Origin of the sequence: Phenylobacterium sp. (genome assembly GCF_044358365.1) — a bacterium.
Classification (GTDB): domain Bacteria; phylum Pseudomonadota; class Alphaproteobacteria; order Caulobacterales; family Caulobacteraceae; genus Phenylobacterium.
The window spans coordinates 1-57,671 of sequence record NZ_JBIKNZ010000008.1 but is presented as its reverse complement, the minus strand read 5'-3'; the positions used below and the strand labels follow the sequence as shown (position 1 = coordinate 57,671).

The following is a 57,671-nucleotide window of genomic DNA, read 5'->3' as shown; positions in this document are numbered from 1 at the left end:
AATGGAATGAATTTTGCGCTTACGCCGGAGACCTTGTTGCAAAGTGCCTGGGATGGGGCCGGCTGGCCATCGTAACGCGGGTCGCCCAGTTCGATGACCGAAGACTGTGGCCGCATGAAGATGCTGTTGTGGAGACCAGACCCGGAGATTCCCGCCATGCAGTCCGCCCGGGAGTAGAGCGCGATCTGATCTTCGAAGCCCATGGTTTCCGGATAAAGGACGCGAAATCCACGGCGCAGGAACTCACGCTCCATCTCAACTTCGTTGGCGACGACCCGTTCGAAATTAGTGCGGCTGAAATGGCGCCTCGACAGATAGAGCCGCGGCGATGGAGGGAATGGCTCCTGGGTTTCACTTGAGAGGTGCTGGTAGGTCCAGCGGGACCGGGGGTCTGCCGAATGGTTCAGACGGAACAGACGCTCGGGAACCAGAAGTTCCTCGAAAGTCAGCGCTTCTGACCCGACGAAGGCAATCTTTTCGACCGGTATCTCAAATCGATCCAGGCAGAACTGTACATAAGCAGGGATCTCCAATCCGAACACAAAGGGATGGAACAGGAAATAGTCAAAGGCTGCGGCGGGCGTCTCCTCAAAGATCCAGAACGTCGAGAGCGTCTCGGTGATGAAGTGGCCGTAGTGCCCGCCCATATAGTGGCCGAGGTACAGGCCGCGACCATACAGCGTCTCGAGTCCATTAACTGGCGTAACGACCTCGGGATTATCGGATATGACATAGTCGCCCATGACCCCGCCAAGACGCTCGGAAAGCGTGACCTTTGTCCCGTCCTCTCGGTAGACACAGCCCGCCAGTTTTCCCGGCAACCCCCGCAGCTCGCTAGCTGTCACGGTCCCCCGGATTACGGTCTCGCTGGACTTATCGAAATCGGGGATCTGCATGACGCGTGAGAGGCTCGGCTCCGTTGGGGTCGGGGTTCCGACCGATCGAAGAGGCATGGACTTCGATCCCAGGCTCAGCCCGCGTCACGAAACCCGCTCATCTGCCCGGGGCCGTTGCCAATTTGCTTTGGCCACGGCATCTAGGCGATCAGGAAGTCGGGCCGGCGACAGCCCAGGCCGGAGAGATATCGATGGACGCTTTGGCTTTGCCGACGCTCGGTGTTCTGCTCATCTTGTTTGTCATCTACATCTGGAATTCGTGGCTGAAGAACAAGGAAGATCGGGCCATCAACGTCGACGAGGACGACGATGACGCCTCATCTTCATAACCGTTTAACCCGGAGTTTTCCCGGCTCAGGCGCGCACAGGCTAGGCAATTGCCGACTTGGCCGGCTGTTGCAGTCTTTCAGCCTTCTCGAAGATTTCCTCTCGTGCGCCCTTGAGTTGCAGGTAGGGGGTCACGCTGTCGATCATCAATGCGTAGGCTGCGGGCTTGATGCCGGCGAGGGTGCCCTTCTTCTCCAGCGTCTCAAGCACCTTGGCCGAAACGTTGCCGACGCCGGTGTCCGCTGCGCCCGAGCCCTTTTCGCCCGGCGGTCCCTGGCGGCTCGTCCGAATGCCGACGGCCGCCTGGTCGAGTTCGTTCGCCAGTTTGGTGGGAATTCTTCGCCGGAAGTCCGCCAGGACGTCGTCCAGAGCGCGGACCATGTCGTTGTAGTCTACACGCACCCGCCCGGCGTCCAGCGCCAGCATACCCGCCACGTGGCAGAGCAGGCTCGTGAGATAGGGCGAACCGCGAGCGGCCGAAACCACGAGTTGAACCGCGTCGGCGTCAAACCTCACGCCGCTCATCTTGGATCCGTTCTCGACTAGCGCGACAACCTCCTCGTCACTCATCGCTGACACCCGCACGGCAGCGACGTTGCGGCGTATCGACGGAATGTGTTCCATCAGTTCAATGAGATCGGAAGCAACCCCGCCGATCACCAATTGCAGGCGCGCCGAGACGTCGGATAGGGTCTTGATCAATTCGGCGACGTCGCGCCGGAAGTCGGCAGACTCGGCGCGATCAAACTCGTCCAGCACCACGATGACGCGCGTTCCAACAAGTTTCGCTGCAGCGTCTCCGAACAACCGCGGCGTAAGCTTGCCCGGTCCCAGTAGATCCAGCAGCGAGGTTCCGACCTCTGGATTCGAACTGATGGGCGAGATCCCGCTGTGATACAGAAGAGGAACCTCGGTGGCCACCGCACGAAACGTCTCGGTGAAATCGGACGTGGCGCCGCACGAGAAATAGACCACGATGTATTTCGCTTCCTCGGCGGCGCGCGAAAGCATGCGCAGAAGCGACGTCTTGCCCGCGCCGCGCTCTCCGAAGATGACGACGTGCGAGCGTTGGTCCTCGACTGACCGGATGAGCGTTTCAAGGATGTCGCGACGGCCAGCGAACATCTGGGGATCGACGACAGGCTGGGCTGGCGTGAAGGTGCTGCGCAGCCTCACCCTCTCGCGGGCGCGAGGATCGAGCCGCTCGCGATCCACATGATCGGCCGCGGTCGTGTGGAAGCGCGGAAGCCCAAGAGCAGGCTTTACGGGACGCCGCTCAACCGCAACGACCGTGGCCTCGGGTAGTGTGACGGCCAGGTCGGCCGGGCGTACCCTTGCCGACTTTTTCTTCTTCTTCTGCGGCCAGGGCCACAATGATCTAGCCGTGAACGACACCGCTTACCTCTCGCCGTGAATTGGTTGAGATCTCTAGCACGGAAATCATGACCCTCTTACTAACCAGCCTCCGCACCGGCAGAGTTTTGAGTTACGTGCGTCGCTGTTTTAGTGCTCCCTGTAGAACTTTGGAGGGAAAATCGAAGGCGGCAAGGTTCGACAGCGGGGCTAGGTCGCCTGGGGCCTCGCATCCGTTATCGGGGCGGCGACCTCGTTATGTCGCAATCTGTAGACCAGGGCCGAGACCATCCCGAGCATCATGAAGAAGAACGAGTGATTTTCGTCCTGACCATGGACCCACTTTATAATCAGAAATCCGGTGAGCGAGACGGCGAGGGGCGCAAGCAGGCGAGCCTCGTGTCGGCTGGCGTATCGATCCGACAGGCAGTGGAACAGCGCCACGGCGATCCCGATGATGAACATGCCGTACCAGAAAATGATTCCGAGGAGGCCATAGTCCAGCTGTACGCTAATGAAGAAGTTGTCGATGGTGATGAACGCGTCCTTCGCGAATCCCATCTCGTTACCGGATTGAGCAGCTCCGTAGCCCCAAGGTTGACGCCAAAAACTCTTTGACGCCATTCCTAACTGGGTCATCCGGGCCTCAGTGCTCGAAGCCTGTGCGCCGCCACCAAAGACCATCGTACTCAAGCGCGTGCTTGTCAGAATTCCAGCAACTGCGGTGAAGAAGATAACAGGATAGGCGTAGACCGTTGCTGCAGCAAAAAGATCACGAGGTTGTGCTCGCCATCTCAAATAGCTCCAGATCAACCCGTACATAAGCACGGATACGAATACTCCAACTACGCCAAGGCGCGCATCTGTCATGCGGACTGCAGCAAACGTCATTGGGACCATAGCAATAAACAAAATACGAATTAACAAATTGCGATGGTACAATACAAAATACAATAAAAATGGTGTAACAAGTGATATGAACTCAGCTAGCGCGAGTGGAGTAAGAAAAGTAGCTTTTGCTCTGTACACATTTGTATATTGGCGGAAGGTTGAGTTCAACGTATTCTGCAAATTTGGCGATGATGGCAGCAGGAAATCTGGTATATGTCTAGCCCATATGACATATTGTTTTTGGTTCTCTATAACTGTGAGAATTATGGTAAAAATTGAAAGGGCGCACAATAGTATAAAGTATCGCTCTGGCATTCCATGTTTGCGAAATATGACGCAACCGATAAAAAAAATCATAGTAAAATTGATCATCTGATCGAATGCAGCTTGTCCAGACGATAGTGGTGATTTTGAAGCGAACGTCGTCAATAGTTGAATTATAGAAAAACCTACGGCGCAGATCCAGACGGGCTTGATCGATGTGACGCTCTCATAGGCGTACTGGCGGAATTTCCTGGACACCGAGAGGCTGACCAGGAAGAAACCGGCCATCGGCAGCGCGATTATTCTGAGAAGTGATATCCAGGGGAGCCCTGGCAGGGAGATTGCTAGGTAGGTCGGCCAGACAATATTGCCGACGAAGTAGATGGCGAACAGGAACTCAATAGGAAGTGTCGGAGCCGTCCTCTGATCGGGCAAGGCCCAGATGATGATCCCGATCATGATGGCGATTGGGATTACGGCGGGGACGATATAGTAAGGCGCCGTCAGTCCGAAGAAGGCGCCGTAAAAAAGGCAGAACAAAAGTCCGACAGGCACGGCGGCGAGCAAAATCAGGGTGCCCAATAGCGTTCGGTTGCGCGCGTAAGGGCCGATGACGACGCGATTTCGCCTCCGCACCGCGCGCGCTCCGAAGACGGGCGCATACTCGACGCCTCGTGCGAGAGCCGTCGCCGCCGCAGATCTCAACGTCGGCCATGCCGTCGCGAAACTCTGTACTGCAACCGTTCGAAGATTGATCGACATTCTGTAACTTGGTTGAAGGCTTACATTCTGGTCGCCGCCGCCGGAAGCTCGGGCGGGGGTTAGGATGACGCGTCCCTCTTACAGAGAGTTTAACTCCGCTCAAACCTGGCAAGGTAATTGCATCGGAGCGCAATCTTGATGAAGGGTTCGACGCGTTGCGTTAGTCTAAAGGACTTGGAAACAGATTTTGTCATAGTTCCGGGCTGAAGCTCTTACGGTCAGCCAGCGGCATCGTTAGCGAGATATTTGACGGCGACGATGTTCGGGCGATGATAAAGATCTGACGGGTTGGTTTGTCTGGAAGCAATTTGTATGCAGCTTGATCGACGAATCGCGTAGATCAAAAGGGATTGTCTAATGAACTCGAAACTTGCCGTCGCTATGGCGGTTGTCGCTTTTGTCGGGGTCGCGTCATGCGGCAACGGTGGTCAGCCGAAGGGCCAGGTTGTCGCCAAGGTCGGCAAGGATGAGATCACCGTCCTTGATCTTCAGGGCGAGATGGGCGGCTTCAAGGCTCCGAATGCGCAGATCCGAAAGGCTGCGGAGCAGCAGGCGCTGAACGCCATTATTCAGCGCAAGCTTCTTGTGGAAGCTGCCGAAGAGCGGAAGATCGACAAGTCGCCGGAATTCTCACGCCAGAAGGAGCGCACCAATGAGTCGCTGCTGGTAGCGGCCTGGCAGGACCAGCTGGTTCGCGCGGTTCCTACTCCCGGTCTGGACGAGGCCCGGAAGTTCATCAATGAGCATCCCGACGTCTATAGCGCGCGCAAGCGCTTTACGATCGATGGCCTTCGCTTCAACGCGCCAAACGATCCGACACTCGCGGCGGCGCTGCAGCCTTTGAACACCCTCGATGAGGTTCGCGCCCTGCTGACGCAGCGCAAGATCGTCTTTACGGGCGGTTCGGGCGAGCTTGATGCGTTCTCCGTCGATCCGCGCCTCGTCGATCAATTGATCAAGCTGAAACCGGGCGAGATCTTTGTGTTGCCCCAGAACAATGTGGTGTTGGTTGGAACCATTGCTGCGGCGCGGGTCGATCCGGTACCCGACAACCTCGCCGTTCAGCATGCGACAAACTACCTGAAGCAAACCCGGACCCGGGACTCTGTGCAGCGACAGTTCGGGGCGGTCGTTCAAGCGGGGATGAAGGACGTGCAGTACGCCAAGGCGTTCGAGCCTGCGAAGCCGCCGGCGAAGAGCGCGCCAAAAGCGGCTAGCCCGGTCGCGCCGCCCGCCAAGCCGAACTAGCCATGTTCTCGAGCCGCATATGGCAAGCTGGCGTTTACCTGAATGGGTCAATTCGCGTCGGCTTGTCGAGGTTGCCTGCTTTGCGTCCGGCGCGGGGACATCGAATGCACCGACTGCCTGGCGTCCTTGCTACACCGATGACTATCAGCTGTGTCCTGATGGCTGCAAGCAGCGCGCACGCACAGGCCGCTGGAGGTTCGATCACTCCTCCGGCGGGGGCAAAACGCTTCGCTGCAGATGTCCGCAGCAATGTCGCCTACGCCAGCAATGTTTCAGGTGGGGACGACACACTCGCGACCATTCGCCGGATCAAACCCAGTGATGTGACCTTCCAGTCGGGCGCCACGCTCAGGTTTCAGCTTCTGTCGGGGCGCAATGTCCTCTTCCTGACCGGAGCCGCAGATGCCCGGCGTCATGTCCATAACAAGATCCTGGACGGGGAAGATTATCAGGTCTCGGCCGGAGCTGGCAGCCAGCTCGGACCCTGCAGCGGGCTGGTCGGTGCAAGCTTCGCGCGCCGCCGATCACTTGTGGACGATCTGGCGCTGCCTGTCGCCACAAACATCACCGAACAACCGCTCGCATCCGTCTCTATGAACTGTGCCAGCGGCGCTGTTATTGGCTCGGTCCAAGCCTCGGCTGGAAAGCTTCGGAACCGGGGAAAACAACAGGGTTTCGTCGATTCCGACACCCGTAGCGGGGCCGCTTCGGTGGGCTACCGCAACGCCACTCTCGGTGATATCAGCCTGATCGCCCAGTACTCGAAAGTCTACTATGGTGATGATCCCCTGAATGCGCTTCCTTCTGGACTGAGTACGACCGAGGACTTTGAACAGTATAGCGTCGGGGTTCAGTACGCCCGGAAGATCGGGATGCGGCTGAGTGGGACGGCGGCGGTCCTGGTGAACCAGCTGAACGGTACGAGCGCGAAGAGCACCGGCATCAGCGGAAATGCCGCGCTTGAATACAGGGCGACGCCACGAATTCAACTTAGTCTTGGCTATGATCGCAGCAATCAGGCGTCGGTGTTGGCGAACACGAGCTACCTGTATGCGCAGTCCGTCGACTTCAAGATCAATTACAGATTGTCCCAGAGAATTTCTCTTGGTGCGGGAGTTCGGGGTTCCCGGGATCAGTATCGTGGAGGAATACCTTCGCCATTGCAAATCCGAGACAGTAAGCAGTTGTCAGGAAATGTCAGCGGTTCCATGAAGATTGGTAGAAATGCGCAGATTATGCTGTCAGCGGAGCATGTTGAAAGAAAAGCGGACGTTCGAATTTATGATTTCACGTCCGACAACGTGACGCTCGGCTTCACCACTCAATTCTAACGAGCAATGGTAATGAAGATGGTTCGAATCCAAAGCCGATTGATCGCCGCTCTCGTGCTGGGCGCATCGACGATGACTGCGCCGGCATTTGCCCAGACGGCCCCTGGCGACCCGGCTTCCAAGGCGGTCCCGCCAACGGCTTCGGCGGCGGCCTCTGGCTCCATCGCGCCCGCGCCGGTCGACAGCTCTTACTTGTTAGGGTTTGGCGATACCGTGGAGATCAGTCTGGTTGGTCGCGCCGACTTCGGCTCCCGGGCCAGGGTGAGCACGGATGGTACGATCTTGCTGCCTCTGATCGGCAAGATTGTGGCGAGTGAGCGCACCGTCATCGAGCTTTCTGAGGACGTCAGGCAGGCCCTGATCAAGGGTGGCTTCTATGCCGACCCGATCGTGCGGGCCGACGTCGTCAGCATCTCCAGTCGCTATGTTACGGTCCTCGGCGCTGTGGGGTCGCCGGGCCTTTTGCCTTTGGACCGTAACTACAGGCTTTCCGAGATCCTGGCCCGGGTTGGGGGCGGCACAGGCAATGCCGCAGACTACATCCTGCTGACCAAGGCAGGCGCAATTACGGCCCAGCGCTACTATATCGCGAAGCTTGCAGCCGGCGGTGTCGGGGAGGATCCGCTGGTCCAGAGCGGAGATAAAATCTTCATCCCGTCCGTCCAGGACGAGGTCTTCTATATCTCGGGCCAGGTGAATACGCCTGGGCAGTTCCCTGTCACAAATGGGCTGACCTTCCGCATGGCCTTGGCAAAGGGCGGTGGTGTGACGGAAAATGGCAGTGAGAAAAAGCTGAAAGTGGTTCGTGATGGCAAGCCTCTGAAGAAGGCCAAGCTTGATGACGTTGTAAAGGTCGGCGACATCATCACGATTGGTGAGCGACTATTCTAGCGCGATGACGGACAAAACATGAGCATTATTCAGTTTCTGAGAATCATCTGGGCGCGTTGGCTCCTTATTGCTGCCTGCACGGTGTTCACGGTGATCGGTGGACTTGCCGTGGTTCTGCTTGTGCCTCCGCGGTATGAAGCCACGGCGCACGTCAACATGAATGTCCTCAAACCTGATCAGGTGACCGGCGATGTCGCGAACCTGCAAAATTTCGGAACCTACGTCCAAACACAGCAAGAGTTGGTCAAGGACTATCAGGTGACTGCTGCCGTGGTTGATCAGCTGGGCTGGCTCAGTGATCCGGGTCTGATCGCCCAGTACCAGGCGCGACCCGCCACAGACACCCGGGACTTCCGTCGATGGCTGGCGCAGCAGGTCTCCGACCGCACCAAGGCCGGGCTGGCGTCCGGCACCATCTTTGAAATCACGTTCAGTTCGACATCGCCTACCGAAGCCAAGGTTGGCGCGGAGGCGCTCCGACAGTCGTTCGTGGACTACACCTTGGCCAACCGACGCGAGGAAGCCAGCCGAAACGCGCGTTGGTACTCGACCCAGGCGGATGTCGCGCGTCAACGCGCAGAGGAAGCCCAGTTGGCGACGGCCAATTTCGAGCGGGCAAACGGCATTGTCATGCAGGGCGACAAGGCTGGCGCGCAACAGGATACCGACAGCGCAAGGCTGGCGGCTCTGGTTAATCAGGCAGCCAATGCCCCCTCGGCTGCACTTTCAGCGCCTGTCACCATCTCATCGACCTCAAAGCTTCAACTGGCTCAGATTGACGCTCAACTTGCCCAGAACTCTGAGAAGCTGGGACCTAACCATCCTCAGATGCAACAGTTGCGCGCCCAGCGTGCGCTCGTGGCCAGCGTTGTAGCCCAGGAAGAGGCTGCGGCGCGGGCCGGGCCGAATGCCTCGGCGGCAATTGGAGAGGTGACGCGGGCGCTTCAACAGCAGAAGTCCGTGGTGATCGCACAGCGCGACAAGATCGAGCGTCTGCGCCAGCTTCAAACCGAAGTCGACCTGCGGCGGGAACAGTATGAGAAGACGGCCGCCAGAGCTGCCGAGCTGACCCTTGAAGCCGGGGTGGCGGACAGCGGTATGTCGCCGATCGGGGTCGTCGTGACGCCGACAAGCCCTGCATTCCCCAACAAGCCACTTATCCTTGCGGGTTCGTTTGCGCTCGGCGGAGGTCTTGGTCTCGTGCTGGCCGTGTTGATCGAACTGCTCAATCGGCGGGTGCGCGGCTTCGAGGATCTTGAGTTCGACAAGAATTTGAACTGCCTCGCCATCCTCGGCTCAGCAGCGCCGGCGCGGGCGCCGCGCAACAGGCGCGGCCAGTTCTCAAAAGGCGTCGTGGCTGGAGCAAGTGCGTAATGGCGAGTGGCCAATCAAATGCGGAGCGCGCCGAGCGCAAGGCGTCGGGGCCGCTACCGGTTCCTGGACCTGCGAGCCAGTCTGAGCGCCGCGTTCTGCTGACAGACCCGGATGGAGCTGCCGCAGAGTCCATTCGCGTTCTGCGGACACGGCTCCAGTCCCAGCATCTTCAGCTTGGGCGCCGCGCTCTGGCGATTTGCGGGCCAACCCCTGAGGTCGGCGCCACCTTTGTGGCCGTGAATCTGGCGATATCGCTGTCCCAGATCGGAGTGAAGACGCTTCTGGTGGATGCTGATCTGAGAAATCCCTCGGTCCACACCTATTTCGAGCCCAAGCTGGTCGGCGGTGGGTTGTTCGCCTGCCTGACATCGTTCTCCGACAGCATCGCCGAGTTCACAGACGAGAACGTGTTGCCCAACCTCGACGTACTGCGGGCGGGCCAGCCGGACAGTGCCGCCCACGAGTTGCTATCCGGGGACAAGTTCCCCGAGAGCATAAACAACTGCCTGCGCGATTATGACATGACGATCATCGACACCCCGCCTGCCAACAGTTGTGCGGATGGGTTGAGGGTCAGCACGGTCACCGGATTTGCGCTGATCGTCACGCGCAAGAACCACACACTGGTGTCGGATGTACGCGTTCTTGCAGACCAGCTCCGGACAGAGCGCGCCCGGGCCATTGGCACAGTTCTGAACAACTTCTGAGGCCTGGTACGCCTCGGTATGGTTTCGCTCAGATAGAGAAATGGATGATCAGGGCTGCGGTCGTTCCGAGCCAGAATACGCCAAGATTGGTCAGATCGACCTTCAATGCGCCGGGCATCTGCCGGTGAAGCCCTGGAAGCAGCGCGAGGTAGGAGATCGCTGGCGCTCCGATCAGGATCCACATGGCGCCGCGAAGGCCCCATTCGGGCACAATGGCGTAGAGGCCCCCGACGAGTACGACGAGTCTGATCACATTGGCCCAGGCCGAATATCGCGAGGCGCCTGCCGCGAAAAGCACGCTGCCGGTCGGCGCGACGAGAATGTCCAGTGATGCGCGCACCGCCAGCAACGGCACCATCCAGGTCAGACCATCGAAAGCTGGCGGGAGGTTCATCAGTTCCACGATTATCGGTCCGATGAATATGCCGCCCCAGACGAAGCAGAGGGCCACCCCCGTGAATGCCCACTTGCCGAGCTTGAACTGACGCTCGGCGCGGGCCCGGTCTTCCCGCATCGAGGCGGAGAGCATGGGAAAGAACACCTGGCTCGCAAGTTGAGTAATCCCGACCACCGGCGTCGTGACAAGCATGGTTGCAAAGGCGAAACATCCGAACTCGGCGTCGGGAATGGAACCGCGCAGCAAGAGGGTCTCGCCCCGACTGCTCAGGAAGTAAGTGCCGGAAGAGATCAACATCCACCCGCCAAACTGAATGATATCGCGCGCCATTCCTGGGTTCCAGGCGAAGCGGATCCGCGTGGCCATGAGATGCGACCCAACTGCGTACGCCGCGGCGGAGGCGACGGTTCCACCGACAATCGCCCATGCAGACGGAGACATGACCACCCAGACCACCGTCACGATGAAACCCAAAACTTCGGATCCGATCGTAAGGAATGTCGGGCGCCGCAGATCCATACCGCGGGTGAATAGCCAGATCCCGGGGTTGGAGAAGGCCTTGAACAGTGTGGAAAGGGCTCCGAAGAGCATCAGGCCCATCAAGTCCTGGTCACGATAGAGCCATGCGATCGGCTGCGCGAGCGCCGAAGCAATCAGCCAGATGCCCACGCCGCGAAGCGCCTGCACAGAGAACGCCGTCCCCAGGAAGGTGCGATCCTGGCCCTTCCGATGCTGCACAATCCCGAAGCCGATACCGAGATCCGAGATCATCTCCAGCCCGGCCAGAATGACCACGATGATGGCGACGTCGCCCATGGGCGAGGCGTCGGACAGAAATTTGGCGAGAACGACCCGCGAGATGAAGCGCAGCACCGTCGTGGCGCCATAGCCGAACGCGGACCATGCGCCGGCGCTGATCGCTGTTCGTCCGGATTGAGAGTTGCCGATGGAAAACAGGCGCTGAAAGATGCGACCCAGATTGTGTCTGACTGATCCCGGCGATTGGTCATCTGGCATGGAATCTCGGGCAGACGCACGCTTCCCGTCGTGGGGCGGTCCCTTTAGATTCGGCGCCATGGCAATGACAGCTCTACGCTAACTGGAGTTGTGGACTCAGACGAGTTGGTCGAGACAATTTGTCAGAGTTCGACTTTTGATTGCGCTAGTTGCCGAGCCACCGTTTTACAAGGCGTTTCAGGCCCTGTTCCCGGAGCGATCGGCTCGACAGCACAGCGATGAACAGCGCCCCAATGCCGGCCGCCCCCATGAGGGCCGTCAGTACGAGCAGGTTTTGTTGTGTTGCGTCCATTTCTTCCCCCTCGTGCCGCGTTATTTCAGAAATTTATCACGCCGAACTACGACGTGCACGTTGCAATGCTCTCCCGACAGGTCATGACTTGGTCCATCATCCGAAGCGGGTCGTCAACCAAGGTCGCTCGCACCGTTCAGCCTTGATAAATCAAAACAGGACTAATTTGAACTTGGTCCATACTTGTTAAAAAGGACTCGCTAACGGGCATTTTTATTGGCCTGAATCTTGCGGATCGGCGGATTGAATGGCTGGAGTGAACGGACATGAGTGAAGCTGCGCCACCAGCGCCCAGGTTTGCCCCGCTGCAGTTACTCCTCGCGCCGGCCAATCTCGCGATCCTGGTAGGCTTTGGCGCGATGGCGATCCCGACCCTCGCGGGCCTAGGGATGCAGGTATGGTCGACCGAAGCTGGGGCGCACGGCCCCATCGTGCTGGCCGTTGGAGCCTGGCTGCTCGTCAGGGGACTGGTCGAGACGCGCGCGCCCAAACGGCCCGGTTCCCTGACGCTCGTTTTGACCGGCCTGCTGTTTGCTCTGGCTCTCTATGTCTTTGGGCGCGCGTTCGACTTCATCAGTCTTGAGGTTGCTGGCCTGTATGGGGCGGCGGTTGTGCTGCTCTATTCCCGGATCGGACCCAAGGCCCTGGCGAGTGTCGTATTCCCGATCGCGTACCTTGCCTTCCTGGTGCCTCCACCAGGCTGGTTGATGGATGACATCACAGCGCCACTAAAGCAATTCGTGTCCTGGGCAGCGGCAGTAATTGTCTCTGCCGCAGGGATTCCAATCAGCCAGGAGGGCGTAACGCTCTACGTTGGATCATACCAACTTTTAGTAGAGGATGCTTGCTCTGGAATGAACTCCATGATTGGACTAATTGCAGTTAGTTTGCTCTATATTTACCTGCTGCGCGCTTCCACGTTGCGCTACGCGGCATTGCTGGCCGCGATGACGATCCCGATTGCTGTGCTCGGTAACCTCATCCGCATTATTGTCCTCATCCTTTTGACCTTTTTCTTTGGCGATGAAGTGGCCCAGGGCTTTCTTCACGAGGCGGCGGGGTTGTTCCTGTTCGCAGTAGCATTAGTGTTGGTGTTTTCGCTAGACATGCTCCTTTGGCGAATTATACCCAAATCCTGGAAGCAAACATGATCGCGCGTCGTGATCTATTGTTGGGCGCGCTCTGCTTTAGTGGAGCTATCGCGGGGACCGCTTTGAAGCCGCGCCACGAAGTACGCCTTCTCACGAGCGGCAAGCTTGCCGATGTCGTGCCGCGGGCGTTCGGCGACTGGAACTCAGAGGATGTGGGGGATCCCTACGCGGTCAACGGGGAAGGCACCCTGTCTGCAAAGCTCTACAATGAGCTTCTGGTCAGACAGTATGTAAACGTCAAGACTGGCGCCAGCGTGACATTGTTGATGGCCTATGGCGGCCGACAAAGCGACGAACTGCAGTTGCATCGACCAGAGGTCTGTTACCCGGCTTTCGGGTTCAATTTGACGCGGAATGAGCCCACGTCTCTGAAGATCAGCAATTCCGTATCGGTGCCAGCCCGCCGGTTGGCCGCAGAAGCCGAAGGCCGGGTCGAAAGCATCATCTACTGGTCCCGGATGGGCGAACTGCTGCCGCAGGACGGCGGTCAGCAGCGCAGCGCACGTCTGAATATTGCCATGCAGGGCATCATCCCGGATGGTCTTTTGTCGCGGTTTTCGATGACGGGCAACGATCCGAAAAAGGAATGGCTTGCGATCGAACGTTTCGTGGCCGAACTCATCGGTGCAGTTGCGCCTGCGAGGCGAAACGCCTTGATCGGCTCCGAGCGGGCTAACGCACTCATGAGACTTGAGAAGACGGCCAAGGGATAGAAATGCTGAAAACCGCAATCATGAAGACGCCGCTCTATCCGGCGGCTCGGGCTGTCTGGCAGGCGATGTTCAATCGTGATCACGCGATCCACCGGGCGCGAATGGGCGCGTTTTACAGCCAGTTTTTTGAGCCCGGCGCGCGGGTCTTCGATGTCGGGGCGAACCAGGGTGAGTACTCGGAGATCTTCGCGGGGGAGGGCGCCCGGGTGGTCTCGATCGAACCGAACACCGCCTACGCGGACCGCCTAAAGGCGTTGGCCAGAACAAACGATCTCCAGCCTGTGTTCTCCGCTATCGGCGACGCGCCTGGTGAGGCTGTGCTGAATGTCTGCAGCACACCCGGGTTCAGCACCCTGGTCGACCGGCATGCAGACTGGATCGAGACCTCACCCGACTATAAGCAGGTCAGCTGGACGACCCTCACCGTGCCGGTGACGACGCTCGATTTGCTGGCCAGCGAGTATGGCGAACCCGAATATGTGAAGATCGACGTCGAAGGCTTCGAAATCAATGTTCTGCGCGGGATGAGTTTCCGGCCGCGCTACCTCAGTTTTGAATTTGGCGCCCGGCGCAAGGAGGCCTCAGGCGTCTGTCTGGCACATATGGGCGAAAAAGGGTTCCAGTTCAGACCCATCATCGGGCGGGAGTATCGGTTCGCGACCCCGGAGTGGATGGATATGGCCCAGGCCCAAGCCTGGCTTCAGGCGTTTTCGGTAGAACAGGCCGAGTACGGCGACATGTTCTGCCATCGGGTTTGACAGTTGCACCGAAACTAGTCTTGTAGATGACCGGAACCCGGCCCTCTACACATCGCATAGGCACGGGGGCAGGCTGACAATGGATCTCACGGCGATCGCGAACGAAAGCCTGACCGACAAGGGTACGGTGACAGGGCTGGGGCACGGGTACACGCTCTTCTATGAATTGCTCCTGTCGAGCCGGCGGCTTGAACCGTTGAATTTTTGCGAGATCGGACTTTGCCGCGGCGGGCCCGAAGTGGAGGATGGCGCGATTGATCGCACGGTCGAAGCGCTCCCGTCCGTCGCGATGTGGCACGCCTACCTACCTAACGCGAAGCTGTTCGGCGTTGATATCTCGGACTTCTCGAGCTTCGAAAGCGACTGGTTCAGGTTTGTCCGCGCCGACTGTGGCGATGCTGCGCAACTGCAGAAGGTGGTCGATCTGGAGGTCGATTTCGATGTCATCCTGGATGACGGATCGCATGCGGCCTTCCATCAACAGCAAACCTTCCTGAGACTGTTCCCTACACTGAAGTCCGGCGGGCTGTTCATCATCGAGGATATGCATTGGCAGCCCGACACATACGAGTTCCGCCTGCCCGAGGTTCCTTTGACCGATGAATTGTTCCGGCGGTTCATCCGTGACGGCCATTTCTCGGACAGCGGTGCGCTTGGCCTGGACCGCTGGAGGGCTCTGGAACCTGACATCAAGAATGTGTTCCTGATTGACGAAGACTGGCTCTACGGGCATCGGCGCCAATACAACGCCCGCCATGGCCTTGGTCCCGATCAACCAACCCTTGCCGACCTCGCTGAGGGGCGACATTTGACGGATTCCCGCTTCTGGCGCCGCCTCGCCGGTCGGGTACTTTCAGAGGTGAAAGGCTCCAGTGCGGGCAGCCGGCGGCCGCGGATTAAGCTAGCGATTGTCCAGAAGGCCTAGATTGCGGCGGCTGCGAGGCCGCTGGACGCTGCCGACGCCGCGCCCCTGCCCCGACGCCGGGCGGCGCGCTCTGGCAGCGCCGTTTTCTCAATTGTTTATATCTGCCAAGACAATATTGCGTCGATGAGATCGAAACGGAAAGATTATGGCGTCTGACAAGCACTGTTGCACGGCCATTAGGACCGCCGGGAGGCGCTGTTGAGCGAAGTCGCAATCGTTATCCCAGCGTACAACTCGTCGCGATATATTCGTCTTATGATCGAAAGCGCCTTGGCCCAGGACACACCGGCAGCCGAGGTATTGGTCGTCGACGACGGTTCCTCAGACAACACAGCTGAAATCGCCAGCAGCTATTCCGTCGTTCGAGTCATCCGCCGAGAGAATGGTGGTGACGCCGCTGCCAGGAATACAGGGCTTCAAGCTCTGGGCTCAGAGTATGTGATTTTCTTGGATCACGACGATCTGCTCCACCCGGCGGCAGTCCGCACCCAGCTTGCTGCCTTCTCCGATGACATCGACATGGTGTTCGGGTCGAACAGTCTGATCGACTCCGACGGCGCGCCGCGCGGGGAGAATAGGGTCGCCCCCCGGCGCTTCTCGGCGCGGGACGTCGCGCTGGGAACGACCCCATCCTTCTCCCAATGCATGTACCGCGTGTCAGCGCTGAACCGGATCGGCGGATTCCGCGACAAGGTAGGTTCGGCGGCCGATCACGACCTCAATATCCGGCTTCTTGGTCGCGAACCCAGAGGGTATTGCCACGGAGAGACAGTGATGTCCTATCGCGTCCATTCCGGCCAACAGAGCTATTCTCCCGCCCGTCTGTATGCCGCTCTTCTGCTTGTTATTGAGGAACACCTCGGATCCGGCGGCATGATGGATGATCCGAAACTGTTGCGTGCGGTTCGCCGGCACTGGGCAGGGTATTTTGGTCAGTTCCTGCCGCTGGAGATTGTCCGCGCCACAGTCGGCGGACGCTACAGGGATACGGTGCAGGCACTGCGTCTCTATCTGCAGGGCGCGCCGATCACATTCCTCGGTACGGCCGATTTTCTCAGCAAGCGTGTTGCGAAGCGGCTACGCTCTTGAAGAGCGACGCGGTTGCGGGGCTATGGCCTCGACGGTGCTGCGCGTCAGCATCTTGCGCCATCACCCGCATCTGGCCCCGGCGTCGACGAAATCTTGCTGATCTGCGGTTGCTGATGCACCGGAAAGCAGACATGACCCGCAGGCCCTAGCCTAAAGAAGGATCATCTGATCAAACAAGTTTTCTTACTTCCGTTTCATGGGTCGGTCAGAAAGTCGTTGATTTGAAGCAGCCAATTCTCTCGAAGTCGAAGGCTGCGGTCGGCGACCCGCTCGCGGAGATCTACGCCGACAAGCCGTCGACCTACTTCGACGGCACACGCCTTGATATCGTGGGCGAGCTGGAAGTTGGAAACCAGAGCATCCTTGAATTGGGTTGCGGCTCAGGCGGCACTGGAAGCGCTGCGCTGGCCGCTGGCAAGGCGCAGCGCTACGTCGGAATTGAACTCGATGCAAAGGCTGCGGCCGTGGCGTCGGAGCGGATTACCGAGGTACTGGTCGGCGACGTCACAAACATGGACCTCGGCGCATTTGCGGGTGCGTTTGACGTCCTGATCATGAGCGAGGTCCTGGAGCATCTGCCGGACCCGTGGGGAACTCTGCAGCAGCTTGTCGCCTGCCTGAAACCGGGAGGACGGGTTTATGCAAGTTCACCGAATGTGGCCCATCGCCACGTGCTGATGAATCTGGTGCGGGGCAGTTTTGACTACGCCGGAGACGGGGTCATGGACCGCACCCATCTACGCTGGTTTACGCCAACCAGTTTCCGTCAAATGTTCGAGGAAGCGGGAGTCAGGGTTACTAGCGTCGGCCCTGTGGTTCGCCCCGGCTGGAAGGCGCAGCTGATCGACAGGCTGACCGGCGGTCGTATCCGTCATCTGTTCATTGTGCAGATCATGGTTCGCGGCGTTCGACGCTAGGCTCCAGACCCCCTGGCGGCTCCAGCGATTGAACCTGTTGTAGATGGTCGTGTACGGCGCTTACTCAGACGGGCAGCCGCGCCACCGCGCGGCTGATCAAAGCATATGGATAACGCCGCTGACGACGCGCCGGTCGTCCACACGCTGCGCGCCTTCGGAAGGAGCGGCTTTGTGGCCGACCAACCCGCATACGAAAGCCAACAGAGCTGCCTGCGTTTTGTCATCCGGGCAACCTCCCGGAATCTTGGAACCAGCCTTCGGCCACCCACGCAAGCTGATTGAGTAGGAACCCTAGAATGGGTAGTCGGTCTTTGGGCCGCTGTCCTTGGACCAGGCTCCCATGATGTCGCTTTCTGCAAACGGTTGCAGCCTTCCATCCAGTACGCCGATCCTGGCCTTCAAGCTAGACTGAAGGGCGCTGCTTACCGCCGGTCTTAGGTCGCCATTTGCATGATCCCGGAAGAGACTGCTGAAGCTTCCTTGTGGGTAGGTAACGTTTCCGGCATTGGCCCCGCCCGTCATCGCGCCAACGAATGATTCCACATAGAGATTGTTGACCCAGGGCGCGTCCGCGATCCATGCCGATCCGCCGTCCGTGTAGGTCTTGAGGACGATGTTATTCCGGTAGCTGCTGTAGATCGTGTCCTGCCCAGGCGGTGCCTGGCGGCGAACGACTTCCGCTTCGTGGGTATTGCCCTCGAACACGTAGTGGCTGGTGCTCGGTCCCGCAAAATAGGACGGGCCGGCTCCGCCCGATCCAGTGTTTCCAGGGTCAGCCAGCCAGACGTTGCCCTTGACGATGTGGTCATGCGACCGACCGCCGTTGCTGGCGTCGTCGTTGTTGAGGAACGCATTATTGCCCACAGCGTCCCGCGTGATGTTGTTCCGGATAAGTACGTTCTCGCGCACCCTGTCGCCGGAATATCCCTGCCACCAGTCGCCATGAATTCCGAACGAGGACACGATCGAAACCTTGGTGTTGAGGGCATTGGCATTCTTGGGATTGTGGGCCCCTTGGTCTCCGCCAAGGGATGAGGCCCTGAAGTCGCCCCGCGCCGTCACCCTCGCCTGCCAGCCTGACCCGAAGGCGTTGATCGTCGCCGCCAGTTGGTTGATGGTCTGGTTCGGGTCGCCGTCAATCCGGCCCAATGTCACATTAAGCACCGGCGCGCCATTGACGTTAAGGGTGAAGAGGTTGGGTTGTCCGCCATCCGCACCCGTCTTGGTCACTGTAGCAGACGTCTGTCCGCCAAGGGGCGTGTAGGTTATCTCCAGAGACGCCACTTCCGACTGGAAGTATGTGTATCGATAGTCCCGAAGATAGTTGCCGCACACGTAGTGTACGCCGGAAACCACGTCCGCGCCTATAAAGCGGATGTTGCATCCCTGGACGTACCGGGCCGTCTGGAACCCGCCGATGACGTACTCGGTTGAGACGTTATCCCAGTAGCTGTAGACGGCGTGCGCCGGGCTTGGACCGAAAATGGGCGGACATCCAGCATTCCAGTACACGCTGTCGCGGGTGCCGATACTATTCGTAAACTTGCAGCCGTTGAACCAGGCCGGCTTGGCCGTGAACGATATGGTAGACCAGTTGCGCTGATCGAAGACGATGCCGGCGCCACGGAATTCCATGCCGTCCCAACCTGGGGTCCAGCTCCAGCTGGCCGGGTCGTTCGGGATGAAAGGCGCTGACCGGCCCAGGGTTGCGGTTACCCCTGACGCGGCGCGAAGCGTGAGGAAACCCTTGCCGTTCGCATGGTTGGACTGGGACGTGGCATTGTTCAGTTCGTAGAACCCGGTCTGCGTTATCGTAATCAGCGGAGCTTCCGCGCCAGCGGATGCGGCTGCGCCGATGGCTGCTGCGAGCGAGTTATAGTCAGCCCCACTGGGGGCGACGGTTTTCGTCCAATCGTTCTCCACGGCTCGCGGGAAGACGGTCATGGCGTAGTCGCCGCGGAGGTTATCCGTAAGCGCATCGCCCGAGGTGATGCCGATCACCCGGCTCTGCATCGTGGTGTCATTCGGAACAGCGGTGGCGAAGATGCGCGCAGCGCCGGTCGCGGAGATTGTGCGGAATTTTGCCGCATCAAGCGTGATCCAGAAGCCATAACGGGACCTGGGGCGGCCGTTCACGTCGTTGTCGTTGAGAATTGTCGGCGTTGTGACCGAGTAAGTCGCGCCCTCGACCCAGAAGTCGACCTGCTTGACGCCGCCCTTGGCATCAGCATCCACGCCGACAACAAGATTTGCGACCAATCGAAGGTCCGAGGGGATCAGCCAGTGCGCCGCAGGCTTCGCCGTCGTGCGTACCGGGTCAGAAGGCGGCGTTCCGCCGGACAGCGGCGTGCCATTCCAGGCGGATCCAGGCCCAACCGGACCCGTCGGCGCAGCGGGGCTACCCTGTGCGCGGACGGCACAGCCCATCAAACCGGCAGCAAGCGGCATCGCGGAGAGGCCGCCCAGCAGAGCGCGTCGGGAGATTGCCATGGGTTGATTGTTTCGGGTCGTGCCGCTCAGACCCTGAGCATCAGAGATGCCCGGAAATCCGACGAATTTGAATGCGCTCATTTATCCAGCCCGTTCTGCTGATACTGTCGCGGCTCCCGCCTATATTCCAGGCTAAGAGAAGTCATCGCCCGCTGGCCGAATCCAGCTGCCTCGGAAGAGCTCGCTCCTCGACCGAGACTTGATTACGGATGCAGGAAAAACCTGAACAAGGGATAGGCTTGAATGGTTAATGCATTGCTTTCCGCCAATTTTGCGGCAGCTGCAGGAGTTGAGATCGCTGAGGCTCAACGCTGGCGATGAAATTCAGTCGCTCCCGACTATGGTAAGCCTTTTCTTTATCCAAAGATGATCGGCTGAACCCGAAATATCGCAGGGGCGAGGGCATATGGCGATTTCCGCAGGGTCGCGGGTGATGATCACCGGTGGCGCAGGCTACATCGGTGCGCACACTGCCAAGGCAGTTGCTGAACTGGGCCTGGTCCCTGTGGTCTACGATAGCCTGAGCTCGGGCTACCGCGAGGCCGTCCGTTGGGGGCCATTCTTTCATGGCGATATCCGTGACCCTGTTGCCCTCCGTGAGGCGCTGACGCTCCACGAGGTGAAGGCGGTGATCCACTTCGCCGGCTTGATTGAGGTGGGTCGTTCGGTAGCGCGCCCGGACCTGTTCTGGGATCACAACGTCAGCGGCACGACGGCACTGCTGACGGCGATGCGCGAGCGCGGTGTTGAGCGCCTGGTCTTCTCTTCCAGTGCCGCCGTCTATGGCCAGGATGACGTCGGATCTCTCGCCCCGATTCCGGAGGCCGCGTTCAAAGCGCCGGCCAGCCCCTATGGCGCGACCAAGCTCGCTGCAGAGTGGCTGATCGAGGCGCAATGTCGTGCCTATGGGCTCAGCGCGGTGGCGCTCCGGTACTTCAATGCCGCCGGGGCTGATCCGTCCGGATTAATCGGCGAGGCTCACGATCCCGAGACGCATCTCATCCCGCTTTCGTTCAACGCGGCGCTGGGTGGTGGCCGTCCACTCACGGTCTTCGGTCAGGACTTTGGCACTCCCGACGGCACCTGCCTGCGTGACTACGTTCACGTCCAGGATCTGGCGTCAGCCCACATGGCGGCGCTGAGTGTCGAACTACCTCGCGGTGGATTTGAAGCGGTGAACATCGGCACCGGGGTTGGGCGTTCGGTCCTGGAGGTCATCGAGGCTGTTTCCCGTGCCGTCGGTCGACCCGTGCCTTACAGCATTGGCGACCGACGGGCGGGTGACCCCACCAGCTTGGTCGCAGATCCATCACGCGCACTCTCCTTGCTGGGCTGGTCGCCCAAACGTTCGACGCTGGACCTCATCGTCGGCGACGCCTTCCAGTGGGAGCGCAGCCCTCGTTATGGCTCAGGGCAAAGGGCTTCACGGATCAAGGCGTCTGATTGAAACCCCAGATCATTTGCCGGCTGGCGCGACCGTGTTCCAGGATGGTCTCCCCGGACGGGCAGCCTGCTCGATGACCTGAACAGGTCGCGTTTTATGTACGCGCTGGACGCAGGGATGGATCTCTATTTGCCCGGTCCCGGAATAGAATATCTTGAAGGGAAGGCTCTGTTGGCGTTGGCTGGCGAGATGGCGAAACTGGAACGCTACGCTCGCCGCCTTCGATCTCGCCTGCGCAGGGCCATGAAAGCCCTCGAGGCGAATTGAGCAGGATCAGGGCCGCGCCAGGCGCATGACCGGGCGTTTGGCGAAACGAACCCATTTGCGGCTTACGCTGCTGGCAGTGCGATGGGAGACGCAAACGGGCATTGCCTGTAGGCGATTGTTCCGCCACAGGCTCCAGGTCCCAGACCCCATATCGACTTGGCGACTGCAGCAGGAGCGTGCGACAAGGTCTGGACAGGAAACGCATACCCGCCCTTCGAACCGGAACGCCGGCCGATGGCGGCCAGGGTTGGGGAAAGCCAAATGAGCTCGGATATGGCGGCGGCGTCGAAGGCGTCCAGTAACTACCGCTACCTCGTCGTGTTCATGCTGGCGGTGGCCTACACGCTCAACTTCCTGGATCGGCAGATCGTGTCGATCCTCGCCGAGCCGATCCGGACAGATCTGAACCTGTCGGACACACAGTTGGGCCTTCTGGGCGGGATCGCCTTCGCCCTCTTCTACACAACGTTCGGTATCCCGATCGGCTGGCTGGCGGATCGCGCGAACCGGGTCTGGATCATCTCGGCGTCGGTCGCGATCTTCAGTGCGTTCACCGCGCTCTGCGGTACGGCGACCAACTTCGTGCAACTGGCGCTCTACAGGATGGGTGTGGGCATCGGCGAGGCAGGCGGCTCCCCGCCCTCCTACAGCCTGATCTCTGACTACTTCAAACCCGAGGAGCGCGGCACAGCGCTCGCGCTCTACTCGTTGGGCGTGCCGGTGGGCTCGATGTTCGGGTCGGCGCTTGGTGGCTGGATCGCCGCCGAACATGGCTGGCGTGCCGCCTTTTTCGCCATGGGTATCCCCGGCCTGATTATCGCGGTTCTGCTGCTGGTGATCATCCGGGAGCCGAAGCGCGGCGGGCTTGATGTCCTGGCGCCGGGCCAGCTCGCCCACGACAAGCCACCGCCGATCTTCACCGCCATCGCCGGGTTCTTCAGCAACCGCACCCTGGTCTGCACGGCGCTGGCGGCGGGCCTTTCGGCCTTTGTGGGCTATGCCGCGCTCACCTGGAATCCGCCGTTCCTGATGCGGGTCAAGGGTATGAGCCTGATGGAGGTGGCGCTTTACTACAGCCTGGTTCTCGGCATCACCGGCATGATCGGGACGTTTGGCGCGGGCTGGCTGGCCGACCGGCTGAGCCGTCGGGATCGGCGCTGGTTCGCCTGGCTGCCGGCGATCACCTTCACCATCACCATCCCGTTCTGGATCGCCATGTTGTACGCGCCCACCTGGCAGATTGCGCTCGCCTGCGCGGCGGTGCCGGCGCTGCTCAACAACTGCTACCTGGCCCCGGCGCTGGCGGTGGTTCAGAACTCGGTGTCGCCGAACCGCCGGGTGATTTCGGGCGCTGTGCTGCTGTTTGTGCTCAACCTGATCGGCCTGGGCATTGGTCCGGTGTACGTGGGCCGCATCTCCGACATGGCCAAGCCGGAATACGGCGACAACTCGCTCATCATCGGCTTCGCCGCCCTGATCCCGATGATCGTGGTGACCATCGTCGCGCACATGGTGTCCGCCTGGTCGATCGGCCGCGACAAGGCCATGGCCGAGGCGGCGGGTTAGCCGAAGCCCGTCCATCGATCAGGCGGCGCCGATCATCCATGTCCGAAAACCGCGAGACTTGAAGGGCAAGCCCGCGCATTCTGCCGCGCATGGACATGGATTTTGAAGCCTGCCGCCGGGCCTTCGTAACCCGCGACGCCCGGTTTGATGGCCGTATCTTCGGCGCTGTGAAGACCACCGGCATCTATTGTCGACCGATCTGCCCTGCGCGAACGCCCAAGCCGCAGAACATGACCTTCTTTCCGCTGGCGGCCGCGGCCCAGGAGGCGGGCTATCGGCCTTGTTTGCGCTGCCGGCCGGAGGCGTCGCCGGATCTCGGCGCCTGGCGCGGGACGTCCAACACGGTGACGCGCGCATTGTCGTTGATCGAGGGCGGCGCCCTGGACGGCGGTGACGTGGATGCCCTGGCCGCCCGCTTGGGCGTCGGAGAACGCCAGCTTCGGCGACTGTTCCGCCAGCATCTGGGCGCATCGCCGGTCTCGGTCGCACAGACCCGCCGGGTTCTGCTCGCCAAACAATTGATCCAGGAAACCTTGTTGCCGATGGGCGAGGTGGCGCTGGCGTCAGGCTTCGGCAGCGTGCGACGTTTCAACGAGACCTTCCAGCAACTGTTCGCCCGTCCGCCCGGCGAACTCCGGCGTTCCAGGCAGGCTGAAACAGCGGCGTCTGACGGCATAACGGTGCGGCTGCCCTACAAGGCGCCCTATAATTGGGAGGCAATCATCCGATTCCTCGCCGACCGGGCCATCCCCGGGATCGAGCGGGTGGAGCCGCGTCGCTACGCCAGGACGCTGGCCATCGACGGGCAGGTCGGCCTCGTCATCGTGACGCCGCGCAATGATGGCGCGCTGTCCGCCGAGGTCAGGTTCCCGGATCTCCGCGCGCTGCCGGCCGTGATCGCGCGCATCCGGCGTGTGTTCGACCTTTCGGCGGACCCGGTTCTGATCGGGGCGCATCTGGGTCAGGATCCCGCCTTGGCCCCGCTTGTGGCGGCCCGGCCGGGCCTTAGGGCGCCGGGCGCCTGGGACGGGTTCGAACTGGCCGTCCGGGCGATCCTGGGTCAGCAGATCACGGTGACGGCGGCGCGCAACCTCGCGGCAAAGCTCGTTGAAGCCTACGGCGGGACGATCGAGGATCCGACCGCAGCAGCGCTGGGATTGACCCGGGTGTTTCCATCTCCCGGTCGGCTGATCGGCGAGGACATCGCCGCGCTCGGCATGCCCCGGGCGCGGGGCGCAGCGCTGGAGGCGCTTGCGCGCACAGTCGCCAGCGACCCGACGATCTTCACGCCGCGGGCGGATCTGGCCACAGCGATCTCGGCCCTCAAGGCCCTGCCGGGCGTCGGGGAGTGGACCGCCCAGTACATCGCATTGCGGGAACTGCGCGAGCCGGACGCCTTCCCCCAGGCCGACATCGGGCTGATGCGCGCCATGGTCGATGAGGCGGGGGTGCGTCCGACTGCTGACGAATTGTTCGCCCGAAGCCAGGCCTGGCGACCCTGGCGGGCCTATGCGGCCCAGCATCTCTGGGCCGCAGACCCCGCTTTCGCCCGCCCGCAAATAGCATCCCGCAAGAGACCCGAAGCCAATGACCGCCGAACCGCCTGAGACGCTCACCCTGGACCGCATGGAAACGCCGATCGGTACGGCGCTGGTCATCACCGACCAGGGCGGCGTCCTGCGGGCGTTCAACTGGTCAGACTACGAGCCTGACATGCAAAGCTGGATCGCCAGGCGCTATGCCGGGGTCACGCTGACCGAGGGCAGGGGTCCATTGCGGCCGGCCTTTGTGGCTTACTTCGCCGGAGATCGAAACGCCCTGGCCTCCGTCGCGTGGGAGGGCGCCGGAACCGCATTCCAACGCCAGGTGTGGGCCGCCCTTTGTCTCATTCCGGCAGGCGAGACGTGGAGCTATGCCCGGCTTGCAGAGCACATCGGGCGACCCACGGCCGTGCGGGCGGTCGGTCTGGCCAACGGCTCCAATCCCGTTGCGCTGGTCGTCCCCTGTCACCGCGTCATCGGGTCCAACGGCTCACTGACCGGGTATGGCGGGGGCCTGCATAGGAAGCGCTGGCTGCTGCGGCATGAGGGCGCGCCGTTCCGGGAGGTCGCCGCCTGAGTGACCCGTGATCCAGGCCTTGAGGCTTTCTTCGCCTCCGCTCGACTTGGCGTCCGGCCCGTCACCGTGTACCCAGTTGAGGCGGGTTCGCGCAGATTTTCCGGGCGTTCGAATTTCACAACTCTGGGTGATTATATGCACACGCCCCAGGTGTGACGTCGAGCCGGGCGCCTGCGCCGGGTCCTGGCCGGGCCATGGAGGAGATGACGCGACATGAAGTTCTCCCGACGGCCGATGCCTGCGGATTTCGGTGGGCCCCAGGATGAGCCGGTTTCGCCCTTGCCCTTCGCGACCGCCCCGGCCGGATCGGTTGGGTTTCGGTCGGCCGATGCCGTGGAAGGCGCCTATGCAGAGCCGGGGAACGCGCATCCTGCCCTCATCGACACGCACTCCGGGCAGTTTGAGTCCGAGTTTGAGAGTGACGAAGGTCCGGGGTCTGGCTGGCCCATCTGGCTGGGCGCGGTCGCTGTCGCTTGTCTTTGGGCGCTCGGCCCGATCGCGTTTGCCGTGGGCTACCGCAACAATGTGGCGCCCCTCCAGCATGACCTGTTTGCACTCAGCGTATTTGCGCTCCTGGCGATCGGCCCGGCAGTGCTGGTGTTCTTCGCCGCCTATTTGATCCGTCAGGGGCAGAAACTGGGACATGAGGCGCGAACCGCCAGGTTTATGGCCGAGGAGATGGTCTCGCCCGCGCTGATCGCCGCCGCGCGGGCTGGTGATATCACCCTGGCGGTGCGCGAGGAGATCCAGCGTACGGCCCAGGCGACCGAGGAGGCCCGGGAAACCCTCGTTGCCATGCGCGATGCGCTGGCCTTCGAGACCGAAAAGCTGGCCGGCGCAACCGCCCAGTCAGTCCGGACCACCCAGGAACTCGCGACCACGCTTGGGCATGAGCGGTCCGAGATGAGCGAGCTGTCCCAAACCCTCGACCGCCAGGCCACCCGGGTGACCGATGCGATCGGACAGCAGGCCAAGATGGTCGCCGACGCCACAGGGGTCGCGGAAGCCCAGATTCGCGAGGCTGAGACCGGACTGGCCGCCCGTGCGGCGGATCTTGCCGCCGCCGCGAGCGCTGCCAGTGACGTCGCGCGAACGGCTGGTGAGGACCTGACCCGCCATATTGCACGGCTTGAAACGGCCGGCGCCGGTGTTGCCGAACAAGTGGGATCGGTGGAAGCCGGGCTCAGCGAGCATCGGGTGTCGCTGGTCGCCCTGAGCCAGTCGCTGAAGTCGGACCAGGAAGCGATCTCCGGCGCGACGGCGGGCCACGCTGCCCGGCTGGAAGCCTTCATTGCGACCGCCCGGCACACCGTCGAGGTGCTAGGCCAGGAGGCCAATGCCGGTAGTGAGGCGGTCAACCGGATGTTGTCCGATGCTGCGGCTCAGCTAAGCGATCTGGTGGAGACGGCGCGCGCCGAACGGCAGGAGTTTGGCCAGTCGACGCTGCACTCGCTCGAAGCGGTGTCGCAGGCTGCGATCGACCACCGCCAGCAGCTGGAAAGCGAGACGCGAGCCGCTGTCGAGGCGCTCGCGGCCGCTGCCGAAGCAACCCGGGAGGCGGCGGTCGAGCAGACCCGCCACGCCCGCGAACAGGTCGAACAACTTTCGGAGGCCGCGTTCAGCGCGGGACAGAAGGCCAATCAGGTGTTCGAGGCGCGCCTCGAGGAAGCCCGTGCGCTGGTCTCGGAATCCTCTCGAATGGTTGCGGAGACCGGTGACGCCACCGCTGCGCGATTGGAATCCGGGGTTGCCTCCGCCCGTGCGACCGTCGAGCAACTGGCCGCGATGCTCGACGACCTGGAGGCGCGCGCGAAGCGTCTTCCCAATCTGGCGCTTGAACAGATGGAACAGGTTCGAGAGGCGGTTGTCCGTAGCCTGGACGATGTGCACGCCCGGACACAACGTTTCGCAACGGACGCCGCGCTCCCGGATGAAGCCCCGCCGGAGCCCGCCCGGCGACCGGCCGCGGCGCCGGACATGGGCCGTTTGACGGGTGCGAGTTTGGCGGCAACGGCGCGGGCCCCCGATCCGGCGGGCGTACCTCCGGTGGCCGGGATTGAAACGACGCCCGATGATGACGACGAGCCTCTTGAGCTGTCGAACCCCGCCGTGGCGCCCCAGGCTTTCGGCGCTGAGCTGGCGGCCAGGCTCGGGCTTCGCAACCGTATCCGTCTCACGCCCATTGCAAGCGACCAGGAGTTTTCGGCGGTGTTCGAAGCGGCTGGCGGAAAACCTGCCACCCCGGATAGCGGAGACGAGAAGGCCGATGACGGCGAGGCCTGGACCTGGAAAGACCTGCTCGCGTCCCTCGACGGCGCCTCGGGGGAGGGCGAAAGGCTTGAGCAAACCCTGGCCGCCGATCTCGTGGCGATGGGCGTCGACGCGGCGGCCCTGCTGCCGCGGTCACGCATCGAGGAGGTGGCGGCCACGTTGCAGGCCGGTGATCTCGACGGCGCCCGTGAGGTGGTCCGCGCGCTTGCCCCGGCAGCGACCCGCCGTATTGCGCGAAGGATGTTCACCGATGACGAGGTCAGACGCAGGGCCGAACTTTTCGTCCGCCGTTACAAGACCCTGACGGCTGAGGCCATTGCCCGCGACGGCAGCGCCGGCCAACTGACCGATCTGCTCGGCTCTGAAGGTGGCAGAATGTATCTGCTACTGGATACGGCAGCCGGCGACATGCTCTGAGATCGAGCCTTCCCGGCTGCGACAGGACGTTTGATCCGGGGCGCAATTGGTCAACCCTGGCTAACCCGGACAAGTTGGACCTGGGCCTGTGCGTTCTGGTCAATCTTCTTGAACGAATTGCCGCGTATAGTAAGCGGAGCCATCAACTTTCCACGCTCCCGGGGGCGCATTTTGAAGATTCTGATTACAGGCGGGGCCGGATTCATCGGGTCCGCTGTTGTTCGCCGCGCGATTGCCGATGGGCATCAGGTGGTCAATGTCGATGTCCTGACCTATTCGGCCAATCTGGAAAATGTCGCCGGGGTCGAGGGCGACCCTGGCTATGCCTTCGAACAGGTCAACATCTGTGACCGCCCCGCGGTCGAGGCCGTGTTCGCCAGGCATCAGCCTGACGCGGTGATGCACCTGGCTGCCGAGAGCCACAATGACCGCGCCATTGAGGGGCCGCTGGATTTCGTCCAGTCAAACGTCATGGGAACGGCCGTGCTTCTCGAAGTGTCCCGCGCCTACTGGAGCAAGCTGGAGGGCGCCCGTAAGGACGCGTTCCGCTTCCATCACGTGTCGACCGACGAGGTGTTCGGCGCGCTGGGCGAGGACGGCGACTTCACCGAGGACACGCCCTACGATCCCAACTCGCCCTACTCGGCGTCCAAGGCGGCGGCCGACCATCTGGTTCGCGCCTGGCACCGCACGTTTGGTCTGCCGATGGTGTTGACCAACTGCTCAAACAACTATGGCCCCTACCAGTTTCCCGAAAAGCTGATCCCGACGGTGATCACCCGGGCGCTGGAGGGCAAATCCATCCCCGTTTATGGCGATGGCCGGCAGGTCCGTGACTGGCTGCATGTCGACGACCACGCCGACGCCCTGTTGCTGGTGCTGAACAAGGGCCGCCTGGGTGAAACCTACTGCATCGGCGGCGACGCCACGAAGCGGAACCTTGAGGTGATCAACATCATCTGCGCGCATCTGGACAAGATGGCCCCGGCCAACACGCCACATGCCGACAAGATCGCGTTTGTCACGGACCGCCCGGGCCACGACTTCCGTTACTCGATCGACGCCTCCAAGCTGGCCGACGAACTCGGCTGGACACCGCGAATGCCGCTTGGCGAGGGTCTGGAGGACACCGTGCGCTGGTACGTCGACAACTACAGTTGGGTGGAGCGTATCCGGGAGCGGGGCTTCCAGTCTGAACGCCTGGGTCTGGTGAAGGCATGAGACGCGGTATCGTCCTGGCCGGCGGCGCCGGCACCCGCCTGCATCCGCTGACCATCGCCGTCTCGAAACAGCTGCTGCCGGTCTATGACAAGCCGATGATCTACTATCCCCTGTCGGTACTGTTTCTGGCCGGGGTGCGCGAGATCCTGATCATCACCACGGCCGAGGACCAGGCCGGCTTCATCCGCCTGCTGGGCGATGGCTCGCGGTTCGGCGTGAAGTTCGAGTACGTCATCCAGCCAACACCAGGCGGCCTGGCCGAGGCCTATCTGCTGGGCGAGGATTTCATCGGCGGTGAGCCCAGCGTGCTGATCCTGGGCGACAACATCTTCTTCGGTCAGAATTTCGTTCAGATGCTGAAGTCTGCTGACGCGCGCAAGGGCGGCGCGACGGTGTTCGGCTATCCGGTGCACGATCCCGAGCGCTATGGGGTGGTCGAGATGTCACCGGACAACCGGGCTCTGTCCATCGAGGAGAAGCCCGCGAAGCCCAGGTCGAACCTGGCGGTGACCGGCCTCTATTTCTACGACGGTCGCGCCAGCGAAATGGCCAAGACGCTCGAGCGCTCAGCCCGCGGCGAACTGGAAATCACGGCGCTCAATGATCTCTACCTCAAGCAAGGCGAGCTCCACGTGGAGATGCTGGGCCGCGGCTTCGCCTGGGAAGATGCCGGGACGCACGATAGCCTGATCCAGGCCGGTGAACTGATCCGCACCTTCGAACAACGTCAGGGCCTCAGGATTGGCTGCCTGGAAGAGATCGCCTTCCAGAATGGCTGGATCGATCAGGCTGAGCTGGTCAAGCAGGCGGAGTTTCAGGGCAAGAGTGAGTACGGAAAGTACCTGCGTAGTCTTGCTAACTGAGCCTTGGCGGGTGCGAGACTGTCGTTCCGCTGAACGACATCAGCATCTCGTGTTTGCGAACACTAATGCCGCATGGGCATGCGTGGCCCTATAGAGCGTTGAGCACCAGGTAGCACTCTGAGGCCGTCAGCCAACAAAAACGCTGCTCCCCAACAGCCCGCTCATCGAAACCCCCACCAGCACAACCGAGCCGGCGCTCACGGTGATGACGGTGTCTGCACCGACCTGGGCCATGGTGAAGGTGGTGCCGGGTTCCAGCTGCACCCGGTCGCCCTGGGTCACGCTGAAGTCCAGCACGCGGTCGACCCCTGCCTGGCTGAAGGAATAGAAGATGTCGGCGCCCGCGCCGCCGGTCATGGTGTCGTCGCCACGGTCCCCTGAGACGAAATCATTGCCGGCGCCTCCGCTCAGGGAATCGTTCTGCTGGCCGCCGCGGATGGTGTCTGCGCCATTGCCGCCATCGCAGGTGTCGTCGCCGAGATTGCCGTAGACCAGATCGCCGCCGTCCTCGCCGAACAACAGGTCATTATCCTTGCCGCCCACCACCCAGTCATCACCCGGTCCGCCGGCGGCGGTATCGTTGCCCATATTGCCGTTGATGTCGTCGAAGTTGACGCCGCCCACGATGGTGTCGGCGCCATCGTCGCCGCGCAGATAGTTGGCGCCGCCTGAGTCGACGATGGTGTCGTCGCCCTGTCCGCCAAAGACCTGGTCATCGCCGTCGCCGCCGTCGGCGAAATCTGCGCCGGAGCCGGTGTTCAGCGTATCGGCGCCGGCGAACCCGCTTAGCCGATCATCAAGACCCGAGCCGGTAAACGCGTCGGCGCCGGCAAGAATCCCGGCCTTGGCCGAGGCATTGTCTCCCGCCAGCACCCAGCCCCGGAAGGTGGCGGCCGACAGGTTGAGTCCGGTGATGTCGTAGGCCAGGCCAGCGTCATTCGCGACGACTATCCGGTTGATCGTGCCCGCACTGGGCGGCCCCCCGCCAACGAACTGAAGACCGACGCCGAAGAACTGGCTGATCACGCTGCCGACGCGGATTTCCTGAGAGGTGGACGTCGAGGCCGTCACCTGACCACTGGCCAGGGGTCCCAGATCCAGAAGATCGAAATCGATGCCGGAGACTCCAGCGACAAATGTGGCCATGACCGCCTCCTGATCCGGCGATGTTACCGGTTTCGCCCGCGCACTCAATGGCACGAAGTGCGACGGACAATCCGTCGCACTTCGTGAAAGAAGCGTACACCAGAAGCTGTCATGGTTGCGGCGGTAGACTTTCAAGTCGCATATCGCCAAGCTCACGATGCACGAGGACCCTGGAGTGAGGAACTCAATGCCACGCAAACTGGCGCGATGGTTCGCCGTACTCGCCTTGATGACCCTCGCGGCCTGCAGCGGCGCGAGAGGAACCGGCGACGCTGCGGGCGGAGCCCCGATCACGGCGGCCGAGGCATCCCGGTTTCTGGCGCAGGCCTCATACGGGCCGACCGATAGCTCGATCAGCGAGGTTCGGGCCAGCGGCTACTCCCAGTGGATCGATCAGCAGATGATCGCGCCGCAATCGACGACCCACTTGGAGGATCTGAACGCGCGCTTCGAAGTTCTGAAAGCCGCGAACCCGACGGCGACCCTGAACCCCGCAGACTTTTACTGGAGCTTCTGGGAACATGCCGCGACCGACCAGGATCAGCTCCGGGAACGCATGAAGCTGGCGCTTTCGGAGATTTTTGTGATCTCGCTCACCGACACCAATGTCGGGACCCTGGGCGCCGGATCCTACTATGACATGCTGGGGGCCAACGCGTTTGGCAACTTCCGCACGCTGCTGGAGCAGGTGACCCTGCATCCGATGATGGGCGTCTATTTGACCTGGCTGGGCAATCAGAAGGAAGATCCCGTCACCGGGCGAAACCCGGACGAAAACTACGCGCGCGAAGTCATGCAGCTGATGACCATCGGCGTGGTTCAGCTGAACCAGGATGGAACCGCCAGGCTGGATGGGCTGGGCCGCACCATCCCCACCTATACGACGGACGACATCGCGGGCCTCGCCAAGGTGTTCACCGGCTACAGCTACTATTCGCCGACCCCGAGCTCGAACACCTTCCTTGGGCGCAACAGGGCGCCGGACGCGACCACCCGGTCCATGATCGCCTACCCGGCCTTTCATTCCCTCAGCGCCAAGACGTTCCTGGGTGCCAGCATCCCGGCATCCAGCGTCGCTAACCCATCGGGTGATCTGCAGATTGCCCTCGACACCCTGTTCAACCACCCGAACGTAGGGCCATTCATCTCCAAACAGCTGATCCAGCGACTGGTGACCAGCAATCCGACCCCCGCCTACGTCAGCCGGGTGGCCGGAGTGTTCAACAACAATGGACGTGGCGTTCGCGGCGACATGAGCGCTGTCGTTCGGGCGATCCTGCTGGATACCGAGGCGCGAACCATCGCGTCAGGGGCGGGGGGCGGCAAGATCCGTGAGCCGATCATCCGGATGGCGAACTGGATGCGGGCTTTCAAGGTGACGTCCGACACTGGCGAGTGGCGGATCGGCTCCACCAGCGCCAACACCTCGTTGGGTCAGACCGCCCTGACCGCACCCTCGGTCTTCAACTTCTTCCGGCCAGGCTATACGCCGCCAAACACCCGCGTGGGCGCGGCGGGCATGGTCTCCCCGGAGTTCCAGATCGTCGATGAGGTTACGGTCTCCGGTTATCTGAACACAATGCAGACCACGATCGATGCGGGCACCGGCGCCACCACCAACGGCCTGCGTGATGTTCGCAGCACCTATGCCTCCGAGATCGCCATCGCCAACGACGCCAACGCCCTGGTGGATCGGGTCAATCTTCTGCTGCTGAACGGGCAGATGTCGTCCACCTTGAGGACGCGCATCGTGGACTCGGTAAACTCGGTGGCGATCCCGGCGACGGGTGTGCAGACCACAGCGCTTACAAATCGCGTCAAGCTGGCGATCTACATGACGATGGGCTCCTCCGAATACATGGTGCAGCGATGAGCAACAGCATGGACCGCCGCCATATGCTGCGCCTGGGCGGGGCGATGTCGGTATTGGGCGTGGGCGCACCGTTTGCGCTGCAACTCGCGGCCGCCGGATCCGCGGCCGGGCAATCGGCGCCGGACTACAAGGCTCTGGTCTGCATCTTTCTGTTCGGCGGCAATGATGCGCACAACACCGTTCTGGCGACGGACACCGACACCTGGGGCCGCTATTTCGCGACGCGCAACACGGGCGCTGACCCCATCGCCTTGATGCCTCCGGGTACGCCGCCGGTGGCGGTCGGACAGACCAGCTCCCTCACAGGTCGTGTGGCGGCGGCCAATACGCCGGAGGCCTGGGGCGGCGTCCTTCCGATCACCCCGATTACCAGTCAGCCGATCCCGGCCGGCACCAACGCCTCGACCCGGACCTTTGCGTTGCATCCGTTCATGGGGCCGCTGCAGTCCCTGTTCAGCCAGGGCCGGCTGGCGATCCTGGCCAATGTTGGAACGCTGATCCAGCCGACAACCAAGACCCAGTATCAGGCGCGATCGGTCCCTCTGCCGACCAGCCTGTTTTCGCATAATGACCAGCAATCCACCTGGCAGGCGCTGTCCACCGAGGGCGCGCGCACAGGTTGGGGCGGGCGGTTCGCCGATCTGGTGGCTGGAATGAACGGTGGCAATACCCTGTTCACAGCGGTCTCAACCGCCGGCAATGCGGTTTTCCTTTCGGGGCAATCGGTGGTTCAGTACCAACTCTCGACCGGCGCCCAGCCGGCGGTAGTCATCACCGGGCAGTCGGGGAATACGCTGTTCGGATCATCGCTCGCGCCGTCGCGGGTGCGCGACCTGATTACCGACACCAACCTGACCAACAATTTTGCGGCGGACTATTCTACCGTCGTGGCGCGGTCGATCACGGCGTCCAGCACGATCAACGCTGCCTTTACCCAGGGCGCGGTGACCGGCGTTCAGGCGGCCCCCACCTTCACCAACCCGATCAGTGGCCAGGCCGAGACCAACAGTCTTGCGCTTCAGCTTCAGACTGTCGCGCGGATGATCGCTGCTGGCCCGGGACTTGGCGTCAGACGCCAGGTCTTCTTTGTCAGTCTCGGCGGTTGGGACACGCACGATTTCCAGAACACCACCCAGCCAAATCTGCTGGCCAAGGTGGCGCACGCGATGGCGTATTTCGACACGGCGCTGTCCAACGTGGGCGGCATCGATCGTCGCGCGCAGGTGACGACCTTCACCGCCTCGGATTTTTCGCGGACCATCACCACCAACGGCGACGGTACTGACCATGCCTGGGGCGGCCACCATTTCATTATGGGCGGCGCCGTCAAGGGGCAGGACATCTATGGCCAGTTCCCGACCATCGGACCGGATGTTGGCGGCTTCAACAATCCGGACAATATCTCCGGCTACCAGATTCCCACGACGTCAGTGGACCAGTATGGCGCCACATTGGGTCGCTGGTTCGGGGTGTCAGAAACTGATCTGGAACTGATCTTCCCGCGTCTGGGCGGTTTCCGAAGCCGGAACCTGGGATTTCTCTAGGACCTCGGACGAAGGCCGATCCAGGCTTCGCGAACCGTCGCCAGCCGGGGTTGGTCCATGGTCTCCAGTTCGTGGCGCATCTCGAACGAAAGTCCGGCCAGGTCGCCGCGCCGCCACTTCAGGACCACCTCAAAGGCGACGCCTGTCTGGTGCATTAACAGGATGAAGCGAGGCGGCAGCTTGTAGAGCGACGAGACGTGGATCTTGGCGCCGCTGGCGCTGAGATCGCGCAACTCGCAGTCCGCCCACATCGCAAGCTTGTCGCCAAAATAGGCGCGAACGGGCTGCCGCACCGATTCACGCGGGTCGACCCGCCGTTCGACATAAACTGACGCCAATCTGCCCATGCCTTCTGGCCCCCACAGGAATTGCCGCGTGTGATGAAATCACATCCGGCGCAAGCGCAATCCGCGCCTCCAAGCTTCCTCATGCCATGGAAAGATTTGTACTTTGTTTAGAGCGCGGCGGCTTTCGATAGCGGCTGCCGTGCGCCGCGTGGCCGGAAATGGACCTGACTGACCCGCCGGGCGCCGCCTGTCCGATCCAGCTGGACGACCACATCGATCACCCGCGAGACATAGGTCTGCACCTTGTCCCAACCCAGGTCTATTCCGGACGTCAGCGACAGCAGGGCGATCTGGTCCAGCGCACCGGCCGGACTGTCGGCATGCACGGTCGTGAGCGATCCGGGATGGCCGCTGTTGACAGCGCGCAGGAACGCGAAGGCCTCGCGGCCGCGCAGTTCGCCAAGCAGGATGCGATCCGGGCGTAGTCGAAGGGCGGCAGCCAGCAGCGCATCGGCGTCGACACGGGCTTCGCCTAGATCGCCGCGGACGGCAACCAATCCCACGCTGTTGGGGTGGTCCAGCCGGACCTCCGGAGCGTCCTCGATCACCACCAGTCGTTCTGCGCGGTCTATCTCCTTGACCAGGGCGTTCAGCAAGGTGGTCTTGCCGCTGCCGGTGCCGCCGGAGATGACGATGGTCTTACGCAGGCGCACGGCGCGCTGGAGGAAGGCCGCCAGGTCGCCGGTTTCGAGCAGGGTTTCCAGTTCGGCGTCTGCCTGGGCTTCCTGGACCGGATCGGCGCGGGCGGCTACGTCGAACAGGCCGTCGCGCGCAAGGTCGGTGACGCTGAGATCCGAGATCAGGTGCTTTCTGACCGCAAGAGCCAGGCCGCCCCGTGTGGCCGGGGGCGACACCACCTGTACGCGGCTGCCGTCGGGCAGGGTGGCTGATAGCAGGGGTTGTTCCCGATTGACGCCCTGATGGCTGGCTGCCGCGATCTGCCGGGCCAGGCGCTGCAGGGCCACCTCGGTGAGCTCGTCAGCGGGTTCGCGACACATCGGCCCCGAGGTCGTCTCGACCCAGACCTCGCCCGGACGGTTTATCAGAACATCGGTGACGTCAGGCCGTGAAAGCCAGGGTGCGAGCGGGGCCAGATAGGCGCTGAGATAGACGTTCGCGGTCAACGGACGACCGCGGAGAAGTCCAGGTCCCGGGCCACCGAGACCTGCACGGGCACGCCCTGAGCGACCTTGATGGTATCGGGTATGTCGATCTGTTTTTGAAGGGCGATGGAGGCGACCTGGTTCGCCTGGGTAGCTGAGCCGATGACCAGGGTGGTGTTATCGCCCCCGGAGCCATTGGCCAGAGCGGTGGTCCCGGCCGAGATCACCGACAACAGGATGGCTGACCCGAACCGCTTGAAGAAGTGACTGTCGACTTCGCCTTCCAGCCCGCCGCGGCCCAGTCGATCGGTCGCCGGGGAGCCAACGTCAATGCTCACGCCTGTGGGCGTGATGATCCGGGTCCAGACGACGAAAGCCCGTGTCTGGCCGACAGCCGCAGCGCTCTTGTACTGACCGATCAGCTTGGAGCCGCGCGGCACCAGGACCCGGCTTCCGTCGAAGCTGCGGACGTCACGGCTGACCACGGCGCGGACCGAGCCAGGCAAATCGGAATTAATGGCGGTCTCCAGCACGGCGGCGATGATCGCGCCCTGGGGAATGGTGCGGCCAAGGTCGCGCATCTGGCTGGCCCGGGCGGTGTCAGATGTGCCGCCGGCGACGCGGGCAGAAAAGCGTTCTTCTGCGGATTGGCGCGTATCGTTTGCGGGACCGGCCGGAACGCCAGCCCCTGCGACGGCAGCCGCCTGCGCAACCTGGGTGGCGGCAGCGTCGGCTGGAGCGCTGAAGTCCACCACCAGCGCCGGCGCCCGCCAATGTGCTTCGGCCGGATTGACCGGTGGGGTGACGGCGGACTGGGTGAAGGGCGGCGCCGTAGGCGCGGCCTGCGGCGGCGGCGGCGGCGGTGTGGCGGGCGGGGCAGGGTTGGGCGTGGCCGCCGGCTGGGGTGAAACCGGCGCCTGGGCGCGCGCCTCGCGACCACTGCTCAGGCCGTTGAAAACCAGAAGCCCCAGCACGCCGGCGCCGGCCACGCCGGCCCAGACGGTCAGAGGCGATTGCGGCTGCCGCACGCGTGGCTTTGATGCCTCGCCGTGAGCGAAGACCGGGCTGAGCGCCGCTTGTGGTTGGTCGTTGCGCGTCATCGCCGCCACCAGGGATCCTTCTTGCGCTGCCGAAGCGCGCTGGCCTCCTCCACCCGGAAGCCGTCGTTGTAGATACGGGTGACTTCGCTTCCCCGCCGCAGAACGAAGCTCCGCGCTATCCGGTCGATCACGACATAGCCGTCGCGCTCTCGACTATTCACCACAGACTCTCCGCCATCGGGGTCCACGACATAGATTGCCGGGAGATCCTCTTCGCGCCGAAACGAGAAGTAGGTGTCCTGGCCGTCATCGAACACCCTGACCGGCAAGGTTTTGCCGGAGCCATCGTAGGAATAGGCGGCGTTGCGTTCCACCGGCGGCGGTGGCGGCGGCGGTGTGTCGATCACCGCCATCACGGGCAGTTCATAGAGGAAGCGCACGGTGAAGGGCAGGTTCCGCGACCCTTGTCTCTGGACGCTGAGCTGGAAATTATAGCGCCGCAGATTTGTGATCACCGTCATGTTGGTTGGCGGTCGCGCCGACATCGGCTTCAGGAACAGCAGGTTCGCACGGCGATTGGGGGTAACCTGCCATCCAAGGGAATCGCCGATCGCCACGTTTTCGATCTTCTCGGCAGGATCGAACTCGACCGACAGCTGAAAGCCCAGCGCGCTGCGCAGTTCGACCACTGCGGACGGATCGTAATCCACCACATGGATGCGAGGGTCGCCGGGCCCGGGGCGCGGAACGACCGCCAGCGCAGGTGTGGCGCACAAGGCAAGGATCACGGCGAGGGTGCGGGCGCGGATCATCGGGCGGCCTCAACTCGGCGGGCGGAAACCACGGGGCGACGATAGGTGTCGCCCAGACGCGGACGGTCCTCGAACACCAGGGATGTCTGGCGGCCCGGGGACGTGGCGGCGGCCATGGCCGCAGCGCGTGAGCGGGTCTCGCTCTGGGCAGTGTCACGCTGAAGCTCATAGGCTAGTCGCTCAGCACGCGAGGGCTGGGGCAGGGCGGAGGTCGGGTCACCCCGTGCTGCGGTGGCGCCGGCTGTTCGCCCGTCGGAGTCACGGCTTGAGCCAAGCGTTGGCAGTCTGAAGCTCATGGCCATGACAATGGCTCCGAGGGTCAGCGCCATCTGGCCGGCGCCGAACACAAAGATCAGAGCTGCGGCGCTTATGGCCGTCTGCGGGTCCAGCGCCTGTCCGCGACGCTGGTCCGCCAGCGTCGTCAACCAGGGGTCAAGTACGGTCAGCATCAGCACCACCAGCAGCCATGTCACCAGCGTCGTGAGCGCCGCTGCGACCATTGCGCGGACCCATCCCACGAACAGCCCCCGGGTTGCCTCGATCAGCGCCAGGACGATGAAGAGCGGCCCGACGGCGGTGAGCACGCCAATCGTGAGCTTGCTGGCGGAAATGACGCCGGCGCTGGAGAAAAACAGCACCCCTGTCGCCAGACCAACGGCTTCGGCGGCGGCGGCCTGAGGACTGGAATAGGACTTGGCGTCCTGTCCGGCAACCCGGCCATAGGCGATGGCGGTCTGGGTGAGCTCCTCATAGGCCGCCTGAAGGCCATCTACCGGACGCGCCGCCAGGCTGGACCCGGATGACCCCTGCAACGGCGCCGATGCGATAGCGGCGATCTCGACCGGAGCCCGATCAGCCACATCGAAGACCAAGGTCTGGAAGGTGGACCAACTGGTGACGAGCGCCAGGATCAGACCGATCCGAAGCGCGATCCAGGGGGCATCCGATAGTCGCGTGTCGCCCCGTGCAAACAGCATCCGGTAGCCGATCAGCGCCACAAAGATCGACAGGAGCGCGGTCAATAACGCCTGAAACACCGGTGAGCCCGAGGTCAGGGCGATGTAGCCGCCCTGTGCGTAGGCGCGGGTCTGGCAGTCAACGGTCGCAATCACGCCGCGAATGACGCCGTCGTCCACCAGAGTTGTGCAAGCGCCGCTCATGCCGCACTCCGACCTTCCATGAAGGTGGGCAGCCAGGCTGACGGCTCATCACCGACCTGCAGGCGCAGCGCATCCAGACGCCGCACGGCGCGTTCTGTGCCTGCCAGAACCGCAAGTTCGCCGGACAATCCTGACAGGTCGAGGCGCGCGACGACGCTATGGTCGCCGCGCTTGATCAGGAAACAACGTGAGGTGTCGGGCAGCGTTTTGACCAGCTCGAACTCATGTTCGCTCAGACCAAAGCCATCGATGTAGTCGGACGCCTTCGCCCGGTTGTTCGGGAAGAAGATCCGGGTCGCCGCCTGTTCGATGATCGCCGAAGCGATACGGCTGTCCAGAGCGTCGGACGCGCTCTGGGTGCAGAACCCGACCACACCGTTGCGCTTGCGGATAGTCTTTTCCCAATCCTTGATCCGGCGCACGAAAACCGGGTCGTCCAGAACCTTCCAGCCCTCATCGACGACGATCAGGGCCGGGGTGCCGTCCAGTCGCTGTTCCAGCCGGTGGAACAGGTACATCATCGCGGGAATGCGGATGATCGGTGAATCCAGCAGCTTGGTCATGTCGAAGCCCAGGATCCGGGTCTCGATGTCCAACTGATCGGTGGCATTGTCGAACAGCCAGGCGTGATCGCCGCCGTCGCACCAGGCCGCCAGCCGGGCCGCCAGGTCGCCCGCGCTGGGCCGGCGCGCGCCGCGGAACAGTTCGCGCAGGTAGCGAAGCCGCCGATGCCCCGGAGCCTGGGCGAAATTGGCGTCGATCGCATCAGCGATCATGGCGCGATCTTCGCTGTTGAGCGTGTCACCGTCGGCGGTCAGAAGCTGGCCGATCCATTCGGTCAGGAACGCGCGATTGGCCGGAGTGTCGGGTAGGGCCAGCGGATTGAAACCCGTCGGTTCGCCCGGCGAGATCACGTCGTAACGGCCGCCGATGGCGCGGATGAAAGGCTCGGCGCCCCGATCCTTGTCGAAATAGGCGATCCGCGGTTTGAGGCGCTCGGCCTGGGCCAGCAGGAAGGTGAGCAGCACCGTCTTGCCGGATCCGGAGGGACCGATCACGGTGAAATTGCCCAGGTCGCCGTGGTGAAAATTGAAGTGGTAGGGACCAAACGCTGTGGTCTCCAGCACCGCAATCGCCGGACCCCAGTGATTGCCGGTCGCCTGACCCGTCGGGTGGTTGTGAAAGCTGGCCAGGCCCGCGAAGTTGCCGGCGGAAATCAGGGCCTTCCGCGCGATGTAGCTGAAGTTTGCCGGGAACTGGGCCCAGAAGGCCGGTTCCAGATTGACGTCCTCGCGCACGGCCACGGCGCCCGCCTCGGCCAGTGAAGACTGGATGTCGGCGACCGCTGTATCCAGTTCCTCGAGACTTTCGGCCTTGGCCAGAATGGTCAGGTGGTGCTCGCCATAGGCTGCGCGTCCGGCGCCGACGTCATCGCGCGCCTGGGCCAGTTCGCCGCGCAGGCTGAAGGCGTCATCCTCGGCAGCCTTGAGGCGGCGCAGCGCCAGACCCATCCGGTCCAGCGCGGCCTGGCGATCCACGAAGGCGAAGCTCTCGGTCAGCACCATTTCCATGGGCAGACGAAGTACGCCATCAAGCAGGCCCGGCGAGGTGCGTGCCGGATAGTCCTTGAGCGACACCATAGCGCCGAAGGTGGCTGCGCCCGGGCCGGGACCAAATTCCATGGCGTCGAGCCCGAAGCTGAGCCGTCGCGTAGCGATGGCGCGCGACAGGTCGCCTATCGGCGCCAGAACGGGCCGGAGTTCGCCGTTCAGGATCAGGCTCAGGAATTCGGCGGGCTCCGAGCGCTGGGCGCCGCCGCCGGCGGTGTACCGGCCAAGCGCCCGGGCGCCATACGGGGCAAGCGCCGCGGCGAAGGCTTCACGCGTTGCGTGCAGGTCGCGCAGATCGCGGCTGATGTCGGCGTCCCGGGCGCGCGGCCCCTTGAGCATGCGCTCAATGAGACCGGCGCTCCCTTGGGTGGGGCGGAGCACAAGTGTCAGGAAGATATCGTTTACGTAGAGACGCCGGCGTTCCAGCTGGTTGCGCCAGCGTGCATCCAGGGTCGCGCAGAACGGATCTTCAGGGGAGGCCGGGAAATCGGGGCTGACCCGGCGGCGAACCACATGATGATATATGGCCAGCCTGGAGCTGGCCGCGCCGCGCAAAACGGTCTCGCGGATCGCCTTGCGGTAGTTGAGTTCCTCGTCAGCCGCTGTCTCGAATGGAAAGCCGGCCAGCTGCAGCGTCTGGACCAGCAAGCCGTCTCGCGTCTGCAGGGTCAGGTCGTCGAGATGTCCAGCGTAGGGCAGGCGATCCCCCACCTTGGCCTCGCGCGGCGCAAGCACCTTGGCTGCGCCCGTTGAGATGTAGCTTCCGCTCATGGCTGGTAAGAGTTTCCGCCCCAGAAGGCGAAATTGCGGACCCGCGGACAGGTTCGCAGGCGCGTGACCCAGAGGTCAAAGAACCGCGGTTCCCGCAATGAGCCCACATAGCCAATGGCGTGCAGCACCACCGCGATCAGCAATGCCCAGAAAGACCGGGTGATCAGAAAGGCCTCGGCCGTCACAATCAGGTTCAACACGGCATAGGTGTAGGTGACGCCACCGATCGTCTGGGGCCGCGTCAGCGCGGAGAACACAGGATCAGACGCCAGCCGGCTCATGCTGGTTCAGAGCCCGCCAGCCAGCGAGCGTATGCCGGCCACGATGGTCACGGCTCCGAAGATGATGAAGGCGCCAACCACGACAACCAGCCCGCGCTTCCATTCAATGCGTCCCGTCAGCATCAGGAAGCCCACGACAGCGATGGCGATGACCGCCGCGCTGGTGGCCACATTGCCGAGCAGAGTGCCCTGGACCCAGTTAAGCGCCGCTAGCAGGGGCGATGAGCCTGCAGGATCCCCCTGCGTCTGGGCGCGAGCCGGGAAGGCCGCCAGGGCGACAAACAGGAGCGGAGCGCTAAATCTTTTCATGGGTCTCACTCGGCGGCCTAGTGGGGCGCCCTGTACACTCGGATGCTCGCACAGTCCTCGAAACGCTGTGACATGTCCGCCGCTGCGGCTGCCGCTATCTCTGTTTGATGACGTTTGCATGACAATCAACCCCGAGAACACCCTGGACAACATGGTAAGGCGTTCATGCACCTGTGACATTTCAGCGCCGTCCGAGGCGTCCAGCATGAATCGCTCCTTCGACTTTACAGGCCGTGACGCAACAGGGCCAGTTCACATTGAGAGCACCGAGACTCGCATGCCGCGACGCATCGGCTGAATCAAAACTGTCATACAACTGAAGAGCTAACGTCACATGTGGCGACTAGACAACCTCTCGACAGGGCGGGTTGCGATCGAGATCAAGCGACGCCTCTCCGCCGTGCGCATAGCGCGACTGGGTCGAACCTGTGGAGAACAAGATGATTGGCGTCAGGAAAGTGGGGACCGTATTGGTCGCCACAGTAGGTGCATTGGCGCTGGCGTCCTGCGGAGGCGGCGGCTCAAGCGTTGTCTCGCCGGGTGAAGGCGCGTTTGCCACCGGCGGAACCGGCGGAACCGGCGGCGCCGGCGGCGGGTCGGGCGGCAACGGTCAGGCCTCGTCTGATTGCCCGACGGGCTTCATTAACCTCGGTACCGTCGCCAACGGCACGCTTCGGTCCTGCGGCATCCCGCAGTTGGTGACCAGTAACCTGACGGTCCCGTTCCGGCCGGGTACGGCCTACCGAATCGACGGCCGGGTCGCGGTTGGCGAGGACCAGGGTTCTGACTCCCAGGCGCCCCGCGCCGGCGCACGCTCCGCCGTCCTTACCATCGAGCCGGGCGTGACCGTCTTCGGCGGTATCTCCGAGTTTCTTGTGGTCAACCGCGGCTCACGGATCGTCGCCGACGGCACCGCCTCGCGGCCGATTATCTTCACCAGCCTGAACGATCTCAATGGCGGGCCGGACCTGAGGGGCCAGTGGGGCGGTATTGTCATTGCGGGCCGCGCGCCGATCAACCGCTGCCCACCGACGACGACAGCGTTCCCGGCCAACCCGACCGCCTGTGAGTTCCGCTTCGAAGCGATCCAGACGATCAACTGGGGTGGAAACGCACCCACAGAGTCCAGCGGCACGCTTCGCTATGTTCAGGTGAAGGAGGCCGGCTTCGAAGTCGCGCCCAACGAAGAGCTGAACGGCATCACCTTCGGCGGCGTCGGCAATGGCACCATCGTTGACTTCGTACAGGTTCACGGGTCGGCCGACGACGCGGTGGAATTCTTTGGTGGAACTGTGAACGTCCGCCACCTCGTGCTGACGCAATGGGACGACGACGGCTACGACACGGACGAGGGCTACACCGGCTCCGCGCAGTACGTGATCAACTACACTGACGCGCCGACGGAAGAGTCGCGATGCTTCGAAATGTCATCCGCCGGCTCAACGTCGGGTGGCGCGCCCCTGCTGCGCTCCAATCCGCGGGTTTCGAACTTTGTATGCCGCCTCGGCCTCGCCGGCACTGCGTTTGACAGCCGCCAGCACCAGGGCATCCTGATGAACAGCGGCACGCGCGCCGACTTCCTGAACGGCCTTGTCGTTTCCGAGAACACCCGGATCCCTTGCTTGGATATCGACGGCGCGTCGACGATGGTCGAGCCGCGGCCGGCTTTCCGCTCGGTGGTTTTCGCCTGCGTTGGCGGCCCTTACCGCACGACGGACGGCGACCAGGACGCCGCGCCTGAAGCCCTGATGACAGTGGCCGGGTCGAACAATCTGGCGACGGGCTATATCCCCACTCTGACGCAGGTGTTCATCAACGGTGGCAACGAGAGCGGGCGCGTGGCGACCAATCCAACGACCTTCTCCTCGTTCTTCCTGGCCACGAACTTCATCGGTGCGGTTTCCGGCCCCAACGACACCTGGTTCGTGGGTTGGACCTGCGGACTGGCCGGCGCCACCTCCTGCTGATGACAGTGATCCCGGTGCGGCGGAGCCTCCGGCTCCGCCGCCGATCCCCATCCTTCCGATGAAGGTTCTATAATCCGATGACAGTCTCCCTCCGCACTCTCAGCGCCATGCTTCTCGCAGGCACCGCGCTGGCCGTGGCCATGCCGGTCTATGCGCAGGCGCAACCTGCGCAGGCTCCAGCCGCTCCGGCTTCGCCTGACGAGACCGAAGTCGAAGAGATCGTGGTCAACGGGAAGTTCATCCCTGACGAAATCCGCGATACCGCCGAGGTCGCCAACTTCCTTACGGTCGAGGACATCCGTCGCGCCGGCGATGACACCGCCGCCCAGGCGCTCACGCGCATCAGCGGCCTATCGGTCGTATCGGGCCGCTTCGTCTACGTCCGGGGCCTTGGCGAACGCTATTCGCAGGCGCTGCTGAACGGTTCGCCGCTGCCCAGCCCCGAGCCGCTGCAACGGGTGGTCCCGCTCGACCTGTTCCCTGCCGCGATCCTGGCTGGCACGGCGGTGCAGAAGACGTTTTCGGCCAACTATCCCGGGGAGTTCGGCGGAGGCATCATCGATCTGCGGACGGTCGGCGTACCCGACAAGCCGTACTTCAACATTGGCGTGGGTCTGGGCGTTGACAGCGAGATCACCGACAAACGCGGGCTGACCTACTACGGCTCAAAGCACGATGAGTTCGGCTTCGATGATGGGTCCCGCAAACTGCCTGTCGGGGTCCGGCAGTTCGCCTCGGCGCGCCCAGTCGTGTTCTCCGGCTCCGCCAACGGTCTGACTCTCGACCAATACAAGGCCATCGGCCGCAGCTTTACCAATGCCTCCCTGAACCTGATCCAGAGGGACCGCGTTGCGCCCAACGGCAACATGGATGTGTCCGGCGGTCGCGCGTTTGAAACAGAATACGGTCGTTTCGGGGTTGTCGGCGTTCTGAGCTATCGAAACAGCTGGCAGAACCGGGTTGGCGTGCGTCAGTCGACCGTGCCGGATGTTGGTGGTCTGGTGCTGGCCAGCGACGCACGCTTTGAGGCAAACCAGAACGACATCGGCTGGAGCGGCCTGGGCGGCCTGGCCTGGGAAAATGACGATAACGAGCTGCACTACACCGCGCTCTGGATCCGTTCGACGTCGAAGCGTGCGCGCATCACCGAAAACTCGGCGCAGTCTCAGGGCAGCGCCAACGTCAATGTCTACAACACCGAATGGTATCGGCGCGAACTGCAGCTGAACCAGCTGACCGGTAAACACCGTGTGGGCGACCTGGATATCGACTGGCGCGGCACCTACGGGCGCACCACGCGTGAAGCGCCCTATGAGCGCCTCTACCGCTACGGCCTGCAGGCCGACGGCAAACGCCAGGCCCTGTTGTCCGGCGCCAATCAGCTTATCTCGTTCTCGGACCTGGACGAGAATATCGGTTCGGCCAACATCGATTTCGCGTACGAGCTTCCTGTGAGCTTTGTGCGTCAGGCCAAGATCAGTGCGGGCTACGCTTGGCAGACCAACGACCGGAGTTCGGTGCGTCGCGACTTCAGCTACGAGGCCGGTCGCAACTATGACCCGGTCCGATATGGGACCGAGCGCATCGATTTTCTCGTGTCTGATCGCAACATCAATGACGACATCATTGCTCTGCGCGAACTCACCGGAACAACCCTGACCGGCGATGCGCCCTATTTCGACGCGGGTCTCGAGGTCAATGCGGGCTACGTCCAGGTGGACACCGAAATCGTCCCGTTGCTGCGCGCCAGCTTCGGCGTGCGCTATGAGGACGGCAAGGAGTACATCCGTACCTTCGACATCTTCAATCGCGCAGCTGGTCCGCTTTTCGCGCGGACGATCAACGAGAGTTATGTCCTGCCGACGGCGACGGTGACCTGGAACTTTGCCGAGGATCAGCAACTCCGCGTCGGCGCCTCCAAGACTATAGGTCGTCCGCAATTCCGCGAGCTGGCGCCGCAACGCTACCGAGACACGGACACCGACCGGATTCTTCGCGGCAATCCCTACCTGGTGGATACCGAGTTCACCAACGGGGATCTTCGCTATGAACGTTACTTCGAGAAGGGCCAGTATCTGACGGTCGGCGGCTTCTATAAGGAGTTGAAGCGGCCGGTTGAAGCGTTTGCGGTATTGGGGTCCGACGGCGCCTTCCAGCAGACCTACTACAACGCGCCCAAGGCCGAGATTTACGGCATCGAGTTCGACGCCAAGAAGTACTTCGAACCTCAGATCGGCTTCGACTGGATCGACGCCAAGCGTTGGTTGGTGGCGGTCAACTACACCTATTCAAAGTCCAAGCTGAAGGTGGCCTCGGGCGACACGATCGTCCTGGACACTACCGGTGTGCGGTCAACGCCACTGGCCAGCGATTACATCCGGCCGGGTTCAAGGCTGCAGGGACAGTCCGACCATCTGGCGAACGTGCAGTTCGGCTTCGAGGATGATGAGGCTCAGTCGCAGGCGACCCTGCTGTTCACCTACACGAGCGACCGGGTTTCGGCGCGCTCCAGCAGCGCCGATCTGCCGGACCTGATCCAGGATCCCGGCCTGCGGGTCGATTTCGTCTACCGCAAGACCTTCATGATCAACGACCGGGAGTTCGCTGGCTCGTTCGAGGCGCGGAACCTCTCCGGGACGGATGCCGAAGAGTACCAGAAGGCCGGCGGAAAACGCTTTGAAACCAATAGCTTCAAGGTCGGCCGCACGTTCTCGTTGGGTCTGACGGCCAAGTTCTGAGGGTAGGGGCTGGCGTTCCTGTTAGCCTAAGTGCCAGCGCGTTAGGCCATGTGTCTTGGGTCGCAGGGCTTATGCGGTGGTGCCTCTGGACAATCGTTGCCTAGCTTGAATACATCGACAAAATTGTCAGTTGTCTAGCTGACGGGGCGGTGAATGTCGGCTTATCGTCACGTCTTCGTGATCAGACCGTCGTAAAAGCTTTGCATTTGTCACATACGGTGGCAGGTTTTCTCCCAAGATGCGGCGTTGGGACGCTGCACGTGGAGGAAATACGATGCGAACCTTGATTTGCATTCTGGCCTTCGCCGCTGCGGCGACCGGTCCAGCCCTTGCTGAAACGGCCCCCAATGCGGCAGCTCAGGCGAAGGACGCGGTGATGTCAAAGTCAGCGCGAACGGTCTTTGTCTGTGACACCACGACCGCGACCCGTCGCGCATTCACCCGGGAGTTCGGGGTTATGGAGTTTGTCACGGCTGATCGGGCTGTCGCCAAGGGCGAGACCTGGTCGGCGCCCAAGTGCGTCACGTCGGCGGAGGCTCGCCGGCTGATTCAGTTGACTGGCAAGCGCGAGCAGGTCGCCAGCCTGCGATAGGGCGTTTCGAATGGCTCGCCGCGGCTCAGCGCGCGACGATTGTCGTAATCTGGGGCGCGGTGACAGCCAGTCGGGCCAGAATCGCCGCCACATAGTTTCGCGTTTCGGCATAGGGCGGTACGCCGCCATGACGTTCTACGGCTTCTGGCCCGGCGTTGTAGGCGGCCAATGCGAGGCGCAGGTCGCCGAACCGGCGGAGCTGGCGCGCAAGGTAGGCCGTACCACCGTCAATGTTTCCGCGAAGATCTGAAGCGTCGACCCCCAGGTCGAGGGCAGTGCCAGGCATCAGTTGCATGACGCCCCGTGCGCCTTTCGGCGACACCGCTGCTGGATTGAAGCGCGATTCCTGCCAGGCTACGGCCTCTACGATGGCTGCGGGCACGGCGTGGCGTCCGGCAGCGTCCTGGATGGCGGCGGAGATATCTGCCGAGGTCGCCGCCGAGCCAAGCACAGGCGCTGAAGGTGGCGCAATCGCATGCACGCCGCCATCAGAGTAGACCGCTGGCCCGACATGGGTCGTCACGGTCCCATCGTCGCCGATCTCAAGGACTTGAGCCTTCACCGCCGTGGACGAGCCGATCACCAGGGCCGAGGCTGCGGCGGCAATCGATAATCGTAGACGCGCGTGCCGCATAGGCCCCTCAATCCGACGCCTCAGTCTAGCGTGAAGGGCGCTGCCGGACCAGCCGACATTGTCGGGAAGGTCGCTGGCCCCGAGTTCAGGCCAAATTTGCGAAGTGCAGAGACGCCGCCAGCGGAGCTCTCGCTTTGTGGCGCCGACACAGGCTCGCTGTCCGGCAATGGCCCAGGCAGACGATTCTCGCGACTGGCTGCGATCATTTCCCGCGCTGCGGCGATAGCGACGTCTGGTCTTGCGATCATGACCAGGTGTGGTGAGACCACAGTGGTCTGGAAGCCATGCTGCGATGTCGATGCGATCTGCAGATGTTGAAATTCCCACATCGAGACGTGAGTCCCGAACGCCGATCTCGGGGAGCCGGCCGCTGTCTCCGACGCGGTGATCACATAGAGCGGGATATCACGGAGAATGGGTCCTATCCGGCCGACCTGTTCCGAAGTGCGGCCAAAGATACTGTTCAGTTCAGACAGCTGGTTTTGCCAGGTGGCGGGGCGTCGTGCCGCGCTGACCTGATGTTCTGTCTTCGTCGGCGCCACGCATTCTGCCCACTGCGGATCGTCCATGGCGGCTGATGACGGGGCTGACGCCATGGCCAGACATCTCTGGAGGCGCTGACGCATTCCGTTCAGGCCGTCGGCTTCCGGTCTCGGCGCAAGCCGTTCCACTGTGGGATCCAGCAGTATCAGACCCTGAACATCGCTCGTGCGTCGGGCCGCGAACAAGCGCGCATAGAGCCCGCCGGCGGAGTGACCCATGACAATGAACGGCCCCTTGATATCAGCGGCCTTGAGCGCCAGATCGAGGTCCCTGGCCGTCGCTGCACCGTCGCGGGGCAGGGGCCCAGGATCACTGTACCCATAGCCGGCGCGATCATAGGCGCAGACCCGTGTCTGCCGCGCCAGATCGGGCTCTACCTTGTACCAGGCCGTGGAATCCGCTCCAAAGCCAGACTCCAGCAGGACTGTGGGCGTGCCGCGCCCCTGGCAGCGAAAATTCAGTTTGCGCCCGTCTACCAGGGCTACAACCATACCTGCCTTGGCAGAGCTTGCTGCGCCCAGGCTATCTGCGGTCCCGCAGGCCGAGAGGCCGAAGCCCAGCAACAAGGCTGGAATCAAGAGTCGGCGTCTGCGCCCGGTCGCGGCACGAACATTGCTAGGTACGAGCTTGTGTTGACCGATGGGACGGCGCACCGGCAAGATAGGTCGCAAGTTTCCCGGCTTTCGTGTGCCGGGATGAATGGAAAGAGGACGCAGGTGGAAACCGTCTACGATTGGATCACGGTGGCGATCTTCGGTGGCCTGGTGGTCCTGTTTCTGCATCGTTCGGTGCAGCCTGAGGAACCGCAGGACACGATCTTGCACTATCTGCCTCCGGCTGTGGGTTGTGCTGTCGCCAACTGGTTTGGAAATCCGCCCCAGAACCAGGGTCTGGTATCCTTCCTTATCGTCCTTGGCGTGGCGATCTACGTCGTTCTTGTACTCAAGCCCTTTGGTCTGACGATCAAGTTTCCGAAGCGCTAGCCCCATGCGCCGCAGCGCCTGCCAGCGATCCAGCCCGTAACGGTACACCAACCGAAGCCCTACTTCGCCCACGCCCCGATTGTAATTGCCGGCAAAGACATCGCCGGCGCCAGATACCGGGCCTGGATGCCCGGTATCTGGCGCCGATTCGTCGACAGGAACTCAACGAACCCCTTCGCTGTCGCCCAAGAGGCAAGGCGCCGTACGCAGGATGATGGCGATATCCAGCCAGAAGGACTGACGTTCAACATACTCCAGATCCAGCGCTACGCGGCGCCGCACATCCTCTGCAGTGTTGATCGGGCCTCGTGAACCGTTCACCGCTGCCCAGCCTGTGAGGCCCGGTTTGATCCGGTGTCGGTGGGCATAAGTCTCCACCAGTTTGCTGGCGTCAGCGCCGCCGCTCTGCATGCCAATCGCGTGCGGGCGGGGGCCGACGACAGACATCTCGCCAGAGATGATATTGAAAATCTGAGGCAGTTCATCGAGGCTGGTCTTGCGGATAAAGCGACCAACGCGGGTGACGCGGTCATCATCGGCGCTCACCTGTCTGGCGGCCGTGAAGTCGGAGGCTTCGACCTTCATCGAGCGGAACTTCCAGACCACGATTTCCTCGTTCATGTAGCCGTGACGGCGTTGACGGAAAAAGACCGGTCCCGGACTGTCCAACCTGATCGCCACGGCGATGGTTGCCATGAGAGGCGCAAGCGCGATCAGCCCGGCTAGGCCAAGGATCAGGTCGAGCGCGCGCTTGGCGGCGAGATAGCTGGCGCGCTGGCCCCCGCCGCTGACCTGCATCAGGTCGAAGTCGGCGATCCGGCCGACGGCCTGGCTGGCGCTTTCATCATCCGCATCTTCCAGCAAGAGCGAGATCGAATTGGGGATCGGGGCTAGTCGCTCGATGAGCTGAGCGATGCGTGCGTTGGCCTTGGCTGTCACCGTGATAACGATACGGTCTGCGAAGGGCAGGATCCTGTGGTCGATCAGGTCAGTGGTTTTGCCAAGGACCGGGACACCGAGAATAGCGGGGCCAACGCGATCGTGCCGATCATCGAAGATGCCAAGGATGTTGACATCACGGGTGCGCATGGCCCGTCGGATCAGCCTTTCGGCGGCCGGCGTGCCGCCGACAATGATCAGGTTCGGTGTCAGCAAGCCCTGCTGGCGCAGGTTGGCCAGCACCTGCCCCCAGATCATGTGGCTGACCATGAGTAACGTGCCCGCCGTAGCGGCCCAGGTTGCGCAGGCCAGGGCCGGGAAGGTGGGGTCAAGCAGGCCGCACAGGGTGCCCGCGCCGCCACTGGCTGCGACCGCTGCCAGCAATAGCCGGCCAAAGCGGCGACGTGAGCGCTCGCGCTTTCGCATGACATAGGCGCCAGTGGCCACCAGGAGCACCAGCGCCAGAAGGGGTGCACCAAGCCACATGGTCATGGGTAGTGGCATCACCAGTCCGGCGACCAGGGAGGCCGCGCCAAGAGCGACGCCATCGCCAAACTGGAAGAGCCGGGCGAGCCCTGGTCCCGACGCCCGGGTTCTCGCCGTTTGCATGCGGTCAGGGCGAAGGGGGCCGCGGCGATCGCTGGCGGCGTCGATTGCGTCCGTCGCGACGGCGCGATGGGCTCCGGTGTCGTCGGCCATTCTGGCTTTTCCCGCTTGGTTGCTCGGGAAGCCTAGGTCGTGGGCCTGACAGATCGGTTAAGATGCCGCTCGAAACCCTAGTAGGCGCGCGTGTCCGAGAAAATCAAAGGCAGCGTCCGCCGGATGATCTTCATATCAAGCGCGAAGGACCATGTGTCGATGTACTCGTTGTCGGCTTCGACCCGATCTACAATAGCCTGCAACTCCCGGACTTCGCCGCGGAAGCCACAAACAGCAGCATAGCCGGTCAATCCCGGGCGGGCGCGAAATCGAAGGTTGTAGCCAGGCGCCAGTTGACCCCAGGTCTCGTCGTGGGCGACCGCGTGGGGCCTGGGTCCGATCAACGACATTTCCCCGCGTAGAACATTCAGAAGTTGCGGCAGTTCATCGAGGCTGAACTTGCGCAGGATGGCGCCGAACGGGGTGATCCGGGCATCACCGCGGGTCGCCTGGCGAACGGTGGCGCCGTCTTCGGCGACGGTCATGGTTCGAAACTTGAAAACGGTAAAGATCACGCCGTTCAGTCCGGTTCGACGCTGCCGGAATAGCGCTGGGCCGGTGCTTTCGAGTCTAACAAGCGTGCCAATCGTCAGCAGGAGCGGCAGAAAGAACAACAGGGCGCCGAGCGACGTCACGATGTCGAATATACGCTTCGACCGGCTTGTCGCGACAGGGTTTACGGGGATCGCCGCCACTGCGTCGGCACAAGCTCCAGGGGTTGCTGTCCAGCTTGTGGTTTTGGCATGAGTCCGAAGGTTTACCGGCCTAGTCATGGCCGCGGCTTTTGCGGGACCGGTCGGTTCCTGACAGTCCTTTGAGGAAGGCGTCCATCGCGCTTGCGCTCCAGAGGCGAACACAAAGCCGCCGCCCGTCATCGCCGATCTCTGTACGGATCTGTGCGTCTGCGTCTGCATCTGCGGTGTCGGCATTGCGTTCTATGAATCCGTAGAAGGCCGCATGAATGCGCTCCGGGTCTGCGTAAGCGGCAAATCGAGTCTCGAATTTGGACATGACCCCCGACCGCCCCGCGATTCTGCTTCCCAGGAAGCAAGCCCCGCGCCACGGAAGAGGTTCTGTCTAGCGCGTGATCACAACCATATTCGTGACAAGGGGTACGGCGGTTGCATTCAGCGTTGATAATCGTCAACGCTGGCTGTCTAGGCGTCAGTAGGCTTGGGGATCGCTGAATATGATCAAGGCGGTCTTCCCAAGGATCGCTACATCCAGGCCAATCGACCAGCTCTCGATATAGAGGTTGTCGGCGGCAATCCGCTCCGTCATGCAACGCAGATCGTTGATCTCACCGCGCAGGCCATTGACCTGCGCCAACCCGGTCAGACCAGGCTTTGCGCGGAAGCGGTCAGCATAGGTCGGGATCTGTTCGCCATAGTAGCTGTCATGCGCCAGGGCGTGAGGACGAGGGCCAACAATGGACATGTCGCCCTTCAGGATATTGAGGAACTGCGGCAATTCATCGAGGCTGAGTTTGCGAAGCAGCGCGCCAACCTCTGTCACCCGGGAGTCATTGCGTGTCGCCTGACGGACATTGTCGCAGTCCTCTGCGACCGTCATCGTGCGGAACTTGTAGATCGTGAAGATGCGGCCGTTTTGGCCAGTGCGACGCTGCTTGAAAATCACAGGTCCGCCGGATTCCAGCCGGATCGCGAGCGCGATACACACCAGAAGAGGCAGAAAGACCAGCAAGGCAATGCTGGCGCCCAGGATGTCGATCACACGCTTTGCCCGGCTATCGCCCAGGCGGGAGCGCTGCAGTTGGGCCAATACATCGGTGACGGCAGCAGGCGCCACCGATTTTGGTTCTCTAATCCGCCGGTTGACCTTGGTCACGAGGCGCACTCCGTAATCAGGCAGGTCAGACACGCGACCGAGACGTTACGATAAATGGTTGGCGCGCCGTTAGCCAATTTCTCAAACGAACTGTTCACGATCAGGGTGCACATTATGAGTATGCCCAAGAACCGGGCGGTGTCGGAGCCAGAACATGCCGACGGACGTGTCTGTTGATATCGCCGTACGAGAGCCCGAACGCCAACCCTTGGCGCGGCTCCCGATTGGGCTCGGGCTGGGCATCGGCGCCCTTGCCTCTGTTGTCCTCTGGGCCGTGATCGGCATGACCCTTCATGCACTGCTCGCCTGATCGCTTCTGAGATCGCTTTCGGCCGGACGCGGGTGCGCGGCGCCGTCATGGTGGCTACGAGGGGCTGAGTTCTTCGGACGCAAAGCGGTGTGCTCCCGCGTTTACGATCCGGCCATTTGCGAAGCTTGCTGAAGGCGCTAGGGGAAGACGCGTCTGAAACGCGTTGCCCGGAGGATCGCGCCATAGCCCCGCCTGTCTACCCCGTGGTGCTTTGTGGCGGACCCGGCGAGCGGCTTTGGCCCTTGTCGCAACCGTGGCGGCCCAAGCCGTTTCTTCCGCTTTTGGGACCCGTTTCGGGCTTCCAGGCAGCGGTGGCCCTTGCGCAGTTGCTAGCCGTCGGCGGTGAGGTACTGGTGGTGGGGTCGGCTGATCACCGCGATCTCATTCACGAACAAATCTCTTCCGCTGGCGCCTCTGCGCAGGTGCTCCTGGAGCCCACAGGTCGCGAAACCGCCGCCGCGATGGCTGCCGCCGCGCTCTGGGTTATAAATCGCGCGCCCGATGGTGTCATGGTGGCGCTTCCGGCGGATCATCACATGCCACTCACCTTGGCCGTCCAGGCTGCGGTCAATTCCGCCATCAAGGGCGCCGACGCCGACATGCTTCTCGTGATGGGCATTCGTCCTGACAGCCCTTCAAGCGCCTATGGCTACATAAGTCCGGAATCTCGGGGCCCGGGTGTGCAGCGGGTCGTCGACTTTCAGGAGAAGCCGTCTGCGGAACGTGCCACTGAGCTCATCGCGAGCGGTGGGCTTTGGAACAGTGGCATCTTCATCGGGCACGCCCGTACGTTCCTGTCGGAACTCAGACTTTGGGCGCCCGACATCCTGTCGGCGGTGGAGCAGGCCACTACGAATGGCTTCTCCGATGGCGGAGATTTCCTGCTCGGGCCTCAATTCGCCGAGACGCCAAAACTAGCTTTTGATCGGGCGGTCATGGAGCACACCGATCGAGCCGCGGTCCTTGCCGTTGATTTCCCATGGTCTGACCTGGGCTCATGGACGTCCGTGTTGGCTGCGAGCGTCAGAGATGAAGACGGTAACAGCTTATCCTCAGGTGCACGGGTGGTTGGAACAAGCCATTCGCTGGTGCGATCGCCTGAAGGTGTTCAGGTGTCGGTGGTCGGCGTTTCACGTCTGGCTGTCATTGTTGAGCCTGGCGCCGTTCTGGTCCGTGGGTTGGGCGAGGAGCAGGCCATGCGCGAAGTTTACCTGGGCTCGATACGGCCGGATCGGTTCGTCAGTCTCGCCGGGGCTGCTGAAGACCTCGGTCTGTGGTTGAGAACGGCGGCTTTGCCGTTGTGGGCGACGGTCGGTATGGACGCCGGCGCGTTTCGGGAGGCCCTGACCTGGCGGGGTGATCTTGCTGACCCCTACAGGCGGACGCTTGTGCAGGCCCGTCAGGCTTTCGTTTTCGCGAGCGCGGCCACTGAGGGTATTGAAGGACCGTGGGCCGAGGCCGCGCTTCATGCATTGAGGTCCGCCGTGCGCTTGCCCAATGGGTTGTTTGCCTCGCGGTGCGACCTCTCAGGCGTGATCATAGACCCAACAGCCAGACTCTATGACAACGCCTTCGTCCTGCTGGCGTTTTCTGCCCTCCACCGACTGTCCCCCATGGAGGGGGCATCCGCTGCGGCGACAGAGCTTCGGCGTGCTCTGGAGTTGTTTCGTCATCCCGTCGGTGGGTTCCGGGAAGTCGGTGAACGCGCGTTTCAGGCGAATGCCATCATGCATCTTCTGGAAGCCACCCTGGCCTGGGAACCCATTTCCGACGACCCGGACTGGGGACGACTGTCTGACGAGCTTGTGGAGTTGGCTCTGACCCGGTTCATAGACCCGGCAACAGGCGCCCTCTCCGAGTTCTACGATGAGAGCTGGAGCCGACTTTCTGACGAGGCAAATGTGATCGAACCTGGTCATCAGTTCGAATGGGCATGGCTTCTGACCCGGTGGAGCGGCATGCGCGGGTATCCCTGCGGCGAGGTGGTGGCGAGGCGATTGTTCGATGTCGGGCGTGGCGCGTTTGATCCCCGGCGTGGTGTGGTGGTCAATACGCTCGGCCCGGATCTGTCCGTCCGGGACGCCGGAGCGCGGCTCTGGCCCCAGACCGAACACATCAAGGCGGCGCTTGTCCTGGGCGAGCAGGAGGCCGCGCTACAGGCGGCTAACGGGCTGGTCGCCTACCTGGACACACCGGCGCGCGGCGTTTGGCGCGAGCGGATGCGACCCGATGGAGGCTTTGTCGAGGAACCGTCACCGGCCAGCTCGCTCTACCATCTGTACCTTGCGATCCGCGAGCTCGCTCAGCATGCGGCCAATCCATGATAGGCAGCGACGCAATGGTGCTGAACCCCTTCACGCAAACCCCGGCGCGTATCGCCGTGATTGGTCTGGGCTACGTAGGCCTGCCGCTAGCCGTCGCCTTTGCGGCGGAACATGATGTGGTCGGGTTTGACACCAGCGCCGAAAGGGTCGCGGAGCTTCGAGCGGGGCTCGACCGGACGCTGGAGGTGGCCTCGGAGGCGCTGTTCAATGCGAGCCGCCTTTCCATCACCAGCGAGCCCGGCGCCCTTGAAGGCTGCAACGTTCTGATTGTGACTGTGCCGACGCCGATAGACGCTCACAAGAAACCTGACCTGACCGCCCTGATGAGCGCCAGCGAGACGGTCGGTCGGGCGATCCGGCATGGCGGGGTCGTGATCTTTGAGTCCACCGTCTACCCCGGCGCCACCGAGGAAGACTGTGTGCCGGTCGTTGCTGCGGTTTCAGGTCTCGAGTTCAACCGTGACTTCTTCGCTGGATACAGCCCGGAGCGCGCCAATCCAGGCGACGCAAGCCATCGGCTCGCCGACATCATCAAGGTGACTGCGGGGTCAACACCTGAGGCCGCGCGGTTTGTCGATGACCTCTACGCCTCGGTGGTCCGGGCGGGTACGCATCCGGCGAGCTCCATTCGCGTCGCGGAAGCCGCCAAGGTGATCGAAAATACCCAGCGAGATCTGAACATCGCCCTGATCAACGAGTTCGCCCTGATCTTCCATCGCATGGGAATTGATACCCATGAGGTCCTCGAGGCGGCGGCCACCAAGTGGAATTTCCTCAACTTCAGCCCAGGCCTGGTTGGCGGGCACTGCATCGGCGTCGATCCTTACTACCTGACCTACAAGGCTGAAGCCCTGGGCTATCGACCGGAGGTCATTCTGGCCGGTCGCCGGATCAACGACGGCATGGGCGCCTATGTCGCGCGTGAGTTGATGAAGGAGATGACCCGCAAGGGCGTGACGCTGAAAGGCTCACGGGTTCTGATCATGGGTTTAGCCTTCAAGGAAAATACCCCTGACGTTCGCAATTCCCGGGTCATCGACATCATTCACGAACTGCAGGCGTTTGGGGCGGAAGTAGACGTCTGGGACCCCTGGATCAGCGCCGCGGTCGCCCGGCATGAGTATGGTCTTGACCTCGTCCAACATGCGGTTGCCGGCAGCTATGATGGTGTGGTGCTGGCCGTCGCTCACCGGGAATTCAGGGCGATGAGCGTTGAGACCATCCGTGGCTTTGGCAGGCCCAACGCTGTGATCTTCGATGTGAAGGCCGTGCTTCCGCGCGGGGCTGCCGACCTCAGGCTTTAGGCTAGGCGCCAAAAACAGCAGCAGGGTGCTCACAAATGGGGCGTCTCCGCTTTGTTGTAGGTATTCGGACATTCCACACTTCGAGCCGCAGGTCTGATGGATCATGTTGGCTTTGCCCTTTGGGGCGTTTCCTCCCTGAACTGGCCGCGCCGGCAACGCGCGGCCATTTTTCGTTTCAGACAGGTTTTCGGAGTGGCCGGCAAGAAAAAGGCCACAGGGTGAACCCTGCGGCCTTTGCCGTATCTTGAAAGGATCGCTTAGAAAGTGATGGCGATCTTGCTGTAGTAGTAGCCACCATTGATCCCGAACGCCGAGAACGTCGGGTACTGAGTGACATATCCGTTGGCGTTGGCAGCCAGGAAGGTGTTCCGGTAGGCTTGGTTGAGCTTGTCCGGATATTTGTTGAACAGGTTGTTGGCGCCGATCGTGAGCTTCACGGACTCCAGCACCTTGTAGCTGACCTCAAGGTCGGTGATGAACGTCGTGCCAATATTCAGCTTGAAGCAGTTCGATGCCGGCAGCTCAAGCGGGCAGCCGAGGCGGTTGTTGAGGATCGAGGAGGGGCCATAGAGGCTCTCCTTGACGTTCACGCTCAGCTTGTCCCATGTCCAAAGAGCGCCAAGGACCGCCCGGTACTTGGGCGTGCTGGTTTCCAGGAAGCCAACTGAGGTGCGGTCGAACAGGGAAGCACCCTGCAACTGCGCCGGCGGCTTGGCGAACTTGGTGACCTTGGTGTCGGACCAGTTGCCGGTCAAAGACCACTGAATGCTGCCCCAGTCATCGAGATCCGTGCGGGTTGTCACAACCAGGTCGGCGCCCCGTGTGCGGGTGTCG

At 62.4% G+C, this 57,671-nt stretch carries 47 protein-coding genes and 2 pseudogenes (1 of these 49 running past the window's edge); 27 read left to right on the top strand and 22 right to left on the bottom strand.

Annotation, left to right across the window (positions count from 1 at the left end):
* A protein-coding gene (locus ACIQ3B_RS04155; RefSeq protein WP_397400063.1) for a glycosyltransferase family 61 protein crosses the window boundary here: on the bottom strand, nucleotides 1-743 show its 5' portion. The gene continues 232 nt to the left of window position 1, outside the view; 743 of the gene's 975 nt are visible here — the first part of the coding sequence; its start codon is at nucleotides 741-743; its stop codon lies beyond the left edge, outside the window.
* Nucleotides 744-1,087: 344 nt separating this feature from the next.
* On the opposite strand from ACIQ3B_RS04155, the gene ACIQ3B_RS04150 reads away from it, so the two are divergent.
* The gene (locus tag ACIQ3B_RS04150) at nucleotides 1,088-1,225 is read left to right on the top strand and encodes a hypothetical protein (RefSeq protein WP_397400062.1); all 138 of its coding nucleotides are present in this window, start codon (nucleotides 1,088-1,090) and stop codon (nucleotides 1,223-1,225) included.
* A 40-nt stretch (nucleotides 1,226-1,265) separates the two neighbouring features.
* Here ACIQ3B_RS04150 and ACIQ3B_RS04145 read toward each other — a convergent pair whose 3' ends face one another.
* Together ACIQ3B_RS04145 and ACIQ3B_RS04140 are read right to left on the bottom strand one after the other, a co-directional pair.
* On the bottom strand, nucleotides 1,266-2,597 hold the full coding sequence (locus ACIQ3B_RS04145) for an AAA family ATPase (RefSeq protein ID WP_397400061.1): 1,332 nt from the start codon (nucleotides 2,595-2,597) through the stop codon (nucleotides 1,266-1,268).
* A 189-nt stretch (nucleotides 2,598-2,786) separates the two neighbouring features.
* Entirely contained in the window at nucleotides 2,787-4,493 is a 1,707-nt protein-coding gene (locus ACIQ3B_RS04140; RefSeq protein ID WP_397400060.1) for an O-antigen ligase family protein, read from the bottom strand.
* A gap of 357 nt (nucleotides 4,494-4,850) precedes the next feature.
* Here ACIQ3B_RS04140 and ACIQ3B_RS04135 point away from each other — a divergent pair, with 357 nt between their 5' ends.
* The 5 genes from ACIQ3B_RS04135 (at nucleotide 4,851) to ACIQ3B_RS04115 (ending at nucleotide 10,044) form a co-directional block, all read left to right on the top strand.
* On the top strand, nucleotides 4,851-5,741 hold the full coding sequence (locus ACIQ3B_RS04135; RefSeq protein ID WP_397400059.1) for a SurA N-terminal domain-containing protein: 891 nt from the start codon (nucleotides 4,851-4,853) through the stop codon (nucleotides 5,739-5,741).
* Between the two features lie 104 nt (nucleotides 5,742-5,845).
* The gene (locus ACIQ3B_RS04130; protein WP_397400058.1) at nucleotides 5,846-7,072 is read left to right on the top strand and encodes an outer membrane beta-barrel protein; all 1,227 of its coding nucleotides are present in this window, start codon (nucleotides 5,846-5,848) and stop codon (nucleotides 7,070-7,072) included.
* Nucleotides 7,073-7,126: 54 nt separating this feature from the next.
* Nucleotides 7,127-7,963 carry an SLBB domain-containing protein gene (locus ACIQ3B_RS04125; protein ID WP_397400057.1) on the top strand — a complete coding sequence of 279 codons (837 nt, stop codon included), beginning with the start codon at nucleotides 7,127-7,129 and terminating at the stop codon, nucleotides 7,961-7,963.
* A gap of 18 nt (nucleotides 7,964-7,981) precedes the next feature.
* Nucleotides 7,982-9,337: a GumC family protein gene (locus tag ACIQ3B_RS04120; protein ID WP_397400056.1), complete on the top strand. Its 1,356-nt coding sequence runs from the start codon at nucleotides 7,982-7,984 to the stop codon at nucleotides 9,335-9,337.
* Nucleotides 9,337-10,044 carry a CpsD/CapB family tyrosine-protein kinase gene (locus tag ACIQ3B_RS04115; protein WP_397400055.1) on the top strand — a complete coding sequence of 236 codons (708 nt, stop codon included), beginning with the start codon at nucleotides 9,337-9,339 and terminating at the stop codon, nucleotides 10,042-10,044. Before ACIQ3B_RS04120 ends, ACIQ3B_RS04115 begins: the two co-directional genes overlap by 1 nt.
* Before the next feature lie 28 nt (nucleotides 10,045-10,072).
* Here ACIQ3B_RS04115 and ACIQ3B_RS04110 read toward each other — a convergent pair whose 3' ends face one another.
* Nucleotides 10,073-11,458, bottom strand: a complete 1,386-nt coding sequence (locus tag ACIQ3B_RS04110; protein ID WP_397400054.1) for an oligosaccharide flippase family protein — start codon at nucleotides 11,456-11,458, stop codon at nucleotides 10,073-10,075.
* 558 nt (nucleotides 11,459-12,016) lie between these two features.
* Between ACIQ3B_RS04110 and xrtV the strand changes: the two genes are divergently transcribed.
* The 6 genes from xrtV to ACIQ3B_RS04080 all read left to right on the top strand — a co-directional run bounded on the left by xrtV (nucleotide 12,017) and on the right by ACIQ3B_RS04080 (nucleotide 17,303).
* Nucleotides 12,017-12,901 (top strand): exosortase V, encoded by an 885-nt coding sequence (gene xrtV, locus ACIQ3B_RS04105; RefSeq protein WP_397400053.1) that lies wholly within the window; start codon nucleotides 12,017-12,019, stop codon nucleotides 12,899-12,901.
* On the top strand, nucleotides 12,898-13,614 hold the full coding sequence (locus ACIQ3B_RS04100; RefSeq protein WP_397400052.1) for an exosortase C-terminal domain/associated protein EpsI: 717 nt from the start codon (nucleotides 12,898-12,900) through the stop codon (nucleotides 13,612-13,614). Before xrtV ends, ACIQ3B_RS04100 begins: the two co-directional genes overlap by 4 nt.
* A gap of 2 nt (nucleotides 13,615-13,616) precedes the next feature.
* A complete protein-coding gene (locus ACIQ3B_RS04095; RefSeq protein WP_397400051.1) occupies nucleotides 13,617-14,372 on the top strand; it encodes an FkbM family methyltransferase in 756 nt (251 codons plus the stop codon).
* A 79-nt stretch (nucleotides 14,373-14,451) separates the two neighbouring features.
* Complete coding sequence (locus ACIQ3B_RS04090) at nucleotides 14,452-15,297, top strand: hypothetical protein (protein ID WP_397400050.1); 846 nt, start codon at nucleotides 14,452-14,454, stop codon at nucleotides 15,295-15,297.
* A 198-nt stretch (nucleotides 15,298-15,495) separates the two neighbouring features.
* A complete protein-coding gene (locus ACIQ3B_RS04085; protein WP_397400049.1) occupies nucleotides 15,496-16,386 on the top strand; it encodes a glycosyltransferase family 2 protein in 891 nt (296 codons plus the stop codon).
* Between the two features lie 221 nt (nucleotides 16,387-16,607).
* Nucleotides 16,608-17,303 (top strand): class I SAM-dependent methyltransferase, encoded by a 696-nt coding sequence (locus ACIQ3B_RS04080; protein WP_397400048.1) that lies wholly within the window; start codon nucleotides 16,608-16,610, stop codon nucleotides 17,301-17,303.
* A 63-nt stretch (nucleotides 17,304-17,366) separates the two neighbouring features.
* Here the strand turns inward: ACIQ3B_RS04080 and ACIQ3B_RS04075 are convergent.
* Together ACIQ3B_RS04075 and ACIQ3B_RS04070 are read right to left on the bottom strand one after the other, a co-directional pair.
* Nucleotides 17,367-17,456: pseudogene (locus ACIQ3B_RS04075) on the bottom strand (IS5/IS1182 family transposase); the annotation flags it as partial.
* Between the two features lie 138 nt (nucleotides 17,457-17,594).
* Entirely contained in the window at nucleotides 17,595-19,874 is a 2,280-nt protein-coding gene (locus tag ACIQ3B_RS04070; RefSeq protein ID WP_397400047.1) for a hypothetical protein, read from the bottom strand.
* Nucleotides 19,875-20,199: 325 nt separating this feature from the next.
* On the opposite strand from ACIQ3B_RS04070, the gene galE reads away from it, so the two are divergent.
* From galE to rfbA, 7 genes are all read left to right on the top strand, one after another.
* Nucleotides 20,200-21,240, top strand: a complete 1,041-nt coding sequence (gene galE, locus ACIQ3B_RS04065; protein ID WP_397400046.1) for a UDP-glucose 4-epimerase GalE — start codon at nucleotides 20,200-20,202, stop codon at nucleotides 21,238-21,240.
* 525 nt (nucleotides 21,241-21,765) lie between these two features.
* Nucleotides 21,766-23,070 (top strand): spinster family MFS transporter, encoded by a 1,305-nt coding sequence (locus tag ACIQ3B_RS04060; protein WP_397400045.1) that lies wholly within the window; start codon nucleotides 21,766-21,768, stop codon nucleotides 23,068-23,070.
* An 89-nt stretch (nucleotides 23,071-23,159) separates the two neighbouring features.
* Complete coding sequence (locus ACIQ3B_RS04055) at nucleotides 23,160-24,677, top strand: AlkA N-terminal domain-containing protein (RefSeq protein WP_397400044.1); 1,518 nt, start codon at nucleotides 23,160-23,162, stop codon at nucleotides 24,675-24,677.
* Nucleotides 24,658-25,188, top strand: coding sequence for a methylated-DNA--[protein]-cysteine S-methyltransferase (locus ACIQ3B_RS04050; RefSeq protein ID WP_397400043.1), 531 nt, complete (start codon nucleotides 24,658-24,660; stop codon nucleotides 25,186-25,188). The genes ACIQ3B_RS04055 and ACIQ3B_RS04050 overlap by 20 nt, the downstream gene beginning before the upstream one ends.
* A 213-nt stretch (nucleotides 25,189-25,401) precedes the next feature.
* On the top strand, nucleotides 25,402-27,876 hold the full coding sequence (locus tag ACIQ3B_RS04045; RefSeq protein ID WP_397400042.1) for a polar localization protein TipN: 2,475 nt from the start codon (nucleotides 25,402-25,404) through the stop codon (nucleotides 27,874-27,876).
* A gap of 171 nt (nucleotides 27,877-28,047) precedes the next feature.
* Nucleotides 28,048-29,097, top strand: a complete 1,050-nt coding sequence (gene rfbB, locus ACIQ3B_RS04040) for a dTDP-glucose 4,6-dehydratase (RefSeq protein ID WP_397400041.1) — start codon at nucleotides 28,048-28,050, stop codon at nucleotides 29,095-29,097.
* A complete protein-coding gene (gene rfbA, locus ACIQ3B_RS04035) occupies nucleotides 29,094-29,960 on the top strand; it encodes a glucose-1-phosphate thymidylyltransferase RfbA (RefSeq protein WP_397400040.1) in 867 nt (288 codons plus the stop codon). Before rfbB ends, rfbA begins: the two co-directional genes overlap by 4 nt.
* Nucleotides 29,961-30,086: 126 nt before the next feature.
* On the opposite strand, the gene ACIQ3B_RS04030 is transcribed toward rfbA, so the two are convergent.
* The gene (locus ACIQ3B_RS04030; protein WP_397400039.1) at nucleotides 30,087-31,106 is read right to left on the bottom strand and encodes a calcium-binding protein; all 1,020 of its coding nucleotides are present in this window, start codon (nucleotides 31,104-31,106) and stop codon (nucleotides 30,087-30,089) included.
* Nucleotides 31,107-31,293: 187 nt separating this feature from the next.
* Between ACIQ3B_RS04030 and ACIQ3B_RS04025 the strand changes: the two genes are divergently transcribed.
* Both ACIQ3B_RS04025 and ACIQ3B_RS04020 read left to right on the top strand, forming a co-directional pair.
* A complete protein-coding gene (locus tag ACIQ3B_RS04025) occupies nucleotides 31,294-32,979 on the top strand; it encodes a DUF1800 family protein (RefSeq protein WP_397400038.1) in 1,686 nt (561 codons plus the stop codon).
* Nucleotides 32,980-32,987: 8 nt separating this feature from the next.
* A complete protein-coding gene (locus ACIQ3B_RS04020; RefSeq protein ID WP_397400037.1) occupies nucleotides 32,988-34,523 on the top strand; it encodes a DUF1501 domain-containing protein in 1,536 nt (511 codons plus the stop codon).
* On the opposite strand, the gene ACIQ3B_RS04015 is transcribed toward ACIQ3B_RS04020, so the two are convergent.
* The 8 genes from ACIQ3B_RS04015 to ACIQ3B_RS03980 all read right to left on the bottom strand — a co-directional run bounded on the left by ACIQ3B_RS04015 (nucleotide 34,520) and on the right by ACIQ3B_RS03980 (nucleotide 41,956).
* Nucleotides 34,520-34,870 carry a PilZ domain-containing protein gene (locus ACIQ3B_RS04015; RefSeq protein WP_397400036.1) on the bottom strand — a complete coding sequence of 117 codons (351 nt, stop codon included), beginning with the start codon at nucleotides 34,868-34,870 and terminating at the stop codon, nucleotides 34,520-34,522. The genes ACIQ3B_RS04020 and ACIQ3B_RS04015 overlap by 4 nt on opposite strands.
* Before the next feature lie 107 nt (nucleotides 34,871-34,977).
* Nucleotides 34,978-35,994 (bottom strand): P-type DNA transfer ATPase VirB11, encoded by a 1,017-nt coding sequence (virB11, locus tag ACIQ3B_RS04010; protein WP_397400035.1) that lies wholly within the window; start codon nucleotides 35,992-35,994, stop codon nucleotides 34,978-34,980.
* The gene (virB10, locus tag ACIQ3B_RS04005; protein ID WP_397400084.1) at nucleotides 35,991-37,073 is read right to left on the bottom strand and encodes a type IV secretion system protein VirB10; all 1,083 of its coding nucleotides are present in this window, start codon (nucleotides 37,071-37,073) and stop codon (nucleotides 35,991-35,993) included. The genes virB11 and virB10 overlap by 4 nt, the downstream gene beginning before the upstream one ends.
* The gene (locus ACIQ3B_RS04000; protein WP_397400034.1) at nucleotides 37,070-37,825 is read right to left on the bottom strand and encodes a TrbG/VirB9 family P-type conjugative transfer protein; all 756 of its coding nucleotides are present in this window, start codon (nucleotides 37,823-37,825) and stop codon (nucleotides 37,070-37,072) included. The genes virB10 and ACIQ3B_RS04000 overlap by 4 nt, the downstream gene beginning before the upstream one ends.
* Entirely contained in the window at nucleotides 37,822-38,985 is a 1,164-nt protein-coding gene (locus ACIQ3B_RS03995) for a type IV secretion system protein (protein WP_397400033.1), read from the bottom strand. The genes ACIQ3B_RS04000 and ACIQ3B_RS03995 overlap by 4 nt, the downstream gene beginning before the upstream one ends.
* A complete protein-coding gene (locus ACIQ3B_RS03990) occupies nucleotides 38,982-41,366 on the bottom strand; it encodes a VirB4 family type IV secretion/conjugal transfer ATPase (protein WP_397400032.1) in 2,385 nt (794 codons plus the stop codon). Before ACIQ3B_RS03990 ends, ACIQ3B_RS03995 begins: the two co-directional genes overlap by 4 nt.
* On the bottom strand, nucleotides 41,363-41,647 hold the full coding sequence (locus tag ACIQ3B_RS03985; RefSeq protein ID WP_397400031.1) for a type IV secretion system protein VirB3: 285 nt from the start codon (nucleotides 41,645-41,647) through the stop codon (nucleotides 41,363-41,365). The genes ACIQ3B_RS03990 and ACIQ3B_RS03985 overlap by 4 nt, the downstream gene beginning before the upstream one ends.
* 6 nt (nucleotides 41,648-41,653) lie before the next feature.
* Nucleotides 41,654-41,956 (bottom strand): TrbC/VirB2 family protein, encoded by a 303-nt coding sequence (locus ACIQ3B_RS03980; RefSeq protein ID WP_397400030.1) that lies wholly within the window; start codon nucleotides 41,954-41,956, stop codon nucleotides 41,654-41,656.
* A gap of 440 nt (nucleotides 41,957-42,396) precedes the next feature.
* Between ACIQ3B_RS03980 and ACIQ3B_RS03975 the strand changes: the two genes are divergently transcribed.
* The 3 genes from ACIQ3B_RS03975 (at nucleotide 42,397) to ACIQ3B_RS03965 (ending at nucleotide 47,253) form a co-directional block, all read left to right on the top strand.
* Complete coding sequence (locus ACIQ3B_RS03975; protein ID WP_397400029.1) at nucleotides 42,397-43,923, top strand: hypothetical protein; 1,527 nt, start codon at nucleotides 42,397-42,399, stop codon at nucleotides 43,921-43,923.
* Between the two features lie 77 nt (nucleotides 43,924-44,000).
* The gene (locus ACIQ3B_RS03970; RefSeq protein WP_397400028.1) at nucleotides 44,001-46,661 is read left to right on the top strand and encodes a TonB-dependent receptor domain-containing protein; all 2,661 of its coding nucleotides are present in this window, start codon (nucleotides 44,001-44,003) and stop codon (nucleotides 46,659-46,661) included.
* 274 nt (nucleotides 46,662-46,935) lie between these two features.
* A complete protein-coding gene (locus tag ACIQ3B_RS03965; protein ID WP_397400027.1) occupies nucleotides 46,936-47,253 on the top strand; it encodes a hypothetical protein in 318 nt (105 codons plus the stop codon).
* Nucleotides 47,254-47,278: 25 nt separating this feature from the next.
* Here the strand turns inward: ACIQ3B_RS03965 and ACIQ3B_RS03960 are convergent, their stop codons facing one another.
* Both ACIQ3B_RS03960 and ACIQ3B_RS03955 read right to left on the bottom strand, forming a co-directional pair.
* A complete protein-coding gene (locus tag ACIQ3B_RS03960; protein ID WP_397400026.1) occupies nucleotides 47,279-47,887 on the bottom strand; it encodes a lytic transglycosylase domain-containing protein in 609 nt (202 codons plus the stop codon).
* Between the two features lie 20 nt (nucleotides 47,888-47,907).
* Complete coding sequence (locus tag ACIQ3B_RS03955; protein ID WP_397400025.1) at nucleotides 47,908-48,996, bottom strand: alpha/beta fold hydrolase; 1,089 nt, start codon at nucleotides 48,994-48,996, stop codon at nucleotides 47,908-47,910.
* A 150-nt stretch (nucleotides 48,997-49,146) separates the two neighbouring features.
* Here ACIQ3B_RS03955 and ACIQ3B_RS03950 point away from each other — a divergent pair, with 150 nt between their 5' ends.
* On the top strand, nucleotides 49,147-49,413 hold the full coding sequence (locus tag ACIQ3B_RS03950) for an XrtV sorting system accessory protein (protein WP_397400024.1): 267 nt from the start codon (nucleotides 49,147-49,149) through the stop codon (nucleotides 49,411-49,413).
* 162 nt (nucleotides 49,414-49,575) lie between these two features.
* On the opposite strand, the gene ACIQ3B_RS03945 is transcribed toward ACIQ3B_RS03950, so the two are convergent.
* The 4 genes from ACIQ3B_RS03945 to ACIQ3B_RS03930 all read right to left on the bottom strand — a co-directional run bounded on the left by ACIQ3B_RS03945 (nucleotide 49,576) and on the right by ACIQ3B_RS03930 (nucleotide 52,860).
* Entirely contained in the window at nucleotides 49,576-51,051 is a 1,476-nt protein-coding gene (locus ACIQ3B_RS03945) for an exopolysaccharide biosynthesis polyprenyl glycosylphosphotransferase (RefSeq protein WP_397400023.1), read from the bottom strand.
* 77 nt (nucleotides 51,052-51,128) lie between these two features.
* A complete protein-coding gene (locus ACIQ3B_RS03940; RefSeq protein ID WP_397400022.1) occupies nucleotides 51,129-51,746 on the bottom strand; it encodes a sugar transferase in 618 nt (205 codons plus the stop codon).
* A gap of 70 nt (nucleotides 51,747-51,816) precedes the next feature.
* Nucleotides 51,817-52,062, bottom strand: a complete 246-nt coding sequence (locus ACIQ3B_RS03935; protein ID WP_397400021.1) for a hypothetical protein — start codon at nucleotides 52,060-52,062, stop codon at nucleotides 51,817-51,819.
* A 153-nt stretch (nucleotides 52,063-52,215) separates the two neighbouring features.
* Nucleotides 52,216-52,860 carry an exopolysaccharide biosynthesis polyprenyl glycosylphosphotransferase gene (locus ACIQ3B_RS03930; RefSeq protein WP_397400020.1) on the bottom strand — a complete coding sequence of 215 codons (645 nt, stop codon included), beginning with the start codon at nucleotides 52,858-52,860 and terminating at the stop codon, nucleotides 52,216-52,218.
* A gap of 438 nt (nucleotides 52,861-53,298) precedes the next feature.
* Between ACIQ3B_RS03930 and ACIQ3B_RS03925 the strand changes: the two genes are divergently transcribed.
* Nucleotides 53,299-55,533 carry an AGE family epimerase/isomerase gene (locus tag ACIQ3B_RS03925; protein ID WP_397400019.1) on the top strand — a complete coding sequence of 745 codons (2,235 nt, stop codon included), beginning with the start codon at nucleotides 53,299-53,301 and terminating at the stop codon, nucleotides 55,531-55,533.
* Complete coding sequence (locus ACIQ3B_RS03920; RefSeq protein WP_397400018.1) at nucleotides 55,530-56,837, top strand: nucleotide sugar dehydrogenase; 1,308 nt, start codon at nucleotides 55,530-55,532, stop codon at nucleotides 56,835-56,837. Before ACIQ3B_RS03925 ends, ACIQ3B_RS03920 begins: the two co-directional genes overlap by 4 nt.
* 257 nt (nucleotides 56,838-57,094) lie before the next feature.
* Here ACIQ3B_RS03920 and ACIQ3B_RS03915 read toward each other — a convergent pair.
* Nucleotides 57,095-57,671 (bottom strand): annotated as a pseudogene (locus ACIQ3B_RS03915) (TonB-dependent receptor); the annotation flags it as partial.

Coding starts and splice junctions, on each gene's coding strand:
- ACIQ3B_RS03945 (WP_397400023.1), bottom strand. CDS start 51,051: ATGGCCGACGACACCGGAGCCCATCGCGCCGTCGCGACGGACGCAATC.
- ACIQ3B_RS03965 (WP_397400027.1), top strand. CDS start 46,936: ATGCGAACCTTGATTTGCATTCTGGCCTTCGCCGCTGCGGCGACCGGT.
- ACIQ3B_RS04060 (WP_397400045.1), top strand. CDS start 21,766: ATGAGCTCGGATATGGCGGCGGCGTCGAAGGCGTCCAGTAACTACCGC.
- ACIQ3B_RS03970 (WP_397400028.1), top strand. CDS start 44,001: ATGACAGTCTCCCTCCGCACTCTCAGCGCCATGCTTCTCGCAGGCACC.
- ACIQ3B_RS03980 (WP_397400030.1), bottom strand. CDS start 41,956: ATGAAAAGATTTAGCGCTCCGCTCCTGTTTGTCGCCCTGGCGGCCTTC.
- ACIQ3B_RS03935 (WP_397400021.1), bottom strand. CDS start 52,062: ATGTCCAAATTCGAGACTCGATTTGCCGCTTACGCAGACCCGGAGCGC.
- ACIQ3B_RS03985 (WP_397400031.1), bottom strand. CDS start 41,647: ATGAGCCGGCTGGCGTCTGATCCTGTGTTCTCCGCGCTGACGCGGCCC.
- ACIQ3B_RS04115 (WP_397400055.1), top strand. CDS start 9,337: ATGGCGAGTGGCCAATCAAATGCGGAGCGCGCCGAGCGCAAGGCGTCG.
- ACIQ3B_RS04090 (WP_397400050.1), top strand. CDS start 14,452: ATGGATCTCACGGCGATCGCGAACGAAAGCCTGACCGACAAGGGTACG.
- ACIQ3B_RS04150 (WP_397400062.1), top strand. CDS start 1,088: ATGGACGCTTTGGCTTTGCCGACGCTCGGTGTTCTGCTCATCTTGTTT.
- ACIQ3B_RS03995 (WP_397400033.1), bottom strand. CDS start 38,985: ATGAGCGGCGCTTGCACAACTCTGGTGGACGACGGCGTCATTCGCGGC.
- ACIQ3B_RS04050 (WP_397400043.1), top strand. CDS start 24,658: ATGACCGCCGAACCGCCTGAGACGCTCACCCTGGACCGCATGGAAACG.
- ACIQ3B_RS04030 (WP_397400039.1), bottom strand. CDS start 31,106: ATGGCCACATTTGTCGCTGGAGTCTCCGGCATCGATTTCGATCTTCTG.
- ACIQ3B_RS03990 (WP_397400032.1), bottom strand. CDS start 41,366: ATGAGCGGAAGCTACATCTCAACGGGCGCAGCCAAGGTGCTTGCGCCG.
- ACIQ3B_RS04110 (WP_397400054.1), bottom strand. CDS start 11,458: ATGCCAGATGACCAATCGCCGGGATCAGTCAGACACAATCTGGGTCGC.
- ACIQ3B_RS04070 (WP_397400047.1), bottom strand. CDS start 19,874: ATGAGCGCATTCAAATTCGTCGGATTTCCGGGCATCTCTGATGCTCAG.
- ACIQ3B_RS04135 (WP_397400059.1), top strand. CDS start 4,851: ATGAACTCGAAACTTGCCGTCGCTATGGCGGTTGTCGCTTTTGTCGGG.
- ACIQ3B_RS04130 (WP_397400058.1), top strand. CDS start 5,846: ATGCACCGACTGCCTGGCGTCCTTGCTACACCGATGACTATCAGCTGT.
- ACIQ3B_RS04025 (WP_397400038.1), top strand. CDS start 31,294: ATGCCACGCAAACTGGCGCGATGGTTCGCCGTACTCGCCTTGATGACC.
- ACIQ3B_RS04020 (WP_397400037.1), top strand. CDS start 32,988: ATGGACCGCCGCCATATGCTGCGCCTGGGCGGGGCGATGTCGGTATTG.
- ACIQ3B_RS03920 (WP_397400018.1), top strand. CDS start 55,530: ATGATAGGCAGCGACGCAATGGTGCTGAACCCCTTCACGCAAACCCCG.
- ACIQ3B_RS04140 (WP_397400060.1), bottom strand. CDS start 4,493: ATGTCGATCAATCTTCGAACGGTTGCAGTACAGAGTTTCGCGACGGCA.
- ACIQ3B_RS04015 (WP_397400036.1), bottom strand. CDS start 34,870: ATGGGCAGATTGGCGTCAGTTTATGTCGAACGGCGGGTCGACCCGCGT.
- xrtV (WP_397400053.1), top strand. CDS start 12,017: ATGAGTGAAGCTGCGCCACCAGCGCCCAGGTTTGCCCCGCTGCAGTTA.
- ACIQ3B_RS04055 (WP_397400044.1), top strand. CDS start 23,160: ATGGACATGGATTTTGAAGCCTGCCGCCGGGCCTTCGTAACCCGCGAC.
- ACIQ3B_RS04045 (WP_397400042.1), top strand. CDS start 25,402: ATGAAGTTCTCCCGACGGCCGATGCCTGCGGATTTCGGTGGGCCCCAG.
- ACIQ3B_RS03975 (WP_397400029.1), top strand. CDS start 42,397: ATGATTGGCGTCAGGAAAGTGGGGACCGTATTGGTCGCCACAGTAGGT.
- ACIQ3B_RS04120 (WP_397400056.1), top strand. CDS start 7,982: ATGAGCATTATTCAGTTTCTGAGAATCATCTGGGCGCGTTGGCTCCTT.
- ACIQ3B_RS04095 (WP_397400051.1), top strand. CDS start 13,617: ATGCTGAAAACCGCAATCATGAAGACGCCGCTCTATCCGGCGGCTCGG.
- galE (WP_397400046.1), top strand. CDS start 20,200: ATGGCGATTTCCGCAGGGTCGCGGGTGATGATCACCGGTGGCGCAGGC.
- virB10 (WP_397400084.1), bottom strand. CDS start 37,073: ATGACGCGCAACGACCAACCACAAGCGGCGCTCAGCCCGGTCTTCGCT.
- rfbA (WP_397400040.1), top strand. CDS start 29,094: ATGAGACGCGGTATCGTCCTGGCCGGCGGCGCCGGCACCCGCCTGCAT.
- ACIQ3B_RS03960 (WP_397400026.1), bottom strand. CDS start 47,887: ATGCGGCACGCGCGTCTACGATTATCGATTGCCGCCGCAGCCTCGGCC.
- ACIQ3B_RS04000 (WP_397400034.1), bottom strand. CDS start 37,825: ATGATCCGCGCCCGCACCCTCGCCGTGATCCTTGCCTTGTGCGCCACA.
- ACIQ3B_RS04100 (WP_397400052.1), top strand. CDS start 12,898: ATGATCGCGCGTCGTGATCTATTGTTGGGCGCGCTCTGCTTTAGTGGA.